We start from the raw sequence: 54487 nt of genomic DNA, 5'->3' as shown, positions 1-54487 counted from the left end.
CAACAACACCGAGGCGCTGCGCACCGATCCCGACCGCAGCGCTTCGATCCTGGCGCGCATTCCGGCCGGCCGCTGGGGCGCGCCGGAAGACATCGGCGACGCAGCCGTCTTCCTGCTGGCGCCAGCGTCCAACTACATGCATGGCGCGTTGGTGCCGGTGGACGGCGGCTGGCTGGCACGATGAACAGCGACGATGAGAGTCTGACGATGACCGGAACCAAAATCTTCTCGCATGCCGGCGAGGCTGCGTGGACGCCGACGCCCGACGGCAACCGCCGGCGCGTGCTCCTGCACACCGACGAACTGATGATGGTCGAGTTCGGTTTCGACAAGGGCGGCGTCGGCGCGCTGCACTCGCACCCGCATGTCCAGGCGAGCTACGTCGCCGAAGGCCGCTTCGAAGTCACCATCGACGGCAGGACCGAGATCCTGGAAACCGGCAGCAGCTTCATCGTTCCTTCCAACCTTGTCCATGGCGTCAAGGCGCTGCAGGCGGGACGACTGGTCGACAGCTTCACGCCGCACCGCGCCGATTTCCTCGACTGAGCTGCGGGCCCGAAGATCAGGCAGCCGGTTCTCAGAAAAAAACCCGCGCCTCCGGAGAGACGCGGGCGTGTTGCCTGGGCGCTTGTGGCGCCGCGGTACTCAAAACATCACCGCAGAACCTGAACCTGCCGAATGATGGTGAAGATAGGATTAACCGCTCCGAGGCGGTGCAATATTCACAGCCAAAGCGAATAGGGGCTGGAACGACGGTCCGATATCGGCCAATGAGAGAGAAGTTCGCCTCAGGCGGTGCCGCGGACAGGACCAGAGGGGTCGATAAATGTTCGAATCTGCTGTCCAGGCAATCACCTGGCGATTCGCCGGGGAATTTCGGCAGGTCGTATCCCCGAAAGTTCTGTAATGCAGGTAGCAGCGAGCATCCCGGCAGAGGATTCCAAGCGGCGCGTCCTCAGGGATGTATTCGGTTTCGATGATTTTCGTCCCGGCCAGGCGCCTGTTATGGAGGCGCTGCTGGCCAGGCGCCATGTGCTGGCCGTCATGCCGACCGGCGCCGGCAAATCGCTCTGCTACCAGGTCCCGGCGCTGGTGCTGGGCGGGCTCACCATTGTCGTTTCGCCGCTGGTGGCCCTGATGCAGGATCAGGTCGCCGCATTGCGCCTTGCCGGCGTGGCGGCCGATACGATCAATTCCTCGCTCGACCGCGATGCCAATGTCGCTGGATGGCGCCGTGTCGCGGCAGGCCAGACGCGCCTGCTCTATCTTGCACCGGAGCGGCTAATGACCGTGCGAATGCTCGAGGCGTTGACCAAGCTCGATGTCCGGCTGATCGCCATCGACGAGGCGCATTGCATCTCGCAATGGGGACCGGCGTTCCGGCGCGAATACGAAGAATTGTCGAGACTACGTGATATCTTCCCGAAAGTGCCGATTATTGCGCTGACGGCTACGGCGGACGAGACCACGCGCACCGACATTGCCGCGCAGCTGTTCGACGGGCGCGTCGATACCGTGGTGCTCGGCTTCGACCGGCCGAACATCAAGCTAGGCATTGAGCCCAAGCAGGACAGCAAGCGCCAATTGCTAAACTTCGTGCAGCGCCATGTGGGCCGCAGCGGGATCGTCTATTGCCTGTCGCGCAAAAAGACCGAAGAGATGGCGGCGTTCCTCGAGCGCAGCGGCGTACGCGCGCTCGCCTATCATGCCGGCATGAGCAAGGACGCGCGTGAAGCGAATCAAAACGCTTTCATGACCTTGTCCGGCGTGGTGATGGTGGCGACCATCGCCTTCGGCATGGGGATCGACAAGCCGGACGTCGCCTATGTCTTCCACACCGACCTGCCGGGCAGCTTGGAGGCTTATTACCAGGAAATCGGGCGCGCGGGCCGCGACGGGCGGGCGGCCGAGGCACATATGCTGTTCGGTCTCGGCGATATCCGCATGCGCCGGCTTTTCATCGAAGACGAGGACGCACCGGCTGAGCACAAAAGGCGCGCGCATGGCCGGCTCGAAACGCTGATCGGTTATTGCGAGACGACGCAGTGCCGCCGTCAGATCCTGCTTGGCTATTTCGGCGAAAGTGCTTCGCCTTGCGGCAATTGCGACAACTGCCTCGACCAGGCGCCGCATGCGGATGGTGAGGCGGAGGCACGGCTCATCCTGGCGGCGATCGCACAGACCGGCGAGCGCTTCGGCGCCGCCCATGTCGTCGATGTCCTGCTCGGCCATGAGACCGAGAAGGTCCTGGACAGGAACCACCACAGGCTTGCCAGCTTCGGCACCGGTGTGGCGCATAAGAAGAATCTCTTGCTGTCGCTGCTTCGCCAACTCGTCGCGGGAGGGTTCCTGACATTGGACTCAGCCGGCCATGGCGGCCTCGCCATTGCCGAGAAGGGCCGTGCGCTGGCTCGGGGCGAGGCTTCATTCCGGTATCGCTTGGACGCGCGCCAGTCATCGCGAGGCAAGATACGTCCTGAGGATACCGCAGCAGGCACGGAAGGTCTGGATTCGGCGCTGCTGGCGGCGCTCAAGGCTGTACGGCTGCGTCTTGCCCGGGAACGCCAGGTGCCGGCCTTCGTGATCTTTTCGGATCGTACACTGATCGATATGGCCGAACGCTGCCCGCGTGATCTGGACGCCTTCGCCGCGGTCAACGGCGTCGGCGCCGCCAAGCTCAAGGATTTCGGCGAGATATTCCTCGGCGCGATCGCTGCGCATCAATCCGGGGTGGCGGGCTGAAGACCCACTTCAGTGACGCAATCAGCACCGGCTTCGTCTCGCCGCGGCAATCGCAGCCTCCTGCTGCCGCAAGCGCTCGATCTTCGCACTCTGGCGGGCAGCCACGGTCGAGGCGACACGCTGCCCTCCCAACAGCCAGCCCGGAATGTTGGTGTGGACGACTTTGCCACGAGCGATGGCTGTCGCCGACATTTCGTCGGCGACCGCGCCTATCGCCACGTTGAGCTCGACGCAACTCATCTTGTCGTATTTCGCAGCATCAAAGGATGCCGGCAAAGGCGATGCGCAACTTCCGACAAACATGAGGCTGCATATCAGAGGCGTGGCCGTGGAGATCGCCTTCATTCCCTTATCGAGCACGTTGATGCCGGACGGGCGGATTTTCGGAGGGTTCTCGATCTCAGGCCGCGAAGCGCTCCCGAAGTTCCGCGTAACTGAAGCATGTGACCTCTACAATACTCTGTGCTGACCGACCTGTTTGTCGTCAAAGAATTCCGAGAGAGCCGCTGCCGTCTTGTCGGGGTGCTCTTCCGGGAAAAAGTGCCCGCCTTGGACAGCGCGTCCTGCCACTCTGTCGGCCCATTTCCTCCAGATGGCCAGCGGCCCGCCTTCTTGCGCATACCAGTTCTCCAGGGCGCCTTCGCCACTCCATAGCGCCAGTAGCGGACTGTCGATGCGACGACCGTTTGCGCGGTCCAACGCGTCATGTTCACGATCGATCGTCGCAGCGGCGCGATACTCTTCGCAGATGGCATGAATATGCGCGGGATCGCGAAGCGCATCAACATAGGCGTTCCTGACCTCTTTGGAGACCATTTTCGCCGACGATCCCCACTGCGTTATTGCATCGTCGACGACGGCATCGGGAGCCGCGCCGATCAGACGCTCCGGCAGGGGCTCCGGCTGGGCAAGAAGGCTCCAGGGCCAGAAGCCGAGCGCCAGTCTGGCATCCGCCCGATCCCATGTTGCGGCGGTGGGGATGATGTCGAGGACGGCGATTTTGAGCACGTTGTCGGGATGGTCCAGCGCCAGGCGATAGGCAACCCGCCCGCCACGATCATGCCCGGCAACCATGAACCGCTCAAACCCCATTTGCTTCATGGCCTGAACCATGTCGCCGGCCATGGCGCGTTTGGCGTATGGGCTATGATCGGCAGAGGAAACCGGACATCCGGTTTGCCCATAGCCTCGAAGGTCGGCGGCGACCACCGTGAAGCGGAGCGCCAAGGCTGCGGCGATATCCCTCCACATCAGATGCGTTTCTGGAAAACCGTGAAGAAGCAGCAGCGGCGGACCGGTGCCTCCGACCCTTGCGAAAATCGTCGTATCGTCCAGTCGTAGGCTGGTGGCTCTGAAACCTGCAAACACCGTCAGCTTCCTCCGCGCCCTTAGGAAAGCTGCCTAAGGGCGCTAACGGCCGCCTGAGGCGAAAACCCCGGCCGCGATGGCCAGGGTTCAAGCCGGCCAGTTGCTAAAATCGAAACCAGACCCAGACGCGCCTGCGGAAGCACCGCCTGCGCCGATAGCCGTTTCGCCAGTAAACGCGACAGACCCTTCTCCAAGCGCGCCGGCGGCGCCGGCGCGGCATGTGCCACCGGCGATGATAGACTGGTTGCAACTCTGCTTGAGTTTCATCGTCGTCGAAGGTCTCAACATCCGGCGCCTCGAGCTCATCGAGAATGCCGCTTCTGGCAGTTGGAACGCCGGCCACTGCGTTGATTGGCCGAACCGTGCTTGCAAGGGCCGCGGCCCCGGCAATGCCAAACATTCCTGTCAAAAATAGTCGCCGATCCATGGAAACCTCCCAGTCTTCAACCAGCGATAGAACAAGCTAACGATGGGGAGATAGCGCAGTCGGTGCAGACGCCTAGTGCCGCACGGCTATTAGCGGTGGTCCGGTCGGCCGGAGGGTGTTGCCTCGTCCTCGAAGTGGGATGGCTACCTCGATCGACAAAACACCCGGAGCTTTCTGAATGGATGGCGGGCCGAAAACAATGAAGATCGAATGAGGTCTACGCCATAGCCACGCAATTTCACGCTACTCGCGTTGCAAGGAGGCTTGACTGCCATCCTACCAGAAGGTAGGTAAAAGCATGAGCAACTTGTCTACCACCTCTGATGACATCCTGGCTTGTGCACGTTCACTGATCGTCGCTGGCGGCTACAACGGTTTCAGTTATGCCGACATTGCTGATGTGGTCGGGATCCGTAAAGCGAGCATCCATCACCATTTCCCAAGCAAGGTCGATCTGGTTCGGACGCTGGTTGCGCGGTATCGCGAAGAAACTGAAGCGGGGATGGCAAATGTCGAACTTCACGAATCCGATCCGCTCGAACAGTTGCGGATCTATGCCGGGTATTGGGAAGCCTGCATCGCGAACGCCAGCGCCCCGTTTTGTATCTGCGCGCTGTTGGCAAGCGAGCTCCCCGTGCTGCCCGAGGAAGTTAGCCTTGAGGTCCGGGCGCATTTCCGCTCGCTGTCAGGGTGGCTTACATCGGTGATGGAGCGCGGCGTGCGGCACGGCCAATTTCGACTGATGAGCACCCCTCGTGCCGAGGCTGAAGCGTTCATGGCGACCGTTCACGGCGCGATGCTTTCAGCACGGGCCTATGGCGATCCGAAGATATTCGGCGTCGTGACAGGCCCACTCCTGGAGCGGCTCGCTCTGCGTTCCCTCCAAATACGACCCTAAGACCTCAACTAACCATAGCCGTAACGACTCTGCGACATTCGTCGAGAGCCCTACCTACTAGTCGAAAGGATGATCCAATGACGATTCACGATGGCGATCTTTCCCGCGCCAGCCAGGAACAATGGCTCAAGCTCTATTACTTCGCTCGGACGGCATTCTCGGCTGTCTGGGTGGCGGCTGCCTTTACGGTGGGACAGCATTCCGGGGTGGTCGCGGCGGTTTTGCTCGTGGCTTATCCTGCATGGGATGCCCTGGCCAATTTTGTCGACGCATCGCGCAGCGGAGGATTGGGACAGAATCGCACCCAGACCATCAACGTCGTGGTCAGTGTGGCGACAACGCTCGCGGTCATTGTTGCGCTGAAGATGAGCATGAATTGGGTGCTCGGCGTGTTCGGCCTATGGGCGATCCTGTCCGGCCTGCTTCAACTCGGCACCGCCGTCCGCCGTTGGAAGAGCTCTGGTGCGCAGTGGGCGATGATCCTGAGCGGAGGGCAATCAGCACTGGCAGGCACGTTTTTCATCGCGCAGACGCGGATGCCGATGCCGCCATCGATCTCCAACGTGGCCGGCTATGCCGCAGTAGGCGCCCTGTATTTCCTGGTTTCGGCGGTGTGGCTGAGCGTGAGCCAATTGCGGCGGAAGGCTGCATAGCGTGCCATCTTAAGCCATTACCGGCGCGATGAGAGATGCTGTTACCTATGGGTCCGGAATGGACACATTCCGAAGTGGCGGAGAGGGAGGGATTCGAACCCCCGATGGGCTTGCACCCATGCCGCATTTCGAGTGCGGTGCATTCGACCACTCTGCCACCTCTCCGCGGTCATGGTCCGCCGTTGCCGGCGCGGCGCACTAGATAACGGCTGGACAGGCAGGTTACAAGGGCCAATCTGCCCCGGCGCCGCAGCTTCTGTCCATGCTTCTTCGAGGCTCCGGTGGCCGTTGCTCGATATTTGCAAGGTCTGGGCTTAACCCATTCGCAGCTTGCCCGCGACGCTTGCCTTGACTCAAGCCGAACCTTCGGTTAGGGACAGCGCGCAATCGGCGTGGAGGGGTCTTCCGCGCCGCTTGTTTTTTGAACCCGCAGACTGACAAAAAGACGGCCGAACCGCCTGAAGCGGTTCATCAAGGCCGACCGAACAGCGAAAGGCAAAAAATGTTCGCAGTCATCAAAACGGGCGGCAAGCAGTATCGCGTTGCCGCCAACGATCTCCTGAAGATCGAAAAACTCGAAGCCAATGTCGGCGACATCGTCGAGATCGGTAATGTGCTCGCGCATGGCGAAGGCGAAAACGTCACGTTCGGTGCGCCGTTCGTGGATGGTGCGATGGTCACCGCCGAAGTCGTCGAGCAAGGCAAGAACCGCACCGTCATCGCCTTCAAGAAGCGCCGTCGGCAGAATTCGCGCCGCAAGATCGGCCATCGCCAGCTTTTGACCACCGTCAGGATCGCCGAAATCCTGCTGGGTGGCGCCAAGCCGGCGAAGAAGGCCGCCGCCAAGACCGAAGCCAAGGCCGAGGTCGCCGCCAAGACCGAGGCGAAGGCTGAAGCCGCGCCGAAGGCAGCAGCGAAGGCAGAGGCTGCGCCGAAGAAGGAAGCCAAAGCCGAGACGACCGAGGACAAGGCTGCCGAAGCCGCCGCGCCGTTGTTCAAGGCGCCGAAAGGCGAGCCGGACGACCTGACCGTGATCAAGGGCATCGGCCCGGTCGCCGCCGGCCAGCTCAACGAACAGGGCATCACCACCTTTGCCCAGATCGCCAAGCTGTCCGACAAGGACGTCGCCAAGATCGACGAGCACATGCCGTTCAGCGCCGACCAGATCAAGGACTGGCGCGAGCAGGCCAAGGAATTGGCGAAGAAGTAGAACGAACCGGCGCAATCGTCGCCGGATCGGACTTGAAACGGAACGCGAACGCGTTCATAAGATCGTTTAGGCGCCTCGCGGCGCATCGGAGTAGTTAGATGGCACACAAGAAAGCTGGCGGATCGTCGCGCAATGGTCGCGACTCCCATTCCAAGCGGCTCGGCGTGAAGAAGTTCGGCGGCGAAGCCGTGATTCCGGGCAACATCATCATTCGTCAGCGTGGCACGACGTGGCATCCCGGCACCAATGTCGGCATTGGCACGGACCACACGCTGTTTGCGCTCGAAGCTGGCGCAGTCACCTTCAACAAAAAAGCCAATGGCCGAACCTACGTATCGGTGAACCCGATGACGAAGGCAGCGGAGTAGCCGGTTCCGCACGAGAACACCGGCACCCATCTCGGGAACCGGTGTCTGGCCAAGCCAGGAAATGGATCAGGGGAGATGGGTTTCCATCTCCCCTTTTTCTTGTGCCTGGAGGACTTTGATATGGTTGCCGAAGCGGAAGCGACAGACGACGAAAGTTACGCGATAGATTGCCCGGTCCTGATCACCGAGCGGCTAGTCATGCGGCCCCCGCGTGAGAGCGACATCGAGCAATTGGTGGCGCTCGCCGACAACCGCCATGTCGCGGAAATGCTGGCTCGCATGCCGCATCCCTATGGCGAGGCGGAGGCACGCGCTTTCCTGGCCATGACGGCATCGCGCCGGGCCGGAATCGCCTATGCGCTGACGCTGGCCGGCACCGAGACCTTCGTCGGCTGTGCCGGGCTCAACACTACGGATCGTGGGCTGGAGCTCGGCTACTGGATCGGCGAGCCGCACTGGAAACGCGGCTACGCGACGGAAGCAGCGCACGCACTGGTTGACCTTGCCTTCCAGAGAACCACGATCCAGGTGCTGCACGCCTCGACGCGGGTTATCAATCCGGCCTCGCGCCGGGTCATCCACAAATGCGGCTTCCAGTATGCCGGCCAGGGCATGCTGAATTCGATCGTTGCCGGTCAGGTGCCGGTCGAACGCTACCGCCTCGATCGCAAGACCTGGACCAGCCTGCGGAACTGGGTGCATTTTTGATGGATGCGGCTCACGTCATCTCGAGCCAGACCGGCAAGTGATCCGAACCGGCCGCTTGCCGGTCGACCCACAGGCGCCTCAGCGATTTGGCAAGCGAGGCGCTGGTGAAGATGTAGTCGATGCGCTTGTAGCGGCTGGTATCGCCCGGCTGCTTGGGGTCGACCCAGGTGACGAGATCGGCGCCGGCAGCGCCGAGGCGTGTGGCAGCATCGATGGCGAGGTCGGCGGTCACCGGCATGCCGAATTCATGGTCAGGCTGGCCGGCGAGTTCGACATGTTCCGGCGATCCAGCCAGCATGTTGAAGTCGCCCATGACGACGAAGGCGTCGGGACAAGGCAGGTCCGGCAAGCCGATCTCGGCGACGCCGGAGAGCCCGCCGCCCTCGAGCGGGTATTTCAACAGACGCTGGCGCAGAAAGCGGATCTGGCTCAGCCGTTCAACCGGGCTGCGGTGGTCGAGATGGGTGGAATAGAAGCGGATCGGACCAAGCGGCGTTTCGATCAGCGCCTCCAGCGCGCCGCGCTGGAAGTTCATCGCCTCGACACTGCGGCTGCGCGGCAAAAGGAGATTGCGCGACAGATGGATCGGCGTCCTCGACAGCACCATGTTGCCGAGCTGGAAGGTGGTCGTGATGGCGCGGCCGTTCTCCAGGCGCGAGCCGGCGTCGGCTTCGAAATTGCTGCCGTAGACGGCAAAATAGTCGGGCAGCGCCTCGCCGAGCTCGGCCACCATGTCGCGGCCGCCATTCTTCGGGTTAGCGCGGGTGACCTCCTGCAGCGCGATCACGTCGGCGCCGCGCACGGCATCGGCGATACGGCCGACATCATAGCGGGCGTCGAGGCCTATGCCGTAGTGGATATTGTAAGTTACCAGCTTCATTCCGACATCTCGCGCTTGGAAAGCCGAGGATCGATTTTCGGCAAGGGTCAACCAAATGCTACGCGTCCAGAGATACGCGCGACGTTACAGTAGCAAAAACGGCCCTCGCCCTTCGACCCGCCTTGGTTTAGAGCAATCCCGCAAAGCCAATAACAGAAACCATACAATCCGATGAAATTTCTCGATCAAGCCAAGGTCTACATCCGCTCCGGCGACGGCGGCGCCGGTTCGGTGTCGTTCCGGCGCGAAAAGTTCATCGAGTTCGGCGGCCCGGACGGCGGCGACGGCGGTCGCGGCGGCGATGTCTGGGTCGAGGCGGTCGATGGGCTGAACACGCTGATCGACTATCGCTACCAGCAGCATTTCAAGGCCAAGACCGGGACGCACGGCATGGGCCGCAACATGACCGGCGCCAAGGGTGCCGACGTAACGCTGAAAGTGCCGGCCGGAACACAGGTCTTTGCCGAGGACAATGAGACGCTGATCTGCGATCTGACGGTCGTCGGCCAGCGCTTTCTGTTGGCTAAGGGCGGCAATGGCGGTTTCGGCAACCAGCACTTCAAGACCTCGACCAACCAGGCGCCGCGCCGCGCCAATCCCGGACTGCCGGGCGAAGAGCTCAACATCTGGCTCAGGCTGAAGCTGATCGCCGATGCCGGCCTTGTCGGGCTGCCCAACGCCGGCAAGTCGACATTCCTAGCGGCGGTCACCGCGGCCAAGCCGAAGATCGCCGACTATCCCTTCACCACGCTGCATCCGGGCCTTGGCGTGGCCCGCATCGACGGTCGTGAATTCGTCATCGCCGACATTCCCGGCCTGATCGAAGGCGCGCATGAAGGTGTCGGCATCGGCGACCGCTTCCTTGGCCATGTCGAGCGCACGCGCGTCCTTCTGCACCTTGTCTCGGCGCAGGAAGAAAATCCGGCCAATGCCTACAAGACCGTGCGTGCCGAGCTCGAAGCCTACGGCAATGGGCTGACCGACAAGGTCGAAATCGTCGCGCTTTCCCAGGTCGACATACTCGATGCCGACGCACGCAAGAAAAAGACCGCCTCGCTGAAACGTGCCGCCGGCCGCGCGCCGATGCTGCTTTCGGCGGTCACCGGCGAAGGCGTCGAGGCGGTGTTGCGCGCGCTGATCGCTGTGGTGGCCGATGCACGCGAGGCTGTCGCTGCGCCGGTCGAGACGCGCTGGAACACATAGCCATGGCCGCGCAATCGCTGAAAAATTATCGGCGCATTGCCGTCAAGATCGGCTCGGCGCTGCTTGTCGACCGCACGACGGGCCTGAAGCGCGACTGGCTGGCCTCGCTTGCCGACGACATCGCCGTGCTGGCCAGTGGCGGCGCCGAAATTCTCGTCGTGTCTTCCGGGGCGATTGCACTTGGCCGCACCATTCTCGGCCTCGGCAAGCGGGCGCTGAAGCTCGAGGAGAGTCAGGCTGCTGCTGCCGTCGGGCAGATCGCCTTAGCTGGCGCCTGGTCGGATGCGCTCGGCAAGAATGGCTTGAAATCGGGCCAGATCCTGCTGACGCTCGGCGACACCGAAGAGCGCCGCCGCTATCTCAACGCGCGGGCGACGATTTCGACACTGCTCAAGATGAAGGCGGTGCCGGTCATCAACGAGAACGATACGGTGGCCACCTCCGAAATCCGCTATGGCGACAACGACCGGCTGGCGGCGCGCGTCGCCACCATGATGGGCGCCGACCTTTTGGTGCTGCTCTCCGACGTTGACGGGCTCTACACGGCACCGCCGGCGCGTGACCCGCAAGCTCGATTCATTCCGGTCGTCGACCGCATCACCCCCGACATCGAAGCGATGGCGGGTGCCGCTGCTTCGGAATTGTCGCGCGGCGGCATGCGCACCAAGCTCGACGCCGGCAAGATCGCGACCGCCGCCGGCACCGCCATGATCATCACATCGGGCACGCGGCTGTCGCCGCTGCTGGCAATCGAGCGCGGCGAGCGTGCCACCTTCTTCCGGCCGAGCGCCAATCCGGTCAAGGGCTACAAGACCTGGATCGCCGGGCAGCTCGAACCGGCCGGCCGGCTGACCGTCGATGCCGGCGCCATCGGCGCGCTGCTCTCCGGCAAGTCGCTGCTGCCGGCCGGGGTCAAACTGGTCAGCGGCAATTTTGCGCGTGGCGACACGGTGGCGATCCTGTCGCCCGAGGGCCGCGAGATCGCGCGCGGGCTGGTTGCCTATGATGCCGCCGATGCCGTAAGGATCGCTGGCCTGAAGACGGCCGAGATCGAAACCGTGCTCGGCTACGAGGCGCGTTCGGCGATGATCCACCGCGACGATCTTGTGGTGAGCCATGCCGGTGGCGAGCAAGTAGTCGGTGACCAGGTTACATAGCGGAGGATGAGCCATGCTGACGCTGCATGAAAAATCCCGGGATGATACCGTGGCGCTGATGGCCGATATCGGCCGCCGCGCGCGTGCCGCGGCCCGCCCGCTGGCCATAGCTGCGGCCGAGCGCAAGCACGCGGCGCTGATCGGCATGGCTCAGGCGATCCTTCGGCATGAGCAGGACATCCTCGACGCCAATGCCATCGACATCAGAAATGGCAGGGAGGCTGGCCTGTCGGCAGCGTCGATGGATCGGCTGAAGCTCGATTCCGCCCGCATCCGCGCCATGGCAGACGGTATCAGCGAGATCGCCGGGTTACGCGATCCGGTCGGCGATGTCATTGCCGAATGGGACCGGCCGAACGGTTTGCATATCGAACGGGTGCGCACACCGCTCGGCGTCGTCGGCGTCATCTATGAGAGCCGGCCGAACGTGACCGCCGATGCCGGCGCGCTCTGCCTCAAGGCGGGCAATCCGGTGATCCTGCGCGGCGGCTCGGATTCGGCGAATTCTTCCGCCGCTATCCATGCCTGCCTGGTCGAGGGGCTGAAGGCAGCCGGGCTGCCGGAGGATGCCATCCAGCTGGTGCCGACTACCGATCGCGCCGCCGTCGGCGAAATGCTGAAAGGACTTTCCGGCAATCTCGAGGTCATCATTCCGCGCGGCGGCCGCAGCCTGGTCGAGCGTGTGCAGAACGAGGCACGGGTGCCGGTCTTCGCGCATCTCGAGGGCATCTGCCATCTCTATATCGACCGATCGGCTGATCTCGACATGGCGGTCGAGATCGCGGTCAATGCCAAGATGCGGCGCACCGGGGTATGCGGTGCTGCCGAGACGCTGCTGGTCGACCGTGCCGCCGCCGGCACGCACCTGGTGCCGATCCTCGAGGCCTTGCGGGCGGCAGGCTGCGAGATCCATGCCGATGCCGAGGTGCTGAGGCTTTATGCCGATGCCCAGCCCGCGACCGATGCAGACTGGGTGACCGAGTATCTGGACGCGATCATTGCGGTGAAGCTGGTCGACGGCATCGCCGGCGCCATCGAGCATATCGAGACGTTTTCCTCGCATCACACCGAGGCGATCATCGCCGAGGACGCCACAGCGGTCGACCGGTTCTTCAACGAGGTCGATTCGGCGATCCTTCTGCACAACGCCTCGACCCAGTTTGCCGATGGCGGCGAGTTCGGCATGGGCGCCGAGATCGGCATCGCCACCGGCAAGATGCATGCACGCGGGCCGGTCGGCGTCGAGCAACTGACCTCGTTCAAATATCGCGTACGCGGGTCGGGACAGGTGAGGCCTTGAGCGCCGGTCTTACCCTCCCCCTTGTGGGGAGGGTGGCGAGCATCGCGAGCCGGGTGGGGGTGCGACGCTGAACTCTGCAACACCCCCACCCCGCTCCGCTTCGCGGATCGACCCTCCCCACAAGGGGGAGGGTAAGGAATCCGTATCCTCCCACTATCTGCACATGCCGCATGCCGGGAAAGGCGTGGCGGTCGGGCTGTTCGGCGGTTCATTCAACCCGCCGCATGCCGGCCATGCGCTGGTCGCCGAGATCGCGCTCAGACGGCTTGCGCTCGATCAGCTGTGGTGGATGGTGACGCCGGGCAACCCGCTCAAGAATGCCGGTGACCTGGCGCCGCTGGCCGAGCGGCTGCAGCTATCCGAAAAGATCGCCAAGAACCCGAAGATCAAGGTCACCGCCTTCGAGGCGGCCCACCGCGTCCGCTTCACCGCCGACACGCTGGCGCTGGTCAAGGCGCGGAACCCGGGCGTCGATTTTGTCTGGATCATGGGCGCCGACTCGCTTCGCGACTTCCACCGCTGGCAGCGCTGGCGCCGCATCGTCATGACGTTTCCGATCGCGGTGGTCGACCGGCCGGGTGCGACGCTGTCGTTCCTGTCGTCGGTGGTCGCCAAGACGTTCGACTATGCCCGCGTCGACGAAGGCGACGCACCGCGGCTCGCCCGCATGACGGCGCCGGCCTGGACCTTCATCCACGGCCCGCGTTCGTCGCTGTCGTCGAGCGCGATCCGCAAGGTGGCAAAGGGCTGAACCGGCGCGGAAGGCAAGTCCGGTGATGTCGCTTTTGCCGCTGCCTTGACCTGCTTGATGGGCGATCCTCGGTCATGACGATTCTCGAGCGCGACCAGGACAAGAACGGTCTAGGGCAGCCGGCGCCGTCGATCGCCATTGCCAGCATCCTTTTGTCGATGGCGCTGATCGCCGTCGGCAATGGGCTGATGTTCGCCTATATCCCAGTCCGGCTCGGCGCCGAGGGCTTCGATCCGACATGGGCGGGGCTGATCGTCACCGGCCTTTCGGCCGGCGGCCTTGCCGGCTGCATCCTGACCGGGCCGCTGGTGCGGCGTGTCGGCCATGCCCGCGTGTTCATGGTGCTATCGGCACTGATCGTGCTGTCCAACGCCGCGGTCGGCGCCGGGCCGCACCCCTTGCCATGGATCGCTGCACGGGCACTCTACGGCTTTGCCATATGCGGCCTGTTCATCGTCGCGCAGAGCTGGCTGAACGATGTCGTCGCCAACGCCATCCGCGGCCGGGTCATGGCCATCTTCTACGTTGCCTATGTCGCCGGGCTCGGCGTCGGTTATTCGACGCTGGCTTTGATCGATATCCGCACGGCCGACGCGCCGCTGATCGGCATTGCCTTCACCGCGCTGTCGATCCTTCCCGTCGGGCTGACGCGGCTTGCGCAGCCGCCGGCGCCGCAAGCGGCGTCCGTGGCGCTCGGCCGCGCCTGGCGGATATCGCCGGTCGGCGTTGCCGGCATGCTTGCCGTCGGCGGCCTGTCGATGACGATCTCGGGCTTTGCGCCGATCCATGCCACGGCCAAGGGCTACAGCCAGGCCGACGTCGCCTTGCTGCTTTCGGCAATGCCAGTCGGCACGCTGATCCTGCAGATTCCGCTCGGCTGGATTTCCGACCGCACCGACCGGCGCTTTGTGCTGATCGCGGCGTCGGCGCTTGCCGCCGCGGCGGGCCTGTTTGCCCTCGGTTTCGACGGCGGCGCGCTGGCGGCGCTGCTCGTCATCTATGTGGTCTGGGATGGCGCCTCGGAATCGATCTATTCGCTTGCCAGCGCCCATGCCGGCGACCGCGCCGGCAAGGACGACATGGTGGCGCTGTCGAGCTCGCTTTTGTTTGCCTGGTCGCTGTCCGGCTTCGTCGTACCCGGCATTGTGACCGGACTTTCCGCCGTCTACGGCACGCAGGCCTTCATCTATGTGGCAATCGTCATTGCCACCGCCTACTGCCTGTTCGTTCTCTGGCGCGTCGTCATGGTTCGGCCGGTGCCCGCCACCGAGACCGGGAGTTTCGCGCCAATGACGGCGCAGGCGCCGTTGCCTGTCGATCTCGCCTTCGCGCCCGAAGATCAGCGCGGGCGCGGAGAGCTTTGAGGGGCATCCTGCCAGCTGGCTGCAACGCTCTATTGCTGCGTGGCTGAGGCCTCCGGCTGCGGCGCTTGTGGCGCCGGCGCCGGAATTGAAAGACCTTCGGCATCGAACGCCTGCTTGACCCCTTTGGTGAGGTCGATCTGGGCCGCGAAGAAATCGGCAGCCGCCGTCCAGTAGCGCAAGCTGATGGCGACGGTGCTGTCGCCGACGGTCGCGACAAAGGCGATCGGCGCAGGCTGCCGCCTGACGCGCCGGTCGGCGGCGGCAACGCCAAGCATGGTCTTCTGCGCAAAATCGATGTCGTTCCAGGAGCCGATGCTGAGCGTGATGTCGCCGCGACGCACACCGTTGCGGGTGAAGTTGCGGACCGGCTGGTTCCACAGGGTCGAGTTGGGTGCAAGCACGTAGACGCCTTCGACCGTCCTCAGCGTTGTGGCAAACAGCCCGATCTCCTCGACGGTGCCGGATATCGCGCCGACTTCGACATATTCGCCGATGCGGAACGGCCGCAGCGCCAGCAGCATGATGCCGGCGGCAATGTTCTGCAGCGTGCCTTGCAGCGCCAGGCCGATGGCCAGGCCGGCGGCACCGATAGCGGCAATGATCGAAGCCGTCTGCACGCCGAACTGGCCGAGAACCATGATCACGACCAGTCCCAGGATGGCGTAGCGGACGACCTGCGAGAAGAAATGGCGGAGCGTTTCGTCGAAGCCGCTGATATGGCCGAGGCCGGCATAGATCGAACGCTCGGCGAGGCCGGCGACGATGTAGCCGATGACCAGCAGGATGACGGCGCCGACCGCCGAAAGCGAGTAGGAGACGATCAGCGTGCTGAGTTGCGCAAGGCCGGATTGCACGGTGAAGAGGGCGTTCTGGGGATCGATCTGCATGTCGGGATTCCGGTTCGTGGATGAGCCGATAACCGCTGCGGGACGAGGCGGTTCCGAATTTCTGGTCCGGAAAAGCCGCAAATTCGGCCGTTACCGGGCGTCTGCTTGTGAGCGGTGTCTTGAAACTGCAACCTAACTCTGCCTATCTAAGCAGTGTCACCTGATTTCAGAGGTGATTTGGTTGTTCTTGCTGCGAAAGGAAATACACTGAGAACAGCACTGCGGAAGAAGGCCGACATCGTGCCTTCGCCGGCCGGGATCAGCGTAAACGACGCCGTGTCCCGCGCCATCAAGACAGTCCTTGCCAGTCTGGAAGACTCCAAGGCCGAAAATATCGTCTCAATCGACATTCAGGGAAAATCGAGCCTCGGCGACTACATGGTCGTCGCATCGGGCCGATCGCACCGTCATGTCTCGGCTGTTGCCGATCATCTCCTCAAGGCGCTGAAGGATGCCGGGCTCGGCACGGCGCGCGTCGAGGGGCTGGCTGGCGCCGACTGGGTCCTGATCGATTCGGGCGACATCATCGTCCATGTCTTCCGTCCCGAGGTCCGCGACTTCTACAATCTCGAAAAGATGTGGCAGGCGCCCGATCTCGAGGAGGAGACCCTCCACTGAGCCGTATTCGTCTTGATGCATGTCGTCGTCCGACATGCATCAGCGGCTCTTCGAGGCAGGGATGAAGATTACGGTTCATGCCGTGGGCCGAATGAAAGCCGGCCCCGAGAAGCAGTTGGCCGACCGCTATTTCGAGCGTTTTGCCAGGAGCGGTCCTGCCGTAGGCCTCGAATTCGCCGGGATCGTCGAGATTGCGGAAGGTCGCGCGCAGACGGCCAATGAGCGCCGGCGCGAGGAAGGCCAGAAGCTGCAGACGCACTTGCAACCGGGCACGGCGCTGATGCTGCTCGATGAGCGCGGCAAGAACCTTTCCTCCGAGGATTTCGCCGGCCGCATAGGCTCGCTGCGCGATGGCGGGCGCAAGGCGCTGGTGATCGCCATTGGCGGCGCCGACGGCCATGACCAGTCGCTGCGCGACCTGGCTGATCTGACGGTGTCGCTCGGCGCGCTGACCTGGCCGCATCAGCTGGTCCGCGTGATGCTGGGCGAGCAGCTTTACCGGGCGGCCACGATCCTTTCCGGTCACCCCTACCATCGTTCATGAACTCGGCTCCGTCGGCGAATTGATGCCAGCTGCCCGGATTTTTGCCCCAATGCTCATCGACAGTTTGGGCTCATGGGGTTTGTCGATGACGGCCGGGGCTCGAACATGGTTGATGGTTCGTTAACGAAGCCGCGCATAGAGTTAGGCTTCAATGTCTGAAGACTGGAAATCACGAACGGGCTCCTGGCGCGTGCGCTACGGCATCGCCGTGGCGACGATCGCGCTTTCGCTCGGCGTCGCGCGGGCCGAGAACACGCTCGACCTGGCGCCCGACCCGGACCAGAGCCGCGCCGAATACGAAAAAGTATCGAAAGAGATCACGCTGTCGTCCGAGCGGCTGGCCAAGCTCGCCGCCGACATAGCGGCTGTCAAGAAGGACCACGCCTCGATCACCGCGGCGCTGATCCAGTCGGCGATGACCGAGCAGAAGCTCGGCCAGGACATCGAGGACATTGGCGGCAAGCTGGAAGGGCTGAAGGCGCAGGAGCAGAAGATCCGCGCCTCACTGGCCGCCAGACGCGACGTTCTGGCCGAAGTGCTCGGCGCGCTGCAGCGCATGGGGCTCAATCCGCCGCCGGCGATCTTGGTCAAGCCGGAGGACGCATTGTCGTCGGTGCGCAGCGCCATCCTGCTCGGTGCCGTGGTGCCGGAACTGCGCCAGCAGACCGACATGTTGCTGGCCGACCTCAAGGAGCAGTCGCGGGTGACGGCCTCGATCGAGGCCGAGCGGGCGCGGCTGACGGCAGCTGTCGGCGAGCAGGCGGCGGAAAAAAAGCGGCTCGGCATGCTGCTCGAAGCCAAGCAGAAGCTCGCCGCCGATACGCAAACCGCGCTGGCCGCCGAAAAGCAGCGGTCCGCGACGCTGGCGGCCAAGGCCGGCAGCCTGAAAGAACTGATCGCCTCGCTCGAGGCCGACAGGGCCCGCAAGGCGGCGGATGCGGCCAAGGCAGCCGAGCAAAAGACGGCCGACGCCGACAAGGGCCCGGCATCGGCTGCGGCGCCGACGGAATTGGCCTCGCTGCCGGTGCCGGAGAGCAACAGGCTCACCGCTGCCGCGCCGTTTTCCGCGCTTCAAGGGCAGATCGCGCTGCCGGTCACCGGCAGGATCAAGCGGCGCTTCGGGGCCAACGACGGTAACGGCGCGGTGATGCTCGGTGACATGGTTGCGACACAATCGGGAGCCATCGTCACAGCGCCGGCGGATGGAAATGTGCTTTATGCGGGGCCTTTCCGCTCTTACGGTCAACTCTTGATCCTGAATGCGGGTGACGGCTATCATGTCGTCCTGGCGGGGATGAGCAGAATCAGCGTCGCGTCTGGCCAGTCGGTGCTCGCAGGTGAGCCGGTCGGCGCGATGGGAGAGGCCCGGGTGGCGAGCACCTCGGCATCGAAGAATGGAAATGCCACGCCGGAGCTCTATGTCGAGTTCCGCAAGGATGGAAAACCCGTCGATCCGGCCCCATGGTGGGCGGACCGTTTTTCTGGAAGGACGTGAATGATGCGGAAACTGTCGCTTCTGTTTGCCGGTGCGCTGATGGGTGCATCGGCGATGAGCCTGGTCTATGGCGCGCCCGGCTCGACAGCGAAGGCTGCGGGCTCCGAGACCTATAAGCAACTGGCGATCTTCGGCGATATCTTCGAACGGGTACGGGCGAATTATGTGACGCCGCCCGACGACAAGTCGCTGGTTGAAAATGCCATCAATGGCATGCTGTCGTCGCTCGACCCACACTCCTCCTACATGAATGCCGAAGAAGCGCAGGACATGCGCGTGCAGACCAAGGGCGAATTCGGCGGCCTCGGCATCGAGGTCACCATGGAGAACGACCTGGTCAAGGTGATCACGCCGATCGACGATACGCCGGCCGCCAAGGCAGGCGTGCTCGCCGGCGACTATATCGCCAAGATCGACGGCGAGGAGGTCCGCGGCCTGACGCTCAACGACGCCGTCGAGAAGATGCGCGGGCTGGTCAATACGCCGATCAAGCTCACCATCCTGCGCCAGGGCGCCGACAAGCCGATCGAACTGACCGTCGTGCGCGATATCATCAAGGTCAAGGCGGTCAAGTTCCGGGTCGAAAACGACATCGGCTACATGAAGATCACCTCCTTTACCGAAAAAACCTATGACGACCTCGAGAATGCCATCGACACCATCAAGAAGCAGGTGCCGAACGACAAGCTCAAGGGCTACGTGCTCGACCTGCGCCTCAATCCGGGCGGTTTGCTCGACCAGGCGGTGAGCGTGTCGGATGCCTTCCTCGACCGCGGCGAGATCGTCTCGACGCGCGGCCGCGACCCGAAGGACGTCACCCGCTTCGACGCGCGGGCCGGCGACGACATCGGCGGCAAGCCGCTGATCGTGCTCGTCAATGGCGGCTCGGCCAGTGCCTCGGAAATCGTCGCCGGCGCGCTGCAGGATCTGCGCCGCGCCACGGTGGTCGGCACGCAATCCTTCGGCAAGGGTTCGGTGCAGACCATCATCCCGCTTGGCGAGAACGGGGCGCTGCGGCTGACGACGGCGCTCTATTACACGCCGTCCGGCAAGTCGATCCAGGGCAAGGGCATCACGCCCGACATCAAGGTCGACCAGCCGCTGCCGGCGGAACTGCAGGGCAGGGACCTGACGCGCGGCGAATCGGACCTCAAGGGCCATATCAAGGGCGCCGACGAAAGCACCACCGGTTCGGGCTCGGCCGCCTATGTGCCGCCGGAACCCAAGGATGATTTGCAGCTCATCTATGCCGAGCAGCTGCTGCGCGGCCAGAAGACGGATCCGGCGTTCCCGCCGAATCCGCAAAAGGCCGTGTTGAACCAGTAAGGGCAGGCAAGCCGGGCCAAACAGGTCTGGCTGCCTGAGCGAAGCGATGCGATGCTGCCGGGGCCGCGAGGCTCCGGCAGTTTGATTCGGGGGCCGCGGCCGGCATGCTGCGCGTCCAGTGAAGCAAGGGGACGCGCCGACATTTTGGATTTTGCGCCTCCGGAGAAGGTTTCACTTCGGGGATGCGCGCCGGGGGTGCGGGCTTGGCTGATATCGGCAAGGACATAGAACGACCTCTCGGACAGGCGATCCGGCTGCCGCGCTCAGGCAGCGGGATCAGCGCCGGTGCGGTCGCGGCCGCGCTTGTCGTGCTGTCCGTGGTCGGCGTCTCCAGCGCCATCGCCTTGCGAGACAAGCCGTTCCGGAAGCTGCAAGAAGTAGCCGTTTCGACGCCGACGACGCCGGCGGCGGATACCGCCGCCGCGCCCGCCAAGGCGACGCCCGAAATGGCTGCGCCAAGCAACGCAAGCGGGACCAACATAAGCGGGCCGAAGACGGGCGGTCCGCAGATCATCCATGTCCAGACCGAGGGGGGCGACGCTCCACCCGAGGCGGCCATCGTCATCCGCGACCCTTCGACGATCGGTCAGAACCTCAGGATCGCGCACATTCCCGACAAGGCACTGATCGAGGCCAGCGAGACCGGTCCGCTGCCGATCCGCGCCGCCGACGGCCGGCGCCCGTTCGATGTCTATGCGCGGCCGTGGTCCGGCGCACGCGGTGCACGCGTCGCGCTCGTCATCGGCGGTCTTGCCGTGTCGCAGACCGGCACGCAGGCAGCCATCGCCAAGCTGCCGGCGGAAGTGACGCTGGCCTTCGCGCCGCAAGGCAACAGCATCGGCCGCTGGATGCAGGTGGCGCGGCAGAGCGGCCATGAGGTCATCATGCAGGTACCGCTTGAGCCGTTCGACTATCCGAACGTCAATCCCGGCCGCAACACGCTGACCGTGGCTGCAACGCCGGACGAGAATTTGAAGAATTTGCGTTGGGCGCTGTCGCGAACGACCAACTACACCGGCGTCATGAACTATATGGGCGCCCGCTTTTCGGCCGACGCGACGGCGATGGGGCCGTTGATGGCCGAGCTTGGCAAGCGTGGTCTGGCCTATGTCGACGACGGTTCGTCGGCGCGCAGCCTGGCACCCGAACTGGCGCTGAAGGACGGCGTGCCGTTCGTCGGCGGCGATACGGCGATCGATGCGGTGCAGGACCGCGGCGCCATATTGAAGAAACTGGATGGGCTGGAAGCGACGGCACGGGCGAAAGGGTTTGCCGTCGGCATCGGCTCGGCTTTCGACCTGACGGTGGATACCGTGTCTTCCTGGGTGACCGAGGCCAAGAAGCGTGGCATCGAGATCGTGCCGGTTTCGGCGGTGGCCATAGATCCGGAAAAAGGCTGAGATGACAAAGAACAAGCTCGTTGAGCCCGAGACGCTGCCCTACCGGCCCTGCGTAGGGGTGATGGTCCTCAATGAGGCCGGCCTGGTCTGGGTCGGCCGTCGCATTGCCGAGCCGGACAGCGAATTCGCTGGAACGACGCAGCTCTGGCAGATGCCGCAGGGCGGCATCGATGATGGCGAGGAGCCGCTGCCCGCGGCGGCGCGTGAACTTTACGAAGAGACCGGCATGCGCTCGGTGTCGCTGCTGGCCGAGGCGCCGCACTGGATCAAATACGACCTGCCGGCGCATCTGGTCGGCGTCGCCTTCAAGGGACGATATCGCGGCCAGACGCAGAAATGGTTTGCCTTCCGTTTCCACGGCGACGAAAGCGAGATCGCGATCAATCCGCCGCCGGGTGGCCACAAGGCCGAGTTCGACCGGTGGGCGTGGCGGCCGATGCTGGAACTGCCCGGCCTGATCGTGCCGTTCAAGCGCAAGGTCTACGAAGACGTGGTGGCGGCGTTCCGGCACCTGGTGGCGTAGCCGCCGGCCTTCCGTTAAAACAGGTCGGCATGAGCGACATCTCCAGCAAATCTCTTCCGCCGACCGTCACCCTGGGCGAACCGATCAGCGAAGCCGCGGCAGGGGCGATCCTGACCATCGATCTCGGCGCCGTCCGTGAGAACTACCGGCGGCTGAAGGCGCGGCTGGGCGGCGTCGGCTGTGCTGGAGTGGTCAAGGCCGACGGTTACGGGATTGGCGCGGCGCCGGTGGCGGCGGCGCTGATGGGTGAGGGCTGTAATACTTTCTTTGTTGCGCATTTGGCCGGCGGCATCTTGCTGCGTAAGGCGCTCGGCTCAGACCCGGCCATTTATGTGCTGAACGGCATTCCGCCGGGTGCGGAAAGGGAAGCGGTTGCGGCAGGGCTTTGCACCGTACTCAACAGCGTCAGCCAACTCGCGGCATGGCGCGAGATGGCCGGGCGGGTGGGCCGTAAGTTGCCGGCCGCCCTCCAGGTCGACAGCGGCATGTCGCGGCTCGGCATGACGCCATCCGAGGTGCAGGCAGTCGCGCAGGATCCGCAGGCTTTCGACGGTGTCCAACTGACGTTCGTGATGAGCCATCTCGCCTGCGCCGATGAACCCGAGCAGCCGGCCAACGAGCGGCAGCGGCTGGAATTCGAACGGCTGCGCCGGATGCTGCCGGAAGCGCCGGCTTCCTTTGCCAATTCATCAGGCATTTTTCTCGGGCAGCGCTATCACTACGACCTCGTTCGTCCGGGTGCCGCTCTCTATGGCGTCAATCCGACGCCGGCGAAGGACAATCCGATGCTGCCGGTGGTGCGATTGCAAGCCAAGGTCATCCAGACGCGGATATTGGAGGCCGGCGCCGGTGTCGGCTACGGTCACACTTTCCACACCAAGGCTCCGCTTGCCGCGGCGACGATTTCGCTCGGCTATGGCGATGGCTGGCATCGACGCGCCGCTTCCTCCGCCTGGCTCGAAAATGTGCGGCTGCCCTTCGTCGGCCGGGTTTCGATGGATTCGATCATCCTCGACATTTCCGCATTGCCGCCCGGCAGGCTGAAGGCAGGCGACCTCGTCGAACTCATCGGACCGTCGTCGCAGACGGTGGACCAGGTAGCCGGCCAAGCCGGCACCATCGGTTATGAGGTCTTGACCAGTCTCGGCCACCGTTTCCACCGGCGCTATGTGAGTGGCTAGGACGCAAGGTTGTTGTCCTCACGCATGTCTTTTCCCTAAGCATCGGCACTTGGCTGACGCCACAGAATCCGGCAGACATGAGGCGGCGATGATCCCGGTCTCGAATCCCGACGAGATGCCGCCGCGGAGAACCAAACGATGAAGATCTTCGTGCTGGGCGGCGGCGTGATCGGGGTCACCACCGCCTATTTTCTTGCCGAGGCCGGTCATCAGGTGACGGTGATCGATCGCCAGAAAGGCCCGGCGCTGGAAACCAGCTTTGCCAACGCCGGCGAGATCTCGCCCGGCTATGCCTCGCCCTGGGCCGGGCCCGGCGTTCCGCTGAAGGCCATCAAATGGCTTTTGATGAAGCACGGTCCACTGGTGGTGCGACCGGCCCTCGATCCGCATATGTGGATATGGCTGGTCAAGATGCTGCGCAATTGCACGGCTGAACGCTACGCGCTGAACAAGGCGCGCATGGTGCCGCTGGCCGAGTACAGCCGCGACACGCTGAAGGCGCTGCGCGAGGAGACCGGCATCGCCTATGACGAGCGCGCCAAGGGCACGCTGCAGCTCTTCCGAACGCAAAAGCAGCTCGACGGCGTCGGCGGCGATGTCGAGGTGCTGAAGGCCTATGGCGTCCCCTACGAGGTCCTCGACCCCGACGGCTGTATTGCGGCCGAGCCTGGGCTGGCCGGCGTGCGCGAAAAATTCGTCGGTGGCCTGCGGTTGCCCGGCGACGAAACCGGCGACTGCAAGATGTTCACCGACAGGCTTGCCGAGCTTTGCGCGGCACGCGGCGTCACCTTCGAATACGACACGGAGATACGGCGCGTCGTCAAGAAGCGCGATCGCATCACCAACGTCAGCACCAGCAAGGGCTGGATGGTCGCTGATGCCTATGTGATGGCGATGGGCAGCTATTCGGCACGGTTCATGCGCATGCTGAAGCGGCCCATCCCGGTCTACCCGGTCAAGGGCTATTCGATCACCCTGCCGATCAAGGACGCCGCCGCCGCACCGGTCTCGACCGTGATGGACGAGAGCTACAAAGTAGCGATCACCCGGCTCGGCGACCGTATCCGGGTCGGCGGCACGGCGGAGATTTCCGGCTTCGACCTGCGGCTGCACGAATCGCGGCGGCGCACGCTCGAACATTCGGTCGGCGACCTGTTTCCGGGCAGCGGCGACATGCGATCGGCGACCTTCTGGTGCGGGCTGCGGCCGATGACACCGGACGGGCCGCCGCTGATCGGCCGCACCGATTTCTCCAATCTCTATCTCAACACCGGCCATGGCACACTCGGCTGGACCATGGCCTGCGGCTCGGCCAAAGTTCTGGCCGACATCATCTCCAGCCGGGTGCCCGAGATCGACGTCGGCGATCTCGGGCCCGGACGATACGCCAAGTAAGACGCCCACCAGCTAAGACAGCCAGCGGCCGGCAGGCTCACGCGAACAAACCCCTGTCCCGTTCGACGGCCTTGGTAATGAAGCTCGCGACGACCTGGACGCGGCGCAGCGGCCTGACCGATTCATGATAGACCAGCCAGTAGGCGCGGCGTATGGGTGCGACGATATCGAGAGGCACCAGCTCCGGCATCGAGCGGGCAACGAAGGTGTGCAGGATGCCGATGCCGGCGCCGGAACGCACTGCTTCGGCCTGGCCGAGCGCGGAGGAAATAGCGAAGCTGGTGCGCCAGTCAGGGCTGAATTCGGCCGCGTAGTCGAGCGAGCGACTGACGATCAGGTCCGGCACGTAGCCGATCAGCGTATGCTGGCCTAGCTCGGCGGCGGTTCCGGGCAGTCCATGGGTGTCGGCGTAGGCCCGCGACGCGAACAGGCCGAGCGTGTAGTCGACCAGCTTTCCCGCCACCAGGCGGCCTTCCGTCGGCCGTTCGACGGTGATGGCAATGTCGGCCTCGCGCCGGGACAAAGAGAAGGAGCGTGGCACCGGCACCAGCTGGATGGTGAGCTCACGGTGCAGAGCGGTCAGCGCGCCGAGGCGCCTGGCCAGGAAGGCGACGCCAAAGCCGTCCGGCGCGCCGATGCGCACGGTGCCCGAGACGTCGTCGCCTTCGCCTGAAACGGTCGAGCGCGCGGCGATCATGTCGCCCTCCATGCGTTCGGCAATCTCGAGGAAACGCTCGCCCGCCGGCGTCAGCTCGCTGCCGGTGGTAAGCCGGCGAAACAGTTTTGTCCTGAGCGCATCCTCGAGGGCGGCAATGCGGCGCGAGACGGTCGCGTGATTAAGCTCCAGCCGCCTGGCGGCGCCGAGGATCTGGCCGGCCCGCGCTACGGCAAGGAAGATACGGGCATCATCCCAGTTCATGAGGGTGGTCCTGGCGATAACGATCAAAACCGCGTTCCTTCGTGCCCCCCTCTGTCCTGCCGGACATCTCCCCCTCAAGGGGGGAGATTGGCAGTTTCGCCGCAGGCGTCTTTCTTGCCGCGGTGAAGATTTCCGAAGGCGGGCGTGACAGCCAATCTCCCCCCTTGAGGGGGAGATGTCCGGCAGGACAGAGGGGGGCGGTGAAGGAACTCAATCTCAATCCTTGCTGCTGGGGACCTGCATTCTTCCTATTTGCGAGAATTGATGCTCTGCCGTCAATCGCTGTCTATTCTCCGCACAACGGTTGCGTTTTCGCTCGCGTTGCCATCGCTCCCGCAAAGGCGGACAATGCCTCATCACGAACCAGGGAGAGAGACCATGATCGAATACGGTCATTTCATCGGCGGCAAGCGCGTCGCCGGAACCAGCGGCCGCAAGCAGGACGTCATGCAGCCGATGGACGGCACGGTGCGCGGCACGGTGGCGCTGGCTTCGCAGGCGGAATTGCGCGCGGCGGTCGAAAACGCCAAGGCCGCACAGCCCGGCTGGGCGGCGACCAATCCGCAGCGACGCGTACGCGTCCTGATGCGGTTCCTCGAGCTGGTCGCCAAGGAGTATGACGCGCTGGCCGAGATATTGGCGCGCGAACACGGCAAGACCATCGCCGACGCCAAGGGCGACATCCAGCGCGGCCTCGAAGTGGTCGAGGTCTGCATCGGTGCGCCGCATATGATGAAGGGCGAGTTCACCGATGGCGCCGGCCCCGGCATCGACGTCTATTCGATGCGCCAGCCGCTCGGCGTCGTCGCCGGCATCACGCCGTTCAATTTTCCGGCGATGATCCCGTTGTGGAAGATCGCGCCGGCCATCGCCTGCGGCAATGCCTACATCCTCAAGCCGTCGGAGCGCGATCCGGGCGTGCCGATGCGGATTGCCGAACTGTTCATCGAGGCCGGTCTGCCGGCGGGCATCCTTAATGTCGTCAACGGCGACAAGGAAGTGGTCGACGCCATCCTCGACGATCCCGACATCAAGGCCATCGGTTTCGTAGGCTCGACACCGATCGCCCAGTACATCTATTCGCGCGGCTGCGCGGCCGGCAAGCGCGTGCAGTGCTTCGGCGGCGCCAAGAACCACATGATCATCATGCCCGATGCCGACATGGACCAGACCGTCGACGCGCTGATCGGCGCCGGCTACGGCTCGGCCGGCGAGCGCTGCATGGCGATCTCGGTCGCCGTCCCGGTCGGCAACGACACCGCCAACCGGCTGATGGAAAGACTGGTGCCGCGCGTCGAGAGCCTGAAGGTCGGTCCGTCGACGGATTCTTCCGCCGATTTCGGCCCGCTGGTGACGGCGCAGGCGCTGGAGCGGGTCAAGTCCTATGTCGACACCGGCGTCAAGGAAGGCGCCAAGCTGGTCGTCGACGGCCGCGGCTTTTCCATGCAGGGCTACGAGAACGGCTACTATATGGGCGGCTGCCTGTTCGACAATGTGACCGCCGACATGCGCATCTACAAGGAAGAGATCTTCGGGCCGGTGCTCTCGGTCGTTCGCGCACCGACCTACGAGAACGCAATCAAGCTCGCCAACGAGCACGAGATGGGCAATGGCGTCGCCATCTTCACCCGCGACGGCGACGCGGCGCGCGACTTCGCCTCGCGGGTTCAGGTCGGCATGGTCGGCATCAACGTGCCGATCCCGGTGCCGATCGCCTACTACACCTTTGGCGGCTGGAAGGCGTCCTCCTTCGGCGACCTCAACCAGCACGGGCCGGACGCGTTCCGCTTCTACACCAAGACCAAGACGGTAACGTCGCGCTGGCCGTCCGGCGTGAAGGATGGTGCCGAGTTCGTCATCCCGACGATGAATTAGCCGGACGGTTTTCTGTCTGCGCGTCCTCGCCTTCGGCTTGGGGCGCGCGGGCCGGCGTGAAGGATGGCGCCGAGTTCGTCATCCCGACGATGAATTAGCCGGACGGTTTTCTGTCTGCGCGTCCTCGCCTTCGGCTTGGGCGCGCGGGCCGGCGTGAAGGATGGCGCCGAATTCGGCATTCCGACGATGAACTGATCCAAATCGCAGAAAGCAAGAAAAGGCCCGGGCACCAAGCTCGGGCCTTTTTGTCGCGGTCTTCATCGGCATGAACACTAATGTGATGGAACCAAGAAGGCAGCAATCTTCTTAGGTTGCAGTCCTGCCGCGAAGGAGACGCTGGCAGATCAACCAACGGCGCTGGTGACGGCTCCGGGGGATATGTCCGGCGCAAAGGAGGTGTCAGATGACACGTCTCATGGCGACTATAGCTTGCGCTGCGATGGCCCTTTCCGCCGTCCCGGCAATGGCTGCCGAGCAATGCGCGGCTCGCGCCGATATGGTCAAGGCGCTCGGCGAGAAGTTTCATGAAAACCCAAGCGCGGTCGGCGTCGTCAATCCGAACGTGGTGCTTGAAGTCTTCGTTTCCGACAAGGGCACCTGGACCATCCTCGCCAGCGACACAAAAGGTCAAAGCTGCGTGATTTCAGTCGGCGAAGGCTGGGAAAGCGCGATGACGATAGCGGCGCTGCCAGGCACCTGAACGATTTATCACGGGTCTGCGCGCCTCGGCATGGCCGCGCAGCCTGTGGCCCATTCTTTTCGGCGACAGCCGTAAAACGGATCTGCAGGCGCCCGCTTGGGCGCCTGCTTGCGCTTTTCCATTGCCGATACCATATATCGAGAACATAATGGGAACATCTGGAATCGTTCCCACCAATGGCAGACCGGAACACAGAAAGGAACGACGCGATGATGATGACGTCGGAACCGGCCTGAATCGCTCCGGCAAAATGAGGCCGTCAAACCCCTCCTTTGCCGGAACGTGATGGCAAAGGAGGTGCCCTATGGCACGCAAATCGCTGTTGAGATGGGTGAAAACCCTGGTTCTTGCTGGCGCATTGGCGGTGGGTACGAACACCGCAGGCGCGCAATATCAATACTGCGTTGAACATGGCGAGCTCGTCGCCCATTTGAGCGAGAAGTTCCAGGAAAGGCAGTTTGCTTTGGGGCTGATCGGTCATGAGGCGGTCATGGAAGTCTTTGTCGCCGAGACCGGAACCTGGACCATCGTCGTCACCGATATCGCCGGCAGAAGCTGCATCGTCGCGGCCGGCGACAATTGGGAAAACGTGATGCCCCTGCCCGGCCAGGGCGCATGACGAAATGGCAGGCTCAGCGCGTAGCAGCCGCCTCGGCATGGCCGCGCAAAAGCGCCATCAGCCGCTTGGCGTCCTTGGCCGCGGCCTCTTCGTCGCTGGCGAGGATCGAACGGATCAGCGCGACATGATGCTCGGCGGATTCGGCCAATCCGGTATCGGCCTTGTAGCGGAACCAGAAGCGACGGCTATGGGTTTGCAAGGGTGCCGCCAGGCGCGCGGCGAACGGGTTGTCGGCAGCCAGCGCCAGCGCCTCGTCGAGCGCCTTGTCGGCCTGGATGAAGTAAAACACATTTTCCGAAATCACCGCTTTCTGCATGGCCAACGCTGCGTCATGAAACAGGTCGGCGGCCTCGCGGGTGACGAAGCGGGCGGCCGAGCGGGCAAGCACCACCTCGACGCCACGGCGGGCGTCGAGGACACGCAGCCAGTCGCCAGGGTGAAGCGGGGCAATGGCAATGCCGGCACGCGGCCGGACCTCGAGCAGCCCCTCCCAGGCCAGCCGCTGGATCGCTTCGCGCACCGGGGTGCGGCCGAGGCCGAGCCTGTCGATCAGCGCCCCCTCGGTGATGAAGCTCGCCGGCGCCAGTTCGAGAGTTACGATCATGTGCTCGAGCCTGCGGTAGGCCTTCGCGGTCGCCGGCTCGGAGCCAGGTCTGTCATATACCAATGCGACATCTCCTGATATATTGTTGATATATCACATCAGATTCAACGTTGACAGCCGGCTTCTTAAGAAATATACGGCTGATATATCAGATGGAGCGATCGACATGTGGGCCGGAGTCTTCCCCGCCGTTACGACCAAATTCACCGAGGACGACGGCCTCGACCATGCCGAGATGGAGCGCTGCTTTGCGCTGCAGATGGAGGCCGGCTGTGACGGCATCATCGTCTGCGGGTCGCTCGGCGAAGGCCCGATGCTGTCGCACGACGAGAAGATCGCGGTGCTGAAGACCGCGCAGAAGATCGCCGGCAACAAACCGGTGCTGTTGACGGTCAACGAGGCCGGTACACGCGAGGCGGCGGCGATCGCGCGCCGCGCCGCCAAGGAAGGCGCCAATGGTTTGATGGTGGTGCCGAGCCCGATCTACCATACCAATGCCGAGGAGACGGTCGCGGCACTCAGCGCCGTCGCCGCGGCCGGCGACCTGCCGGTGATGATCTACTCCAACCGGCTTGCCTACCGCGTCGACGTCACCGTCGACCAGATGGAGGAGTTGGCGAAGGACCAACGCTTCGTCGCCATAAAAGAGTCCTCCGACGACATCCGCCGCTCGACCGAGATCATCAACCGCCTCGGCGACCGCTACGACCTGTTCACCGGCGTAGACAATCTCGCCTTCGAGGCGCTGTCGGTCGGCGCCATCGGCTGGGTGGCGGGCCTGGTCACCGCGTTCCCGCGCGAGACCGTCGCCATCTACCAGCTGATGAGACAGGGCCGCCGCGAGGAGGCGTTGAAGATTTACCGCTGGTTCCGGCCGCTGCTCGACCTCGACGTCTCGACCTATCTGGTGCAGAACATCAAGCTCGCCGAAGTGTTGGCGATCAACACCAACGACCGCGTGCGCATGCCGCGCCAGCCATTGTCGGGCGAGCGGCGCAAGGCAGTCGAAAAGATCGTCAGGGATGCGCTGGTGGTGCGGCCAGAGCTGCCGACATTCTGATCCGGTCGCTTTGAAGGCATTTGCAGATGTGCAGCGCGGCGCATGGCAATGAATGATAATGCTACGCTCGATGTCGCCATCATTGGTGGCGGCATAATCGGCATCTGCGCCGCCGCCTTTCTGGCCGAGGCGGGGCGAAACGTCACGATCTTCGATCGGACGGGGATCTGTGAGGAAACCAGCTCCGGCAATGCCGCTGCCTTTGCCTTCTCCGATGTGCTGCCGCTCGCCCACAAGGGCATGATCAAGCAGTTGCCGAAATGGCTCGCCGACCCGCTCGGCCCGCTCAGCATCCCACCCGCGTATCTGCCGAAGCTGCTGCCCTGGCTGGTCCGCTTCTGGCGCGCCGGCCGAAGCGACCGCTATGAAGCCGGCCTTGCCGCGCAGGCCGGGATGATGAAGCTCGCCGAGGCGGAATGGATGGGCTTGCTCGACCGTTCCGGCACACGGCCGATGCTGCATGAGGACGGCTCGCTCGAACTCTACGACAGCGAGGCCGAGTTCAAGGCCTCGCTGACCGGCTGGGCGGCAAGGCAGCGCTTCGGCATCGGCTTCAGCCATGTCGAGGGGAGCGCTCTCACAGCCCTGCAGCCCGGTCTGTCGCCGCGCTTCGTCAAGGGAACGTTCGTGCCGGGGTGGAAAACCGTTGCCGATCCCAAGCTGCTTGGAAAGGCCTTGTGGGCCTATGCCGAGAGGTTGGGCGCCGGGTTCGAAAGGGCCCGGATCGAGCGTGTCAAGGCGGGACAGGACGGCGCGATCTTGACAACGGCCGACGGCACGCGGCGACGGGCGAAGCACGTCGTCATCGCTGCCGGGGCCTGGTCGCATCTGCTGGCGAGACATCTCGGCGACGGAATCCCGCTGGAGACCGAGCGTGGCTACAACACGACGTTGCCGAAGACTGCCTTCGACGTAAAGCGGCAATTGATCTTCTCCGGGCATGGCTTCGTCATCACGCCGCTCGAGACGGGCCTGCGCGTCGGCGGCGCGGTCGAACTCGGCGGCCTTGAGAGGCCGCCCAATTATGCGCGCTCGAAAGCGCTGCTCGAAAAGGCGCAGAAATTCCTGCCGGGACTGGATCCGGCCAATGGACGCGAATGGATGGGGTTCCGGCCGTCGCTGCCGGATTCGCTGCCGGTGATCGGGCGGTCGCAACAAACGCCGTCGGTGGTGTATGGTTTCGGCCACGGTCACTTCGGCCTGACCCAGGCTGCGGCGACCGGGCGCTTGATCCGCGAGCTCGTTCTCGGGCAGAATCCATCGCTCGATCTCGGCCCGTTCAGCCCGCAACGGTTTTGAGTTCGAAGACATTCAGTTGGGAGCCGGCATGGCCAAGAATTCCTTCTTCTGCATAGACGGCCACACCTGCGGCAATCCGGTGCGGCTGGTCGCCGGCGGTGGGCCTTTGCTCAAGGGCTCAACGATGATGGAGCGGCGAGCGTATTTCCTGGCCGAATATGACTGGATCCGCACCGGGCTGATGTTCGAGCCGCGCGGCCATGACGTGATGTCCGGCTCGATCCTCTATCCGCCGATGCGTGAAGATTGCGACATCGCCATCCTGTTCATCGAAACCTCGGGATGCCTGCCGATGTGCGGCCACGGCACCATCGGCACGGTAACTTTTGCCGTCGAGCATGGGCTGATCAAGCCGAAGACACCGGGCGTGCTCAGGCTGGATACGCCGGCGGGCGTGGTCGTAGCGGAGTACAGCCAAGTCGGCGACTATGTCGAGGAGGTGCGCATCACCAATGTGCCTTCCTTCCTCTATGCCGAGGCACTGACGGTCGAATGCCCCGGGCTCGGCGAGATCAGCGTCGATGTCGCCTATGGCGGCAATTTCTACGCCATCGTCGAACCGCAAAAGACCTATCGCGACATGGCCGACCATTCGGCCGGCGAACTGATCGCCTGGAGCCCGGTGGTGCGGCAGCGGCTCAACGAAAAATATACTTTCGTGCATCCGGAGAATCCCGGCATCAACACGCTGTCGCACATATTGTGGACCGGCGCGCCGACCAACCCGCAAGCCGATGCCCGCAACGCCGTCTTCTACGGCGACAAGGCAATCGACCGTTCGCCCTGCGGCACCGGCACCTCGGCGCGGATGGCGCAGCTTCACGCCAAGGGCAAGCTTGGGGTCGGCGACGACTTCGTCCATGAATCGATCATCGGTTCGTTGTTCAAGGGCAGGGTCGAGAAAGAGGTCACCGTCGCCGGCAAGCCGGCAATCATTCCGTCGATCGGCGGGTGGGCGCGGATGACCGGATTGAACACGATCTTCATCGACGACCGCGACCCGTTCGCGCACGGCTTCGTCGTCAAATAGGAAAACGCTGACGCAGGGGAAAGAAAGAGAGCGCAAACGGATTGCCTTCGACGGCGCAACGATCCCGCTCATCAACTTATTTTGACGGCGATTTCTTCGAAATGGAGCGCATGCTGCGATTGAATCGTCAAAGACATTGCGTTAGGCCAATGGTAGGGTCCGCGATGGTCCAGGGGCCGGATAGGAAAAAACGGGCAATCCGATGGCGTGCGACGAAAACACCCATGGCGATTGAAAAATCACGTTGCAATCCGGGCTCGAAACTTTACGACTAGGGGCAATACGAAAAGGAATGCGTCTGCATGGGCGACATTCCAGGGGAGCCACGACAGCATGCAGTATTTTGTCCAGCAGCTTATCAATGGGCTGACGCTGGGATCGATCTATGGGTTGATTGCGATCGGCTACACGATGGTCTACGGCATCATCGGCATGATCAATTTCGCCCATGGCGACATCTTCATGGTCGGCGCTTTCACCGCCCTCATCGTTTTCCTTATCCTCGGTGCGTTGTTCTATTCGGTGCCGATCGTCGTTGCGCTGCTGATCATGATGATCGTGGCGATGCTTTTGACCGGCCTCTACAACTGGACGATCGAGAAAGTGGCTTACCGGCCGCTGCGCGGTTCGTTCCGGCTGGCGCCGCTGATCACCGCCATCGGCATGTCGATCGCCCTGTCCAATTTCGTCCAGGTCACGCAAGGGCCGCGCAACAAGCCCGTCCCGCCGATGGTCTCCAAGGTTTATTCGATCGCGGGCATCAGCGTGTCGCTGAAGCAGATCATCATCGTCCTGGTCACCATAGTCCTGCTGGCGCTGTTTTGGTATCTGGTCAACAAGACCTCGCTCGGCCGGGCGCAGCGCGCCTGCGAGCAGGACCGCAAGATGGCGGCACTGCTCGGCGTCGACGTCGACCGCACCATCTCGATCACCTTCATCATGGGCGCCGCGCTTGCCGCCGTCGCCGGCACGCTGTTCCTGATGTATTACGGCGTGGTGGTGTTTTCCGACGGTTTTACGCCCGGTGTGAAGGCGTTCACCGCCGCGGTGCTCGGCGGCATCGGCTCGCTGCCCGGCGCCGTGCTCGGCGGGCTGATGATCGGCTTCATCGAGAGCATGTGGTCGGCTTATTTCTCGATCGACTACAAGGATGTCGCTGCGTTCTCGATCCTGGCGATCGTGCTGATCTTCCTGCCTTCCGGCATTCTCGGCCGGCCAGAAGTCGAAAAGGTCTGAGATCATGGCGGTTACCGTGTCTCCGGAAAGCACCGTCGTCGCCACCCCGGTCCAGCGCGCTTTTCGCGAAGCGCTCTATGCCGGCGCCGTCGCGCTTGGCCTGTTCGTGCTGTTCATCGGCCTGAAGACCGACCAGAACATCTCCAACGAGTTGATCCTGGTGCAGCGCTGGGGCCTGCTCGCCGCCGTGGTGATCGCCACCATGATCGGCCGGTTCCTCTACGTCGCCTATGGCCAGCCTTTCATGGCCAACCAGAAGATCGCCGATGTCGCCACCGGCCTGCTGCCAGACAGTGTGGCGACGCGGTTCTTCCGGTTACCATATTTCTTCGCGGCGATCGGTATTGCGGTCGTTCTGATTCTTCTGGCCAGCTCCCTTGACGGGCTGGTGGGGCCGGATCTTGCAGGTTATGCACGTTTCGTGCGAGCGCTAGCGATCATCTATGCGCTGGCTTGGGTGATCTACTATTTCCGTGCCTTCATCCATGCCCATTTTTCGGCGCTCGGCATAACCGCGCTGGCGCTCTATCCGATCATCGTCGTGCTGGTGCTTGCTCTCTATACGGGCTCGATGGTGGGCGGCTTCCAGGGCTCGCTGAAATGGGTCGACAATTTCGGCATCCAGATCCTGATCTACGTGATGCTGGCCTGGGGACTGAACATCGTCATCGGCCTCGCCGGCCTGCTCGATCTCGGCTATGTCGCTTTCTACGCCGTCGGTGCTTACGCCTACGCGTTGCTCGGCACGCATTTCGGCCTGTCGTTCTGGATCCTGCTGCCCGCCGCCGGCCTGATGGCTGCGTTCTGGGGCGTCATGCTCGGCTTCCCGGTGCTGCGCCTGCGCGGCGACTATCTGGCCATCGTGACGCTCGCCTTCGGCGAGATCATCAGGCTGGTGATCATCAACTGGCGCGAAGTGACCAACGGTTCGGCCGGCATATCCGGCATCCCGAAGGTTTCATTCTTCGGCCTGATATCGTTCAATGTCTCGGACCCCAACTACATCGCCAAGGTGTTCGGCATTGCCCAATCGGGCGCCTATTACAAGATCTTCCTCTATTACCTGATCCTCGGGCTCTGCCTGCTGACCGCCTTCGTCACAATAAGGCTGAGGCGCATGCCGGTCGGCCGCGCCTGGGAAGCGCTGCGCGAGGACGAGATCGCGTGCCGCTCGCTCGGCATCAACACCACCACCACCAAGCTCACCGCCTTTGCCACGGGCGCCATGTTCGGCGGCTTCGCCGGCTCGTTCTTCGCCGCACGGCAAGGCTTCGTCAGCCCGGAATCCTTCGTCTTCCTGGAATCGGCGATTATCCTCGCCATCGTCGTGCTCGGCGGCATGGGCTCGCTGGTCGGTATCGCCGTCGCCGCGCTGGTGATGATCGGCGGCACCGAAGCGCTGCGTGAACTCGATTTTCTGAAGCGGATATTCGGCCCCGATTTCACCCCGGAACTCTATCGCATGCTGTTGTTCGGCATGGCGATGGTCATCGTCATGCTGTGGAAGCCGCGCGGCTTCGTCGGCAGCCGTGAACCGACAGCCTTCCTCAAGGTTCGCAGGGCCGTGTCGGGGTCCTTCACCAAGGAGGGGCACGGCTGATGAACGCGAGCCCCTCCGTGACCGACGCCATCCTCCAGGTCGAGCATCTGTCGATGAAGTTCGGCGGTCTCGTCGCCATCGGCGACCTGTCCTTCCAGGCCAAGCGCGGCGAGATCACCGCGCTGATCGGTCCGAACGGCGCCGGCAAGACCACTGTGTTCAATTGCATCACCGGTTTCTACAAACCGTCCGAAGGCATGATCACGCTCAACCGGCGCGACGGCTCCAGCTTCCTGCTCGAACGTCTGCCGAACCATGAGATCCCGGCGCGCGCCAAGGTGGCGCGCACGTTCCAGAACATCCGCTTGTTCTCGGGCATGACGCTGCTGGAGAACCTTCTCGTCGCCCAGCACAACAAGCTGATGAAGGCGTCCGGCTATACCATTCTCGGCCTGTTCGGCTTCAGCGGCTATAGGCAGGCCTCGGCGGAGTCGGTCGAACTGGCCAGGCACTGGCTGGAGAAGGCCGATCTTGTCGAACGCGCCGACGATCCGGCCGGCGATCTGCCCTATGGCGCACAGCGGCGCCTCGAAATTGCGCGCGCCATGTGTACCGGCCCCGAGCTTCTGTGTCTCGACGAGCCGGCCGCCGGCCTCAATCCGAAGGAATCGGCGGCGCTCAATGCGCTGCTGATGGACATCAAGAAAAACACGTCGATCCTTTTGATCGAGCACGACATGTCCGTGGTGATGCAGATTTCCGACCACGTTGTGGTGCTCGAATATGGGCGCAAGATCTCCGACGGCAGTCCGCAATCGGTGCGGACCGATCCGCGCGTCATCGCCGCGTATCTCGGTGTTGACGACGAGGAGGTCGAGACAGTGCTGAGCGAAGTCGGCGACGAAGACGTCATCGAGCAATTGGATACGGGTCCGGATGCCGCCCACGGCCCAGGCACATCGTCTTCGTATCTCGCCGGACCGGTTACCGACACGGTCGGCCACAGCGAGGGCGAGCGCGTCACCGTGTCAAAGGGCGCTTCGAAGGCCGGCCAGATCGATGCAAGGTCGAGCGCTGCTGCAAAGTCCGGATCGCCGGCCAAAGCCAAATCGGCCGCGAAATCTTCCACGGCAAAGCCGGGCAAGGCTCCGGCGAAGTCGAAAACTCCCGGCACCTCCAATCGGCGTGGAGGGCGTAAATGATGGCCGGCACAACGCTGCTCGATATCAAGGGCGTCCAGACCTACTACGGCAACATCAGGGCGCTGAACGGCGTCGACGTCACCGTCAACCAGGGCGAGATCGTGGCGCTGATCGGCGCCAACGGCGCCGGCAAGTCGACGCTGATGATGACCATCTTCGGTGCTCCCCGCGCCCGCGCGGGTACCATCACATTCGCCGGTACCGACATCACCCAACTGCCGACGCATGAGATCGCGCGCATGCGCATCGCCCAGTCGCCGGAGGGTCGGCGCATCTTCCCGCGCATGACGGTGATGGAAAACCTGCAAATGGGCGCCAGCCTCGACAACCTCGAGCATTATGACGAGGACGTCGAGAAGGTGTTCACGCTGTTTCCACGCCTCAAGGAACGCATTGCCCAGCGTGGCGGCACGCTGTCCGGCGGCGAGCAGCAAATGCTGTCGATCGGCCGCGCGCTGATGGCCCGGCCGAAGCTGCTCTTGCTGGATGAGCCGTCGCTTGGCCTGGCGCCGCTGATCGTCAAGCAGATCTTCGACGCCATTCGCGAGCTGAACCGCACGCAGGGCCTGACCGTGTTCCTGGTCGAGCAGAACGCCTTCGGGGCGCTAAAGCTCGCCACGCGCGGCTATGTCATGGTCAACGGCAATGTGACGATGAGCGGCACCGGCAAGCAACTGCTTGCCAATCCGGAAGTGCGCGCCGCCTATCTCGAAGGCGGTCACCACTGAGTTCAGGAGACATCAATCATGCAGGGCATTCTCTATGAGGAACCCTCGATCTGGCAATTCTTCTTCGTCACCTGCCTGCTTGGCGGGTGGGCAGTGTGGATGACGGGCAAGGCCAGTGCCCAGACATGGCGCGGCTTTGGGCATTTGTTCGCCTATATCCTAGGCCTGGGCATCGCCGTCAGGTTCATTCACCACGCGCTGTTCGGCGGCACGATGTTCTCGCTGCATTATTATGTCGTCGACACCATAGTGCTGATGATATTGGGTTTCGTCGGTTATCAATACACGCGCACCAATCAGATGGTAACGCAGTATAATTGGCTCTATGAAAGAGCATCGCTTTTGAGCTGGAAACCAAAAGGTGACGTTCATCATTAACGTCGTCTCGGGGATGAATCGGCGTGACAAGTGCCTGAAAATCGGCAAAGTACCTTTTCTGCGAGTAAGAGTGGGCATCGCATGAAAGAAACATCCACGCCCACTCGGTAAATGGGAGCGTTTTACATGAAAAAGTCACTCTTGTCCGCCGTCGCCGTGATCGCGCTTGTCGCGTTCAGCGGCAGCGCGTGGGCTGACATCCTGATCGGCGTTGCCGGTCCGATCACTGGTCCGAACGCAGCATTCGGCGCGCAGTTGCAGAAGGGCGCCGAACAGGCTGCCGCCGATATCAACGCGGCTGGCGGCATTAACGGCGAGCAGATCAAGATCGAGGTCGGCGACGACGTGTCGGATCCGAAGCAGGGCATCTCGGTCGCCAACAAGTTTGTCGCCGATGGCGTCAAATATGTCGTCGGCCACTTCAATTCGGGCGTCACCATTCCGGCGTCAGAGGTCTATGCCGAGAACGGCATTCTCGTCATCACGCCTTCCGCTACCAACCCGAAGCTGACCGAGCGGGGCCTGTGGAACACGTTCCGTACCTGCGGACGCGACGATCAGCAGGGCAAGGTTGCCGGCGACTACCTCGCCGCGCACTTTAAGGACGGCAAGATCGCCGTCGTCCACGACAAGACGCCTTACGGCCAGGGTCTCGCCGACGAAACCAAGAAGGCACTCAATGCTGATGGCGTGACCGAAGCCATGTATGAGGGCATCAATGTCGGCGACAAGGACTTCTCGGCGTTGATCGCCAAGATGAAGGATGCCGGCGTCAACGTCGTCTACTATGGCGGCCTGCACACCGAGGCCGGCCTGATTATGCGCCAGCTCGCCGATCAGGGTCTCAAGGCCCAGTTCATGTCCGGCGACGGCATCGTGTCGAACGAATTGGCCTCCATCGCCGGCGATGCCGTCGACGGCACGCTGATGACATTCGCCCCCGATCCGCGCAAGAACCCGAACGCCAAGGAACTCGTGGAGAAGTTCCGCGCCGCCGGTTTCGAGCCTGAAGCCTATACGCTCTACTCCTACGCCGCGCTGCAGATCGTCGCCGCCGCCGCCAACAAGGTCGGCTCTTCCGACGACGCGCAGAAGGTTGCGGAAGAGATCAAGAAGAGTGGCCCGTGGAAGACCGCCATCGGCGACATCGGCTATGACGCAAAGGGCGACATCACCCGTCCCGACTACGTCATCTACACTTGGAAGAAGGGTGACGACGGCAAGTACACCTACTTCGAACAATAAGCCGGCAAACGCCTGCAGCCCAAAAAATGCCCGGCGCCTGGCGCCGGGCATTTTTCATTTGTCTTTTGCTTCATCGCATAGGCGCAAGGATTTAAATCGGTTTAGCCGACGTCTCCATTTTTGTTTGCACTGCAGCATTTTCGCGCTAATCATGTCCGGCAGTTCCCTTTCCCGCGTCCGGAGCCCTGTCCTTGGCAATCTCGAAGATCCTTGTCGCCAACCGCTCCGAAATAGCCATCCGCGTCTTCCGCGCGGCCAACGAGCTCGGCCTCAAAACCGTGGCGATCTGGGCAGAGGAGGACAAATACTCCCTGCATCGCTTCAAGGCCGACGAAAGCTACCAGGTCGGGCGCGGGCCGCATTTGGCCAGGGACATGGGGCCGATAGAAAGCTATCTGTCGATCGAGGAGGTTATCCGCGTCGCCAGGCTATCGGGCGCCGATGCCATCCATCCAGGCTACGGCCTGCTGTCGGAAAGCCCGGAATTCGCCGAGGCCTGCGCCACGGCCGGCATCATCTTCATCGGGCCAAAGCCGGATACGATGCGCAGGCTAGGCAACAAGGTCGCCGCTCGCAACCTCGCGATCGAAGTCGGCGTGCCGGTAATTCCCGCCACCGATCCCTTGCCGGACGACATGGCGGCGATAAAGGAACTCGCCAAGACGATCGGCTACCCGGTGATGCTCAAGGCATCCTGGGGCGGCGGCGGCCGCGGCATGCGCGCCATCCGCTCCGAGGCCGATCTCGCGCGCGAGGTCATGGAAGGCAAGCGTGAGGCGAAGGCGGCTTTCGGCAAGGACGAGGTCTATCTCGAAAAGCTGATCGAGCGCGCACGCCATGTCGAGGTGCAGGTACTGGGCGACACTCATGGCAACGCCGTGCACCTGTTCGAGCGCGATTGTTCGATACAGCGCCGCAACCAGAAAGTGGTCGAGCGGGCGCCGGCGCCCTACCTCGAAATGTCACAGCGCGAGGAGCTTTGCGGCTACGCGCTGAGGATCGCGCGCGAAACCAGCTATATCGGCGCCGGCACGGTCGAGTTCCTGCAGGATGCTGATACCGGAAAATTCTACTTCATCGAGGTCAATCCGCGTATCCAGGTCGAGCACACGGTCACCGAACAGGTGACCGGCATCGACATCGTCAAGGCGCAGATCCATATCCTCGACGGCTTTGCCATCGGCACGGCGGAATCGGGCGTTCCGGCGCAGAAGGACATCAGGCTCAACGGCCACGCGCTGCAGTGCCGCATCACCACGGAAGATCCCGAGCATAATTTCATCCCCGACTATGGCCGCATCACCGCCTATCGCGGTGCCACCGGCTTCGGTATCCGCCTTGATGGCGGCACCGCCTATTCGGGCGCGGTCATCACCCGCTTCTACGATCCGCTGCTGGAAAAGGTAACGGCGTGGGCGCCGACGCCGGCCGAGACCATCGCCCGCATGAACCGGGCGCTGCGCGAATTCCGCATCCGCGGCGTGGCGACCAACCTCACGTTCCTCGAGGCGATCATCAATCACCCGAGCTTCGCCGACAATTCCTACACCACCAAGTTCATCGACACGACGCCGGAACTGTTCGCCAGTGTGAAGCGGCAGGATCGCGCGACCAAGCTGCTCAACTACCTTGCCGACGTTTCGGTCAATGGTCATCCCGAGACGCGCGGCCGGCCGCAGCCAAAGGCCGATGCGGCGCCACCGGTAGTGCCATATCTCAACGGCAATGTGCCTCAAGGCAGCAAGCAGAAGCTCGACGTGCTCGGGCCGGAGAAATTCGCCGCGTGGATGCGCGAGCAAAAAGAGGTGCTGGTCACCGACACGACAATGCGCGACGGGCATCAATCCTTGCTCGCGACGCGTGTGCGCACCTATGACATTGCCGGAATTGCCGGCACCTATGCGCGTGCTCTGCCGCAGCTTTTGTCGCTCGAATGCTGGGGCGGCGCCACATTCGACGTCGCCATGCGCTTTCTCACCGAAGACCCATGGGAGCGGCTGTCCCTGGTGCGCGAGGCAACACCCAACCTTCTGCTGCAGATGCTCCTGCGCGGTGCCAACGGCGTTGGCTACACCAACTATCCCGACAATGTCGTCCAGCATTTCGTCCGCCAGGCCGCTGCCGGCGGCATCGACCTGTTCCGGGTCTTCGACTGCCTGAACTGGGTCGAGAACATGCGCGTGGCCATGGATGCGATCGGCGCCGAGGGCAGACTGATCGAAGCGGCGATCTGTTATACCGGCGACATACTCGATCCGGCGCGGGCGAAATACGATCTGAAATACTATGTCGGCCTGGCGAGGGAATTGCAGGCGGCAGGCGCCCATATCATCGCCGTCAAGGACATGGCTGGGCTTCTAAAGCCGAGCGCCGCCCGCGCGCTGTTCAAGGCACTGCGCGAGGCGACGGACCTGCCGATCCACTTCCACACCCACGACACATCCGGCCTGTCGGCGGCAACCGTGCTGGCGGCGGTGGAGAGCGGCGTCGACGCCATCGACGCGGCGATGGATTCGCTATCGGGCAACACCTCGCAGCCGTGCCTCGGTTCGATCGTGGAAGCGCTGAAGGGCACCGAGCGCGATCCGGGCCTCGACCCGCAGTGGATCAGGAACATCTCGTTCTACTGGGAGGCGGTGCGCAACCAGTATTCAGCCTTCGAAAGCGACCTGAAGGGACCGGCATCGGAGGTCTATCTGCACGAAATGCCGGGCGGTCAGTTCACCAACCTCAAGGAACAGGCGCGCTCGCTCGGGCTGGAGACACGCTGGCACGAGGTGGCGCAGACCTATCACGACGTCAATCTGATGTTCGGCGACATCGTCAAGGTGACGCCGTCGTCCAAGGTCGTCGGCGACATGGCGCTGATGATGGTGAGCCAGGACCTGACCGTCGCCGACGTCGAGAATCCGGCGAGGGACATCGCCTTCCCGGATTCGGTGGTGTCGATGTTGCGCGGCGATCTCGGCCAGTCGCCGGGCGGCTGGCCAAAGCCATTGCAGAAGAAGGTGATGAAGGGCGAAAAGCCGATCACGGTGCGGCCGGGTTCGCTGCTCAAACCGGCGGACCTCAAGGCCAGTCGCGCGGAGGTCGAGGAAAAGCTCGAGCGCAAGCTCAGCGAGTTCGAGTTCGCGTCGTGGCTGATGTATCCGAAGGTGTTTTCCGATTTTGCCGCCGCGCAGGAGACCTACGGGCCGGTCAGCGTGCTGCCGACGCCGACCTATTTCTACGGCATGAAGCCGGAAGACGAGATTTTCGTCGACATCGAAAAAGGCAAGACGCTGGTGGTGCGCTGCCTTGCCATCGGCGATGTCGACGAAAAGGGCATGGTCACCGTGTTCTTCGAGCTCAACGGGCAGCCGCGCCGGGTGAAGGTGCCGGACCGGGCGCATGGCGCGTCCGCTGCCAAGGCACGGCGCAAGGCGGAGCCGGGCAATGAGGCGCATGTCGGCGCGCCGATGCCTGGCGTCGTCTCGGCGCTTGCGGTCGCTGCCGGCCAGGCGGTGAAGGCCGGCGACGTGCTGCTGTCGATCGAAGCGATGAAGATGGAAACGGCGTTGCATGCCGAACGCGACGGCACCATAGCCGAGGTGCTGGTCAAGGCCGGCGACCAGATCGATGCCAAGGATCTGCTGATCGCGTTCGGGTGAAACAGGCCGGCATCGATAGGGCCTTGTCGGCGCCTGGCAGCAGCCCTTCATGCCGCATCGATAGTACCTTGACCCGCCGCGCCCGGTCGGGCATCGAACCGCTGCAATTCGCCGCTCGGGTCACCCCGAGTCGCGGCGAGAAACGACGCGGAGAGAAGAATATGGCCGACGACATCACCGAGACCAGCCAGACTGTTGCCGCCGGCCAGCTGCGCGCCTTCATCGAACGAATCGAGCGGCTCGAGGAAGAGAAGAAGACGATTGCCGACGACATCAAGGAAGTGTTCGCCGAGGCCAAGGGCACTGGCTTCGACACCAAGGCGATGCGGTCGATCATCCGGCTGCGCAAGAAGGACCAGGCCGAGCGGCAGGAAGAGGAGTCCATCCTCGATCTGTACAAGGCTGCGCTCGGCATGGTGTAAAGGCCGGCCTCGGCGCCGGAGACGATCGCGGGAGAAGCGGTTCTGACCATGGAATCCAGCCATGAGTGAATTCGACTTCGGCGCCCACCGCGCCTCTGAATTCCGCCAACGCAGCTTCTGGACGCTGTTCGCGGAACGGCATCCGGATGAAAGGGCTCTGTTGGCGAGGCGCGGACCGTGGTTCTGGCAGCGTGGGCTGCCCGATTTCGCATTGGTCCTTTCCATGTATGTCGCGCCTGCGCACAATCATGTCGGCGTCTTCTTCGGCCGCAACGAGAAGTTCGGTGCCACGCAAGCCTGGTCGCGGTTGAAGCCGTTCCAGCCGGCCATCGAAGACAGGCTGAAGCTCAGGCCAGAACAAAGTTGCGACGGCCTCGGCATCAATTCGATGTGGCGGGTGAATTGTTTTGCCGAGGACAATTGGCCGGCGATGACCGACTGGCTGGTGACGGAAGCCTCACGTTTCGAGCGCGCGATTGCCGAAGTTCTGGGTCAGGAATAAAGCAGGGTTTCCAGACGCAATCCTTGTGGAAGGGTTGCTCTGGTGCGCAGCCAGGGAGCCGATCGATCGATGACGATCATGTCGCGCGTTGCCGCCTTCTTCCGCTCACGCTGGTTCGGCGGCGTGCCGCTCGATCGGCTGTTCTGGCGCGACCTGGTCGTTGTCGGCACAGCGATCAACGTCGCGTCGTCGGTGGCGGCGCTCATTCTGCTAGGATTGAAGCTGCCGCTTGCGCTCGTCCTGGCGGTGCATTTCGCGCCGGTGCCCTACAATATCTTCCTGACCTTTGCCGTTTGGCGAACTGCCGGAAAATCGAGTGGCGTCATGGCCTCGCTGATGACTCTTGGCGCCACGTTGTGGCTGATCCTGGTGGTTGTGGCCTGACGATCAGGCGGCCGGCTCGAATTTGAGCGCCACGCCGTTGATGCAATAGCGCAGACCCGTCGGCGGCGGGCCGTCCTCGAAGACGTGGCCGAGATGGCTGCCGCAGCGGGCGCAATGGCATTCGGTGCGGACCATGCCGTAGCTGCGGTCGACGGTGGTCTCGACCGAACCCGGCACTGGGTCGTTGAAGCTCGGCCAGCCGGTGCCGCTCTCGAATTTCAGCTTGGATTCAAACAAGGGCTGGTCGCAGCCGACGCAGGAGAAGGTGCCGGCGCGCTTCTCGTGCAGCAGGGCGCAGCTTCCCGGCCGCTCGGTGCCGTGGTTGCGCATCACCGCATATTGCTCGGGCGTCAGCCGGGCGCGCCATTCGGCATCGGTGCGGGTAACGGGGTAGGTGTGGCTGTCCATTTTTTCCTCTTAGCTTATGTCGCTATTTGGGTTGCCTTCGCAACTTCGCCTGAAATAGGCATTTGTTACGGCGTTTGCTCGTATTTCCTATCCTGCCGCGAAGAATCCCTCAGGCGATGGCGGCGAGATAGCGCGCAACCGATGCTGAAAATGCCGCCTTTGCGTCTCCGATGACGTTCTGGTTCCACCATGCGCCGTAGATATGGTCGAACGCGAAAGGCTCCAGCGCGGCCTTGATGCCGAGCACTTTCGTCGCGTTGAGCGGGATATAGTTCGGATAGCTGTACATGAAGCTGACATGACGGCGGGTCGGCGCCACCTGCAGGATGTCGCCGGCCAGGATGGCATTGCCGCGGTCGCGCTTCCAGTGCAGTACCTGGCCACCGGCAAAGTGGCCGCCGCAGCGGATGAGCGTCAGCGACGGGTTTATGGCGCGCATCTCGCCTTCCCAACTGATGATTGCCGGATGCGGCCGCATGATCCACTGACGATCATCGGCGTGCAGATAAATCGGCACGCCGCCAAACGCCTCGCTCCACTCGACCATTGCCGAATAATAATGGCAGTGCGAAATGGCGATGGCGGCCAGGCCGCCCCGGCGGTTGATCTCGGCCACCGCCTCGTCGCTGACCATCGAGATGCAGTCCCACAGCACATTGCTGTGCGGCGTTTGCGCCAGCAATGCGCGCTGGCCGATAGCGAAGCGTGGCTCGATGCCGAAGGCGAGCACGCCGGCATCATCCTTGATCACGACCCGATGGCCGGCGGCGAGCTCTTCCGGCGTGGTCCAGGCCTGGCCCTCCCAGCGCACATATTGCCGCTCGTCCTCGCAGATCGGGCAATGTCGCGGCGGCGTCGCTGTCGCCGCGAACTGGACACCGCATTGCAGGCAAAGGAAACAGGTCGACCGTCCTGTTTTGCGTGGATCCATTCAGTGCGTCCTTGAAAGTTGCTTCGTCGCGGCTTCGAGGCCGGCGAGCGTCAGCGGAAACATGCGGCCGCCAAAAATATCGCGGATCATGGCAATCGAATGGGTAAAACCCCAGTTCTTCGCGTCTTCCGGATTGAGCCAAATGGCGTTCGGCCATTGCTGCAGCAGCCTGCCGAGCCAGACGGCGCCGGCCTCCTTGTTCCAATGCTCGACCGAGCCGCCGGGTTGAGCGATCTCATAGGGGCTCATCGAGGCGTCGCCGACGACGATCACCTTGTAGTCGGGGCCATATTTATGGAGGAGATCGAAGGTCGGAATCACCTCGGCATGGCGGCGGCGATTGTCCTTCCACACGCCCTCGTAGAGGCAGTTGTGGAAATAGAAATATTCGAGCTGGCGGAACTCGGCGCGGGCGGCCGAAAACAGCTCCTCGACACTCCTGACATGGTCGTCCATCGAGCCGCCGACATCGAAGAACATCAGCAGCTTCACGGCATTGCGACGTTCGGGTTGTGTCTTAACGTCAAGATAACCGTGCTCGGCGGTGGCGTGGATGGTGCCGGGCAGGTCGAATTCCTGTTCGGCGCCTTCGCGCACCCAGCGGCGCAAGCGCTTCAGCGCGACCTTGATGTTGCGGGTGCCGAGTTCGACGGCGTCATCGAAATTCCTGAACTCGCGTTTGTCCCAGACTTTTACCGCGCGGCGGTTGCGGCTTTCGTGCTGGCCGATGCGCACGCCTTCGGGATTGTAGCCATAGGCGCCGAAGGGCGAGGTGCCGCCGGTGCCGATCCATTTCGAACCGCCCTGATGCCGGCCCTTTTGCTCCTCCAACCGCTTCTTCAGCGTCTCCATCAGCTTTCCGAAGCCGCCCAGCGCCTCGATCAGCTTCTTCTCCTCGTCGGTCAGATGCTTTTCGGCGAGCCTCCGCAGCCATTCCTCCGGGATATTTGCGACATCGACCGCGTTTTCGCCAGCCTGCGCCTCGACACCTTTGAAGATGTGCGAAAAGACCTGGTCGAAGCGGTCGATGTGGCGCTCGTCCTTCACCAGAGCGGCGCGGGCGAGATAGTAAAAGCCCTCGACATCATAGTCGACCAGCCCGGCCTCCAGCCCCTCCAGCAGCGACAGATATTCGCGGAGCGAGACCGGAACCCGCGCTGCCTTCAGTTCGAGGAAGAAGGGGATGAACATGGTCCGACTTTATCTGTGTCCCTCGATCTTCTCCCGTGCGGCGCTGGCGATAAAGGCGGAACGCGTCAGACCACGCCGACCCGCTTCTTCGTCGATTGCCGCCAAAAGACCTGCGTCGAGCGACAGATTGGCCCGGACAGGCCGTCCGGAATCGATCAGCACAGGGATCATCACGGCGGATTCACCGGCAGCGCTATCGACTTCGCCCAGTCGGAGCAGATCTGCCACAGTGCGCGCGGCGGGCAAGGGCAAGTTCTTCGCCATTCGTGTCTCTGCCCATTCGCGAACGGCAGAAGTCGCATCGGCTATCGCCTCTTCGGGACTTGCGCCACCGCCGTGACATCCGGGAAGATCAGGCACCCGCACTCCCCAGACTTCATCTGCGCCGTCAAGAATTCCGACATAGTGCGTCATGATTCGTCCTTAAATCCATCCAGCAAGCCGGGCGATCGACCGCGCAACACCCAGAGATTGTTCGCGATGCCGCGGCACGATAATCATGATCTCCGGCCTTTCCGGATGCTCGTACTTCTCGTGTTTGCCGCCGCCTACGTTCACCCAGCCGTCACGTAAAAGCCTCGTGACAATCTTGCGCGTGTTGGTCTCGATCAGCGGCACTGTCGCCCCTGATCATGCGCAATATATTGCGCACAGGTGATTATTTCAATCGTTGGCCTCATCATAGCAGATCGTATTCGATGAAGCCGGTCCTGCGCGCCACGTGGTCGTAGAGCTTGCGCGCGGTGGTGTTGGTTTCGTGGGTCATCCAGTAGACGTTCTTGACGCCGATCTTGCCGGCTTCCTGCTTGACCGCTTCGATCAGGGCGGCGCCGACGCCCTTGCCGCGTACATCGGGGTCGGCGAACAGGTCCTGCAGGTAACAGTTGTTTATCTGCGACCAGCAGGAGCGATGGTAGAGATAGTGCGTCAGGCCGACGGCCTTGCCGTCGAGGGTGGCGATGAAGCCTTTCGGCTCGAACTCGCCCGCCGTGAACAGCCGCTTCCAGGTGACGGCGTAAACCTCTTCCGGCAGCTTGGTTTCGTAGAAGGTGAGATAGGCGGTCCAAAGACGCCGCCAATCGGCGTGGTCAGATTGCGCCAATGGGCGGATAGTGATCTCGGTCATTTCGTTTCCCTCTGAAGTCGGCAACCTGAAGCTGCCTCCGTGCCCGGCTAGAGGCAACGGTCCAGCACAGGGAAAGCGCTGTCCGGTGACTTCGTGGGCTTCCGGCCGACCGGCCCCTCATCCCTGCCGTCTCGCCATGAAGGCCAGGCGCTCGAACAGGTGCACGTCCTGTTCGTTCTTCAGCAAGGCGCCGTGCAGCTTGGGCAGCACGTTCTTCGGGTCGGCGCGCAGGTCCTCGGGCGCGATCTCGTCGGCGACCAGCAGGCGGATCCAGTCGAGTGCCTCGGAGGTCGACGGCTTCTTCTTGAGGCCCGGCACGTCACGGATTTCATAGAATTGCGTGAGTGCGGCGCGCACCAGGTTCTGCTTGATGCCGGGATAGTGCACGTCGACGATTTTGTGCAGCGTCTCGACGTCGGGAAAGCGGATGTAGTGGAAGAAGCAGCGGCGCAGGAAGGCGTCCGGCAGCTCTTTTTCGTTGTTGGAGGTGATGATGACGATCGGCCGGACGGTGGCACGGATGGTCTCGCCGGTCTCGTAGACGAAGAACTCCATCCGATCCAGTTCCTGCAACAGATCGTTGGGGAACTCGATATCGGCCTTGTCGATCTCGTCGATCAGAAGCACGACTTTCTTGCCGGCAGCAAAGGCGTCCCACAGCTTGCCGCGCTTGAGGTAATTGCGGATGTCGTTGAAGCGCTCGTCGCCGAGCTGGCTGTCGCGCAGCCGCGAGACGGCATCATATTCATAAAGGCCCTGCTGCGCCCGCGTGGTCGATTTGACATGCCATTCGATCAGATCGAGGCCGAGCGCCGCCGCCACCTGGCGGGCAAGTTCGGTCTTGCCGGTACCGGGCTCGCCCTTGACCAGCAACGGCCGCTCGAGCGCGATCGCCGCGTTGACCGCCACCATCAGATCCTTGTCGGCGACATAGGCTGCCGTGCCTTCAAAACGCATTTTTGCTCCCGGGTTCATCGCGCGACCCTAAGGAGGCGGCCTTCGCGGTGCAAGGCGCTGCTGGCAAAGCGGGGATCTTGCCGGCGCGACCCTCGTCGAGCGGTTCTGCGTCGATTTAAGACTCGAAACATGTCGTCTCTCTGGCGCTTGGTCTGCCGTCTGCCTATATTGGCGGAGACGGTCTGCGCTTCCCGGCAGGAGAACATTTTCCCCGGGGCCTTAATGATCCCTAGGGAGCTGTCCCTGGGAAGACCCGTGGGTTTTCTCATACGGCGCCCACCTACTTTGTAGGTTCCCGGGATCGCTCTCTCCACCGGTTGTGTGGATCGTCACCTGTCGAAAAGGCAATGTCTGGCGGATCTTGTCGTCGCGCCGCTTTGTGCGGTGCTCTCACGAACGAAAGCTCGCCCCGCTCCTCCAAAACGTCGCTCGTAAAACTCCATCCAAATCTGACCTTTTCTAACGTCGGCGCATGACATCCCCAAAAGACCTGAAAAAAACTCTCCGCAACCAAGCCCTCGGGCGCCGCGACGCGCTCGATCCTTTCTGGCGGGTGGAGGCAGCACTCGAAATGGCCGAGACGGCGCGCGACCGGATCACGGTCGAGCCGGCCCAGATCGTCTCAGGCTTCTGGCCGATGCGCTCGGAAGTCGACGTCCGGCCGCTGATGTTTGCCTTGCGCGAAAAGGGGGCAAGGCTCTGCCTGCCGGCCATCCTCAACAAGACCACCATCGTTTTTCGCGAACTGGTGCGCGGCGCGCCGATGATCGACATGGGCTTCGGCACCGTCGGGCCACACGAGGAAGCCGAGGTGCTCGATCCCCAAATGATGCTGGTGCCGCTTGCCGCCTTCGATGCGCGCGGCCACCGCATCGGTTACGGCGCCGGCTATTATGACCGGGCGATCGCGCGGCTGGCCGACAAGGGACAGCAGCCGCGGCTGATCGGCATTGCCTTCGACTGCCAGGAGGTGGCCCTGGTGCCGGACGAGCCGCATGACGTGATCATTCCGGAAATACTCACCGAGAGCGGGTTGCGCCGCTTCGCGCCGAAATTGTAGATAAGTTCCTGGACGCATGGTCTTTTGCGAAAGTCATGCAGCTTTTTGCTTCGCTGACCTTCGGTTCGGGATCACGCTTATATGAGACTTCTCTTCCTCGGCGACATGGTCGGCAAGACAGGACGTACGGCGGTGTGGGAACAACTGCCTGGCCTGATCTCGGATTTCAAGCTCGACTTCGTCATCGTCAATGGCGAGAACGCCGCCGGCGGCTTCGGCATCACCGAGGAGATTTTTCGCGAGACGATCTCGGCCGGCGCCGATGTCGTCACCACCGGCAACCATGTCTGGGACCAGCGCGATGCGCTGATTTTCGCGCCGCGCGAAGAGCGCTTCCTGCGTCCGTCCAATTTCCCCAAGGGTACGCCGGGGCGCGGCTCAGGCGTCTACATCGCCAGGAACGGCGCGCGCGTGCTGGTCGCCAACATCATGGGCCGGGTGTTCATGCATCCCGAGCTCGACGATCCGTTCCAGGCCGGCGAGCGCGAACTTGCCGCTTGCCCGCTTGGCGAGCAGGCCGATGCGATCGTCATCGATTTCCATGCCGAGGCGACCTCGGAAAAAATGTGCTTCGCTCATTTCGTCGACGGCCGTGCCAGCCTTGTGGTCGGCACCCATACGCATCAGCCGACCGGCGATCACCAGATCCTCAATGGCGGCACCGGTTATATTTCCGATGCCGGCATGTGCGGCGATTACGATTCCTCGCTCGGCATGGACAAGGAGGAGCCGCTCAACCGGTTCTTGTCCAAGGTGCCGAAAGGCCGCTTCGAGGCATCGACCGGACCGGCGACATTGTGCGGCGTCGGCGTCGACATTTCCGACCGTAGCGGCCTGACCGAACGGATCGCGCCGTTTCGCCGCGGCCCGCGGCTGGAGGAAACGGCTCCATCCTTCTGGTCGTGACATTGATATAGACGCTTGCAATACCCAATTGCCGGCGAAACTGCTCTAGATCGTAGAGGGGACGACCTCCATGCAGCTAGTCGAATTCCTGGCGCCGCATTTCGCCTTTGTCTCCGACCCGACGGCATGGGTCGCGCTGCTGACGCTGATCGTGCTGGAGGTCGTGCTCGGCATCGATAATCTGATCTTCATCTCGATCCTGACCAACAAATTGCCGGTAGCGCAGCGGGCCCGCGCCCGGCGGCTCGGCATCTCGGCCGCGCTGGTGATGCGGCTGATCCTGCTGGCCACCATCTCGATCATCGTCCAACTGACGACGCCGATATTCACCGCCTTCGGCCACGGGTTTTCATGGCGCGACCTGATCCTGATCGCCGGCGGCCTGTTTCTCGTCTGGAAGGCGACCAAGGAGATCCACCACACGGTCGATCTCGATGATCACCAGGACACCATGATGGGCGAGACATTGCAGCTGTCGCTGGCCGGCGCGATTTTCCAGATATTGCTGCTCGACCTCGTCTTCTCGATCGACTCGATCATCACCGCCGTCGGCATGACCGACGAAATCGCGATCATGTACATCGCGGTGATCGTGGCGGTGAGCGTGATGATGCTGGCGGCCGGGCCGCTGGCCGATTTCATCGCCAGGAACCCCAGCATCGTCATGCTGGCCCTCGGCTTCCTGCTGATGATCGGCACGACGCTGATCGCCGACGGCATGGGTTACCACGTGCCGAAAGGCTACATCTACGCCGCCATGGGTTTTTCGGCACTGGTCGAAGGGCTCAACATGCTGGCGCGGCGGCGGAAGAAGGCAAAGGGCGGGGGCGGGCATTGACTTGACTCTTACAGAATTGTGCGTACAATTTTGTAAATAACGGTGCCGCCATATTGCGATTTGAATGGGATCCCGAGAAGGCCAAGCGCAACCGTGCCAAGCATGGTGTTGAGTTCGATCTCGCCAAAGATGTCTTCAAGGATCCGCTTCATCTGATTGTGCCTGACCGGTTTGAAGATGGCGAGCAAAGGTGGCATGCGATCGGGATGATCCAAGGGCTGGTGGTACTGCTCGTTGTTCACACTTATCCCGATCTCGAAGATGAGGAACGAATTCGGATTGTCGGTGCCCGGAAAGCAACGCCGCATGAAAGGAGGCGCTATGAGCAGGAAGGAACTTAGCCAAGATCAGCGCAACCAGCTCGCCAATTTGGCAGATTTGCCTGACAGCGAAATTGACACGTCCGACATTCCGGAAACTTCGGCCGAGAATTGGGTTCATGCTCGCCGAGGGCACCTCTACCGGCCACTAAAGCAGCCGGTGACCATTCGGCTTGACGCTGATGTGCTGTCCTGGTTCAAGGAGCATGTCGAAGGCGGTGGCTATCAAACGGAGATCAACCGCGTGCTCCGCCGTCATGTGCTAGAGCAGGAAAAGCGGCGTTCCTGAGCATTCGCGGTCTGTTGCCAGCCGATCTTGGCTCGCCGTTGCTTAATTTGCTGGAACGCCCTTCGGATGACGGTCGCCGATCAGGCCGAGCATCACGCCTTGCTCCAGCCACGCCTTGGCGCCGGCGAGCACCAGCGCAAAACCGCCGGTCGAGCCGATCGCCTGCTTGACCTGCTCATCGGGGCTACCGACAAAGCCGAAATTGCGGACCTCGACAAAGGTCGTGCCGCCCGGCATCTCGGTAAATGTCAACACCACCGTGGTCGGCGGATCGCTCCATTGCATGACGATCTTCTTGTTATCGACGATCTCACTGACATTGACCGTCGTCGAGACGCCATACATGCGCCATTCCCAACTGATTTCCTTGCCGCTGTCCAACCTGTCGCTGCCATGGGTGAACCAGAATTTCGTCGTGATCGCCGGATCGACGAAGGCTTCGAATACGTCGGCGACCGGCCGCCTTATCAGCATGCCGGCTTCGGCGGTCGGTGTTTCACGGATTTTCATAGCGTCCTCCTTTCCACGGCGCCGCCCTGTTCACCAGGCATCGGGTTCGCGTACGAGGTGAATGATGTTGGCCGGATTGGTGATCCAGCCGCCGCGAAAGCCTTCACCCAGTGCCTCGATGGCATCGCAGCGCACGACGCCGGCCTCGGCGAGATGCTCCGCAGCGGCCGGAAAATCATCGGTGAACAGTTCCAGCCAGATCTCGGCCTGGCTCATCATCGGCGCCTCGTCGATCCACAGTCGATTGGGACCGAGTTCGAACCCGACGGCCGGCGATTTGGCCGTGAATGGCTTCAGGCCGATGACGTCGCGATAGAAGGCGATCGTTGCCTGGTATTGATGCGGCGGGACCTTCATGGCGATGTTGATGCCGCCGGTGATCTTCGCGGTCATTTGCTGACTCCATTGCCGTGTTCAGGTTCGATTGGCCGGTTCGGTCCAGAACTCGCTATGCCAAATTGATTTGCCAGGAGACTCCGAACCTGTCGTTGAGCCATGCAAACCGGCGGCTGAAACCATAATTGTCCAGCGCCATCAGAAATTTGCCGTCCTTGGCCAGAGCCTCGACAATGTCGTTCAGCTCTGCCTCCGTGGAGCAATTCACATACAGCGAGACCGACGGCGTGAACGTGAAGGCATGGTGCACGGGGCTGTTGTAGACCATCACTTCCAGACCGCTTATGGACACGCGCGCCAGCTTGACCGTTCCTTCCGGGCCGTCTTCGCCGGAGCCGTAACGTGTGATGTCAAGGACGCTGCTGTCGGGGATCGTCTCGCAATAGAAGGTCATTGCCTCTTCGGCCTTGCCCTCGAACATCAGAAATGGCGTCACTTGCTTCATCGCAGGCCTCCGTCATCTTGGTGGCTTTTCAGATGTTGTTCTCGTTGGCCGGCTCGCCCTTCATCTCGCTGCGGTAATAGCCGTCGCGCAGATTGATGCCGTATTCGACATAGGCCTTCATGCAGGCCAGCATCTGCGACCAGCCCTCGCAATTGAGGTAGGACTTCTTCAGGCCGACCGCGTCCTCGTGCCAGCCGGTTTCGGCGATGGTGACAAAGGTGCCGCCATCGTCGAGCGGTTCGAAATTCATTTCGATGCGGGTCTTGTAGGTCGGCTTGCCGTCGGCGTCGGTGGCATCCCAGCGCAGTACGATGCGGCTGTCTTTCTTCACCTCGTCGACCTCGACCGGAACCTTGCCCCACCAGATGACGGTGGCGCCCGCCTCCAGCAGTGCGCTGGCGCCGCCGATCGTGGTGAAGTAGCCGCTGAGTTTCTTCGGATTGACGACCGCATCGAAGACTTCGGCGACGGGTTTGCCGATGCGGCCAGAAACCCTGAATCCAAGAGACATATCCACAGCTCCTTCCTTGAATGGCTCAAGGATATGTTATAGAAATATAACATGTCAAGCCAATCGCGAGACGACAATGTTTTCAAGGCGCTGGCGCATCCGCGCCGGCGTGCGTTGCTGGACCGGCTGAAGGATGCGCCGCAGACCACCGGCATGTTGTGCGATGCCTTCCCCGACATGGACCGCTGCACGGTCATGCTGCACCTGAAGGTGCTGGAGGAGGCCGACCTGGTCGTGGCGCGGCGCGAGGGGCGCGAACGCTGGAACCATCTCAACGCGCTGCCGATCAAGCACATCCACGACCGCTGGATCAGTCAATATGCCACGCACGCGATCAGCATCCTCGACCGGCTGAAATCCGATCTTGAGGGATGAAAGGTTTGCCGAAGCCTGCCGATTTTCGGATCTTGAAACCCTTGCGTGCCGGCAGCAATGGCGCGGCTGGACGAATTGAGCCGATTTATCTATAAGCCGGCCATTCCGACAGCGAGCGCCGTCCGTCCGTCAGGGACGCAGCAGGACGTTCTGAAATTTTGAATTCGAGCATTTTGCAAGATGCCGGGTGGTTCACCAGGCGGCAGATGCTCTAGCCGAGAAGATGACAGGGGTGCCATGGCTGGCCATTCACAGTTCAAGAACATCATGCACCGCAAGGGCCGCCAGGATGCGGTGCGGTCGAAAATGTTTTCCAAGTTGGCGCGCGAAATCACCGTTGCCGCCAAGAGCGGCACGCCCGATCCATCGATGAACCCGCGCCTGCGCCTTGCGGTGCAGAACGCCAAGGCGGTGTCGATGCCGAAGGACAATA

General features: G+C 62.8%; 60 protein-coding genes, 1 tRNA gene, 1 other RNA gene and 1 pseudogene (2 of these 63 running past the window's edge). 45 read left to right on the top strand and 18 right to left on the bottom strand.

Features of this window, described 5'->3' with window-relative positions:
- From kduD to recQ, 3 genes are all read left to right on the top strand, one after another.
- Positions 1-184 carry the 3' end of a 2-dehydro-3-deoxy-D-gluconate 5-dehydrogenase KduD gene (gene kduD, locus NKJ55_RS16955; protein WP_352450890.1) on the top strand. Its footprint begins 584 nt before the window's first position, so the window shows 184 of its 768 coding nt (coding positions 585-768); its start codon lies off the left edge, out of view; its stop codon occupies positions 182-184.
- 23 nt (positions 185-207) lie between these two features.
- Complete coding sequence (locus NKJ55_RS16950) at positions 208-546, top strand: cupin domain-containing protein (RefSeq protein WP_352450889.1); 339 nt, start codon at positions 208-210, stop codon at positions 544-546.
- A gap of 360 nt (positions 547-906) precedes the next feature.
- Positions 907-2742 carry a DNA helicase RecQ gene (recQ, locus tag NKJ55_RS16945; RefSeq protein ID WP_352450888.1) on the top strand — a complete coding sequence of 612 codons (1836 nt, stop codon included), beginning with the start codon at positions 907-909 and terminating at the stop codon, positions 2740-2742.
- Positions 2743-2763: 21 nt separating this feature from the next.
- Here the strand turns inward: recQ and NKJ55_RS16940 are convergent, their stop codons facing one another.
- Positions 2764-2982: a hypothetical protein gene (locus NKJ55_RS16940; protein WP_352450887.1), complete on the bottom strand. Its 219-nt coding sequence runs from the start codon at positions 2980-2982 to the stop codon at positions 2764-2766.
- Positions 2983-3192: 210 nt separating this feature from the next.
- Positions 3193-4110, bottom strand: coding sequence for an alpha/beta fold hydrolase (locus tag NKJ55_RS16935; protein WP_352450886.1), 918 nt, complete (start codon positions 4108-4110; stop codon positions 3193-3195).
- A 725-nt stretch (positions 4111-4835) separates the two neighbouring features.
- On the opposite strand from NKJ55_RS16935, the gene NKJ55_RS16930 reads away from it, so the two are divergent.
- On the top strand, positions 4836-5435 hold the full coding sequence (locus NKJ55_RS16930) for a TetR/AcrR family transcriptional regulator (RefSeq protein WP_352450885.1): 600 nt from the start codon (positions 4836-4838) through the stop codon (positions 5433-5435).
- Between the two features lie 77 nt (positions 5436-5512).
- Positions 5513-6088, top strand: coding sequence for a DUF308 domain-containing protein (locus NKJ55_RS16925; RefSeq protein WP_352450884.1), 576 nt, complete (start codon positions 5513-5515; stop codon positions 6086-6088).
- A gap of 75 nt (positions 6089-6163) precedes the next feature.
- Here NKJ55_RS16925 and NKJ55_RS16920 read toward each other — a convergent pair.
- A tRNA-Ser gene (locus NKJ55_RS16920) sits at positions 6164-6253 on the bottom strand.
- A gap of 337 nt (positions 6254-6590) precedes the next feature.
- Between NKJ55_RS16920 and NKJ55_RS16915 the strand changes: the two genes are divergently transcribed.
- The 3 genes from NKJ55_RS16915 (at position 6591) to NKJ55_RS16905 (ending at position 8374) form a co-directional block, all read left to right on the top strand.
- Positions 6591-7298: a 50S ribosomal protein L21 gene (locus tag NKJ55_RS16915; protein ID WP_352450883.1), complete on the top strand. Its 708-nt coding sequence runs from the start codon at positions 6591-6593 to the stop codon at positions 7296-7298.
- A gap of 98 nt (positions 7299-7396) precedes the next feature.
- Entirely contained in the window at positions 7397-7666 is a 270-nt protein-coding gene (rpmA, locus tag NKJ55_RS16910; RefSeq protein ID WP_023678077.1) for a 50S ribosomal protein L27, read from the top strand.
- Positions 7667-7786: 120 nt separating this feature from the next.
- On the top strand, positions 7787-8374 hold the full coding sequence (locus NKJ55_RS16905) for a GNAT family N-acetyltransferase (protein WP_352450882.1): 588 nt from the start codon (positions 7787-7789) through the stop codon (positions 8372-8374).
- 10 nt (positions 8375-8384) lie between these two features.
- On the opposite strand, the gene NKJ55_RS16900 is transcribed toward NKJ55_RS16905, so the two are convergent.
- Positions 8385-9254: an endonuclease/exonuclease/phosphatase family protein gene (locus NKJ55_RS16900; protein ID WP_352450881.1), complete on the bottom strand. Its 870-nt coding sequence runs from the start codon at positions 9252-9254 to the stop codon at positions 8385-8387.
- A 171-nt stretch (positions 9255-9425) separates the two neighbouring features.
- Between NKJ55_RS16900 and obgE the strand changes: the two genes are divergently transcribed.
- From obgE to NKJ55_RS16875, 5 genes are all read left to right on the top strand, one after another.
- Entirely contained in the window at positions 9426-10457 is a 1032-nt protein-coding gene (obgE, locus tag NKJ55_RS16895) for a GTPase ObgE (protein WP_352450880.1), read from the top strand.
- A 2-nt stretch (positions 10458-10459) separates the two neighbouring features.
- Positions 10460-11614 carry a glutamate 5-kinase gene (gene proB / locus NKJ55_RS16890; RefSeq protein ID WP_352450879.1) on the top strand — a complete coding sequence of 385 codons (1155 nt, stop codon included), beginning with the start codon at positions 10460-10462 and terminating at the stop codon, positions 11612-11614.
- Between the two features lie 13 nt (positions 11615-11627).
- Positions 11628-12914 carry a glutamate-5-semialdehyde dehydrogenase gene (locus NKJ55_RS16885; RefSeq protein WP_352450878.1) on the top strand — a complete coding sequence of 429 codons (1287 nt, stop codon included), beginning with the start codon at positions 11628-11630 and terminating at the stop codon, positions 12912-12914.
- Positions 12915-13077: 163 nt separating this feature from the next.
- Entirely contained in the window at positions 13078-13665 is a 588-nt protein-coding gene (locus tag NKJ55_RS16880) for a nicotinate-nucleotide adenylyltransferase (protein ID WP_031212055.1), read from the top strand.
- 74 nt (positions 13666-13739) lie between these two features.
- Entirely contained in the window at positions 13740-15029 is a 1290-nt protein-coding gene (locus NKJ55_RS16875; RefSeq protein WP_352450877.1) for an MFS transporter, read from the top strand.
- A 29-nt stretch (positions 15030-15058) separates the two neighbouring features.
- Here the strand turns inward: NKJ55_RS16875 and NKJ55_RS16870 are convergent, their stop codons facing one another.
- Entirely contained in the window at positions 15059-15916 is an 858-nt protein-coding gene (locus NKJ55_RS16870; RefSeq protein ID WP_352450876.1) for a mechanosensitive ion channel family protein, read from the bottom strand.
- A 240-nt stretch (positions 15917-16156) separates the two neighbouring features.
- Here NKJ55_RS16870 and rsfS point away from each other — a divergent pair, with 240 nt between their 5' ends.
- The 8 genes from rsfS (at position 16157) to NKJ55_RS16830 (ending at position 24398) form a co-directional block, all read left to right on the top strand.
- A complete protein-coding gene (gene rsfS / locus NKJ55_RS16865; protein ID WP_023678068.1) occupies positions 16157-16534 on the top strand; it encodes a ribosome silencing factor in 378 nt (125 codons plus the stop codon).
- Between the two features lie 61 nt (positions 16535-16595).
- A complete protein-coding gene (gene rlmH, locus NKJ55_RS16860; RefSeq protein ID WP_023678067.1) occupies positions 16596-17078 on the top strand; it encodes a 23S rRNA (pseudouridine(1915)-N(3))-methyltransferase RlmH in 483 nt (160 codons plus the stop codon).
- A 151-nt stretch (positions 17079-17229) separates the two neighbouring features.
- Complete coding sequence (locus tag NKJ55_RS16855) at positions 17230-18573, top strand: murein hydrolase activator EnvC family protein (RefSeq protein WP_352450875.1); 1344 nt, start codon at positions 17230-17232, stop codon at positions 18571-18573.
- Complete coding sequence (locus NKJ55_RS16850) at positions 18574-19899, top strand: S41 family peptidase (RefSeq protein WP_023678065.1); 1326 nt, start codon at positions 18574-18576, stop codon at positions 19897-19899.
- 203 nt (positions 19900-20102) lie between these two features.
- Complete coding sequence (locus NKJ55_RS16845) at positions 20103-21299, top strand: divergent polysaccharide deacetylase family protein (RefSeq protein WP_352450874.1); 1197 nt, start codon at positions 20103-20105, stop codon at positions 21297-21299.
- 1 nt (position 21300) lies between these two features.
- The gene (locus tag NKJ55_RS16840; protein WP_352450873.1) at positions 21301-21822 is read left to right on the top strand and encodes an RNA pyrophosphohydrolase; all 522 of its coding nucleotides are present in this window, start codon (positions 21301-21303) and stop codon (positions 21820-21822) included.
- A 29-nt stretch (positions 21823-21851) separates the two neighbouring features.
- The gene (gene alr, locus NKJ55_RS16835; RefSeq protein WP_352450872.1) at positions 21852-23003 is read left to right on the top strand and encodes an alanine racemase; all 1152 of its coding nucleotides are present in this window, start codon (positions 21852-21854) and stop codon (positions 23001-23003) included.
- A 138-nt stretch (positions 23004-23141) separates the two neighbouring features.
- Entirely contained in the window at positions 23142-24398 is a 1257-nt protein-coding gene (locus tag NKJ55_RS16830) for a D-amino acid dehydrogenase (RefSeq protein ID WP_502901456.1), read from the top strand.
- Positions 24399-24435: 37 nt separating this feature from the next.
- Here the strand turns inward: NKJ55_RS16830 and NKJ55_RS16825 are convergent, their stop codons facing one another.
- Positions 24436-25317 (bottom strand): LysR family transcriptional regulator, encoded by an 882-nt coding sequence (locus tag NKJ55_RS16825; RefSeq protein ID WP_023678060.1) that lies wholly within the window; start codon positions 25315-25317, stop codon positions 24436-24438.
- Between the two features lie 378 nt (positions 25318-25695).
- Here NKJ55_RS16825 and NKJ55_RS16820 point away from each other — a divergent pair, with 378 nt between their 5' ends.
- The 3 genes from NKJ55_RS16820 (at position 25696) to NKJ55_RS16810 (ending at position 28511) form a co-directional block, all read left to right on the top strand.
- Positions 25696-27192 carry a CoA-acylating methylmalonate-semialdehyde dehydrogenase gene (locus tag NKJ55_RS16820; RefSeq protein WP_023678059.1) on the top strand — a complete coding sequence of 499 codons (1497 nt, stop codon included), beginning with the start codon at positions 25696-25698 and terminating at the stop codon, positions 27190-27192.
- Between the two features lie 403 nt (positions 27193-27595).
- A complete protein-coding gene (locus NKJ55_RS16815; protein ID WP_352450871.1) occupies positions 27596-27892 on the top strand; it encodes a hypothetical protein in 297 nt (98 codons plus the stop codon).
- Between the two features lie 304 nt (positions 27893-28196).
- Entirely contained in the window at positions 28197-28511 is a 315-nt protein-coding gene (locus NKJ55_RS16810) for a hypothetical protein (protein WP_352450870.1), read from the top strand.
- Between the two features lie 13 nt (positions 28512-28524).
- Here the strand turns inward: NKJ55_RS16810 and NKJ55_RS16805 are convergent, their stop codons facing one another.
- Positions 28525-29115 (bottom strand): GntR family transcriptional regulator, encoded by a 591-nt coding sequence (locus NKJ55_RS16805; protein ID WP_502900811.1) that lies wholly within the window; start codon positions 29113-29115, stop codon positions 28525-28527.
- A gap of 166 nt (positions 29116-29281) precedes the next feature.
- Between NKJ55_RS16805 and NKJ55_RS16800 the strand changes: the two genes are divergently transcribed.
- The 13 genes and pseudogenes from NKJ55_RS16800 to NKJ55_RS16735 all read left to right on the top strand — a co-directional run bounded on the left by NKJ55_RS16800 (position 29282) and on the right by NKJ55_RS16735 (position 43791).
- Positions 29282-30175 (top strand): dihydrodipicolinate synthase family protein, encoded by an 894-nt coding sequence (locus NKJ55_RS16800; RefSeq protein ID WP_352450868.1) that lies wholly within the window; start codon positions 29282-29284, stop codon positions 30173-30175.
- 48 nt (positions 30176-30223) lie between these two features.
- Positions 30224-31474, top strand: coding sequence for an NAD(P)/FAD-dependent oxidoreductase (locus NKJ55_RS16795; protein WP_352450867.1), 1251 nt, complete (start codon positions 30224-30226; stop codon positions 31472-31474).
- A 28-nt stretch (positions 31475-31502) separates the two neighbouring features.
- Positions 31503-32504 (top strand): 4-hydroxyproline epimerase, encoded by a 1002-nt coding sequence (locus NKJ55_RS16790; RefSeq protein WP_352450866.1) that lies wholly within the window; start codon positions 31503-31505, stop codon positions 32502-32504.
- A 333-nt stretch (positions 32505-32837) separates the two neighbouring features.
- The gene (locus NKJ55_RS16785) at positions 32838-33740 is read left to right on the top strand and encodes a branched-chain amino acid ABC transporter permease (protein WP_352450865.1); all 903 of its coding nucleotides are present in this window, start codon (positions 32838-32840) and stop codon (positions 33738-33740) included.
- An 82-nt stretch (positions 33741-33822) separates the two neighbouring features.
- A pseudogene (livM, locus tag NKJ55_RS16775) lies at positions 33823-35340 on the top strand (high-affinity branched-chain amino acid ABC transporter permease LivM); the annotation flags it as partial.
- Positions 35340-36482 carry an ABC transporter ATP-binding protein gene (locus NKJ55_RS16770; protein ID WP_352450864.1) on the top strand — a complete coding sequence of 381 codons (1143 nt, stop codon included), beginning with the start codon at positions 35340-35342 and terminating at the stop codon, positions 36480-36482. The pseudogene livM and the gene NKJ55_RS16770, both read left to right, overlap by 1 nt.
- The gene (locus NKJ55_RS16765) at positions 36482-37210 is read left to right on the top strand and encodes an ABC transporter ATP-binding protein (RefSeq protein ID WP_352450909.1); all 729 of its coding nucleotides are present in this window, start codon (positions 36482-36484) and stop codon (positions 37208-37210) included. Before NKJ55_RS16770 ends, NKJ55_RS16765 begins: the two co-directional genes overlap by 1 nt.
- A gap of 18 nt (positions 37211-37228) precedes the next feature.
- On the top strand, positions 37229-37588 hold the full coding sequence (locus tag NKJ55_RS16760) for a DUF6867 family protein (RefSeq protein ID WP_352450863.1): 360 nt from the start codon (positions 37229-37231) through the stop codon (positions 37586-37588).
- A 126-nt stretch (positions 37589-37714) separates the two neighbouring features.
- Positions 37715-38833, top strand: a complete 1119-nt coding sequence (locus NKJ55_RS16755; RefSeq protein ID WP_352450862.1) for a branched-chain amino acid ABC transporter substrate-binding protein — start codon at positions 37715-37717, stop codon at positions 38831-38833.
- Positions 38834-39024: 191 nt separating this feature from the next.
- A complete protein-coding gene (pyc, locus tag NKJ55_RS16750) occupies positions 39025-42483 on the top strand; it encodes a pyruvate carboxylase (protein WP_352450861.1) in 3459 nt (1152 codons plus the stop codon).
- 161 nt (positions 42484-42644) lie between these two features.
- A complete protein-coding gene (locus NKJ55_RS16745) occupies positions 42645-42905 on the top strand; it encodes a DUF2312 domain-containing protein (protein WP_023719653.1) in 261 nt (86 codons plus the stop codon).
- Between the two features lie 61 nt (positions 42906-42966).
- The gene (locus NKJ55_RS16740) at positions 42967-43407 is read left to right on the top strand and encodes a hypothetical protein (protein WP_352450860.1); all 441 of its coding nucleotides are present in this window, start codon (positions 42967-42969) and stop codon (positions 43405-43407) included.
- A 69-nt stretch (positions 43408-43476) separates the two neighbouring features.
- Positions 43477-43791: a hypothetical protein gene (locus NKJ55_RS16735; RefSeq protein ID WP_023678043.1), complete on the top strand. Its 315-nt coding sequence runs from the start codon at positions 43477-43479 to the stop codon at positions 43789-43791.
- 3 nt (positions 43792-43794) lie between these two features.
- Here the strand turns inward: NKJ55_RS16735 and msrB are convergent, their stop codons facing one another.
- The 7 genes from msrB to NKJ55_RS16700 form a co-directional block, all read right to left on the bottom strand.
- On the bottom strand, positions 43795-44199 hold the full coding sequence (gene msrB, locus NKJ55_RS16730) for a peptide-methionine (R)-S-oxide reductase MsrB (protein ID WP_027152870.1): 405 nt from the start codon (positions 44197-44199) through the stop codon (positions 43795-43797).
- Between the two features lie 109 nt (positions 44200-44308).
- Positions 44309-45130 carry an MBL fold metallo-hydrolase gene (locus NKJ55_RS16725; protein ID WP_352450859.1) on the bottom strand — a complete coding sequence of 274 codons (822 nt, stop codon included), beginning with the start codon at positions 45128-45130 and terminating at the stop codon, positions 44309-44311.
- Positions 45131-46321, bottom strand: a complete 1191-nt coding sequence (locus NKJ55_RS16720) for a vWA domain-containing protein (RefSeq protein WP_352450858.1) — start codon at positions 46319-46321, stop codon at positions 45131-45133.
- Between the two features lie 9 nt (positions 46322-46330).
- Entirely contained in the window at positions 46331-46735 is a 405-nt protein-coding gene (locus NKJ55_RS16715) for a type II toxin-antitoxin system HicB family antitoxin (RefSeq protein WP_254816428.1), read from the bottom strand.
- 9 nt (positions 46736-46744) lie between these two features.
- Positions 46745-46939, bottom strand: coding sequence for a type II toxin-antitoxin system HicA family toxin (locus NKJ55_RS16710; protein ID WP_126104508.1), 195 nt, complete (start codon positions 46937-46939; stop codon positions 46745-46747).
- Positions 46940-47000: 61 nt separating this feature from the next.
- On the bottom strand, positions 47001-47447 hold the full coding sequence (locus NKJ55_RS16705; RefSeq protein ID WP_352450857.1) for a GNAT family N-acetyltransferase: 447 nt from the start codon (positions 47445-47447) through the stop codon (positions 47001-47003).
- Positions 47448-47564: 117 nt separating this feature from the next.
- A complete protein-coding gene (locus NKJ55_RS16700; protein ID WP_352450856.1) occupies positions 47565-48404 on the bottom strand; it encodes an AAA family ATPase in 840 nt (279 codons plus the stop codon).
- A 176-nt stretch (positions 48405-48580) separates the two neighbouring features.
- On the opposite strand from NKJ55_RS16700, the gene ssrS reads away from it, so the two are divergent.
- The 6 genes from ssrS (at position 48581) to NKJ55_RS16670 (ending at position 51817) form a co-directional block, all read left to right on the top strand.
- Positions 48581-48736: non-coding RNA, 6S RNA (ssrS, locus tag NKJ55_RS16695), on the top strand.
- Positions 48737-48876: 140 nt separating this feature from the next.
- Positions 48877-49464 (top strand): 5-formyltetrahydrofolate cyclo-ligase, encoded by a 588-nt coding sequence (locus NKJ55_RS16690; protein WP_352450855.1) that lies wholly within the window; start codon positions 48877-48879, stop codon positions 49462-49464.
- An 81-nt stretch (positions 49465-49545) separates the two neighbouring features.
- Positions 49546-50370: a TIGR00282 family metallophosphoesterase gene (locus tag NKJ55_RS16685; protein WP_023678036.1), complete on the top strand. Its 825-nt coding sequence runs from the start codon at positions 49546-49548 to the stop codon at positions 50368-50370.
- Positions 50371-50440: 70 nt separating this feature from the next.
- A complete protein-coding gene (locus tag NKJ55_RS16680; protein WP_352450854.1) occupies positions 50441-51208 on the top strand; it encodes a TerC family protein in 768 nt (255 codons plus the stop codon).
- A 53-nt stretch (positions 51209-51261) separates the two neighbouring features.
- On the top strand, positions 51262-51549 hold the full coding sequence (locus NKJ55_RS16675) for a BrnT family toxin (RefSeq protein ID WP_352450853.1): 288 nt from the start codon (positions 51262-51264) through the stop codon (positions 51547-51549).
- Entirely contained in the window at positions 51530-51817 is a 288-nt protein-coding gene (locus tag NKJ55_RS16670; protein WP_352450852.1) for a BrnA antitoxin family protein, read from the top strand. The genes NKJ55_RS16675 and NKJ55_RS16670 overlap by 20 nt, the downstream gene beginning before the upstream one ends.
- Before the next feature lie 42 nt (positions 51818-51859).
- On the opposite strand, the gene NKJ55_RS16665 is transcribed toward NKJ55_RS16670, so the two are convergent.
- The 4 genes from NKJ55_RS16665 to NKJ55_RS16650 are packed head-to-tail and all read right to left on the bottom strand — an operon-like array spanning position 51860 to position 53679.
- On the bottom strand, positions 51860-52327 hold the full coding sequence (locus tag NKJ55_RS16665) for an SRPBCC family protein (RefSeq protein WP_352450851.1): 468 nt from the start codon (positions 52325-52327) through the stop codon (positions 51860-51862).
- Between the two features lie 30 nt (positions 52328-52357).
- The gene (locus NKJ55_RS16660) at positions 52358-52720 is read right to left on the bottom strand and encodes a VOC family protein (protein WP_023678033.1); all 363 of its coding nucleotides are present in this window, start codon (positions 52718-52720) and stop codon (positions 52358-52360) included.
- Positions 52721-52775: 55 nt separating this feature from the next.
- A complete protein-coding gene (locus NKJ55_RS16655) occupies positions 52776-53168 on the bottom strand; it encodes a VOC family protein (RefSeq protein WP_352450850.1) in 393 nt (130 codons plus the stop codon).
- A gap of 28 nt (positions 53169-53196) precedes the next feature.
- Positions 53197-53679, bottom strand: coding sequence for an SRPBCC domain-containing protein (locus NKJ55_RS16650; RefSeq protein WP_352450849.1), 483 nt, complete (start codon positions 53677-53679; stop codon positions 53197-53199).
- Between the two features lie 51 nt (positions 53680-53730).
- Here NKJ55_RS16650 and NKJ55_RS16645 point away from each other — a divergent pair, with 51 nt between their 5' ends.
- Positions 53731-54054, top strand: a complete 324-nt coding sequence (locus NKJ55_RS16645) for an ArsR/SmtB family transcription factor (protein WP_023678030.1) — start codon at positions 53731-53733, stop codon at positions 54052-54054.
- A 237-nt stretch (positions 54055-54291) separates the two neighbouring features.
- Positions 54292-54487, top strand: the beginning of a protein-coding gene (locus tag NKJ55_RS16640; protein WP_023678028.1) for a YebC/PmpR family DNA-binding transcriptional regulator. It continues 554 nt past the right edge of the window; 196 of the gene's 750 nt are visible here — the first part of the coding sequence; it begins with the start codon at positions 54292-54294; the stop codon falls past the right edge of the window.

Origin of the sequence: Mesorhizobium sp. M0106, from assembly GCF_040322715.1 — a bacterium.
Classification (GTDB): Bacteria; Pseudomonadota; Alphaproteobacteria; order Rhizobiales; family Rhizobiaceae; genus Mesorhizobium.
This window is presented reverse-complemented; position numbering and strand designations above follow the sequence as displayed.

What these genes read in the sequence shown, in the direction of transcription:
- NKJ55_RS16950 (WP_352450889.1), top strand. Translation starts at nt 208, where the DNA reads ATGACCGGAACCAAAATCTTCTCGCATGCCGGCGAGGCTGCGTGGACG.
- recQ (WP_352450888.1), top strand. Translation starts at nt 907, where the DNA reads ATGCAGGTAGCAGCGAGCATCCCGGCAGAGGATTCCAAGCGGCGCGTC.
- NKJ55_RS16940 (WP_352450887.1), bottom strand. Translation starts at nt 2,982, where the DNA reads ATGAGTTGCGTCGAGCTCAACGTGGCGATAGGCGCGGTCGCCGACGAA.
- NKJ55_RS16930 (WP_352450885.1), top strand. Translation starts at nt 4,836, where the DNA reads ATGAGCAACTTGTCTACCACCTCTGATGACATCCTGGCTTGTGCACGT.
- NKJ55_RS16925 (WP_352450884.1), top strand. Translation starts at nt 5,513, where the DNA reads ATGACGATTCACGATGGCGATCTTTCCCGCGCCAGCCAGGAACAATGG.
- NKJ55_RS16915 (WP_352450883.1), top strand. Translation starts at nt 6,591, where the DNA reads ATGTTCGCAGTCATCAAAACGGGCGGCAAGCAGTATCGCGTTGCCGCC.
- rpmA (WP_023678077.1), top strand. Translation starts at nt 7,397, where the DNA reads ATGGCACACAAGAAAGCTGGCGGATCGTCGCGCAATGGTCGCGACTCC.
- NKJ55_RS16905 (WP_352450882.1), top strand. Translation starts at nt 7,787, where the DNA reads ATGGTTGCCGAAGCGGAAGCGACAGACGACGAAAGTTACGCGATAGAT.
- NKJ55_RS16900 (WP_352450881.1), bottom strand. Translation starts at nt 9,254, where the DNA reads ATGAAGCTGGTAACTTACAATATCCACTACGGCATAGGCCTCGACGCC.
- obgE (WP_352450880.1), top strand. Translation starts at nt 9,426, where the DNA reads ATGAAATTTCTCGATCAAGCCAAGGTCTACATCCGCTCCGGCGACGGC.
- proB (WP_352450879.1), top strand. Translation starts at nt 10,460, where the DNA reads ATGGCCGCGCAATCGCTGAAAAATTATCGGCGCATTGCCGTCAAGATC.
- NKJ55_RS16885 (WP_352450878.1), top strand. Translation starts at nt 11,628, where the DNA reads ATGCTGACGCTGCATGAAAAATCCCGGGATGATACCGTGGCGCTGATG.
- NKJ55_RS16880 (WP_031212055.1), top strand. Translation starts at nt 13,078, where the DNA reads ATGCCGCATGCCGGGAAAGGCGTGGCGGTCGGGCTGTTCGGCGGTTCA.
- NKJ55_RS16875 (WP_352450877.1), top strand. Translation starts at nt 13,740, where the DNA reads ATGACGATTCTCGAGCGCGACCAGGACAAGAACGGTCTAGGGCAGCCG.
- NKJ55_RS16870 (WP_352450876.1), bottom strand. Translation starts at nt 15,916, where the DNA reads ATGCAGATCGATCCCCAGAACGCCCTCTTCACCGTGCAATCCGGCCTT.
- rlmH (WP_023678067.1), top strand. Translation starts at nt 16,596, where the DNA reads ATGAAGATTACGGTTCATGCCGTGGGCCGAATGAAAGCCGGCCCCGAG.
- NKJ55_RS16855 (WP_352450875.1), top strand. Translation starts at nt 17,230, where the DNA reads ATGTCTGAAGACTGGAAATCACGAACGGGCTCCTGGCGCGTGCGCTAC.
- NKJ55_RS16850 (WP_023678065.1), top strand. Translation starts at nt 18,574, where the DNA reads ATGATGCGGAAACTGTCGCTTCTGTTTGCCGGTGCGCTGATGGGTGCA.
- NKJ55_RS16840 (WP_352450873.1), top strand. Translation starts at nt 21,301, where the DNA reads ATGACAAAGAACAAGCTCGTTGAGCCCGAGACGCTGCCCTACCGGCCC.
- alr (WP_352450872.1), top strand. Translation starts at nt 21,852, where the DNA reads ATGAGCGACATCTCCAGCAAATCTCTTCCGCCGACCGTCACCCTGGGC.
- NKJ55_RS16830 (WP_502901456.1), top strand. Translation starts at nt 23,142, where the DNA reads ATGAAGATCTTCGTGCTGGGCGGCGGCGTGATCGGGGTCACCACCGCC.
- NKJ55_RS16825 (WP_023678060.1), bottom strand. Translation starts at nt 25,317, where the DNA reads ATGAACTGGGATGATGCCCGTATCTTCCTTGCCGTAGCGCGGGCCGGC.
- NKJ55_RS16820 (WP_023678059.1), top strand. Translation starts at nt 25,696, where the DNA reads ATGATCGAATACGGTCATTTCATCGGCGGCAAGCGCGTCGCCGGAACC.
- NKJ55_RS16815 (WP_352450871.1), top strand. Translation starts at nt 27,596, where the DNA reads ATGACACGTCTCATGGCGACTATAGCTTGCGCTGCGATGGCCCTTTCC.
- NKJ55_RS16810 (WP_352450870.1), top strand. Translation starts at nt 28,197, where the DNA reads ATGGCACGCAAATCGCTGTTGAGATGGGTGAAAACCCTGGTTCTTGCT.
- NKJ55_RS16805 (WP_502900811.1), bottom strand. Translation starts at nt 29,115, where the DNA reads ATGATCGTAACTCTCGAACTGGCGCCGGCGAGCTTCATCACCGAGGGG.
- NKJ55_RS16800 (WP_352450868.1), top strand. Translation starts at nt 29,282, where the DNA reads ATGTGGGCCGGAGTCTTCCCCGCCGTTACGACCAAATTCACCGAGGAC.
- NKJ55_RS16795 (WP_352450867.1), top strand. Translation starts at nt 30,224, where the DNA reads ATGAATGATAATGCTACGCTCGATGTCGCCATCATTGGTGGCGGCATA.
- NKJ55_RS16790 (WP_352450866.1), top strand. Translation starts at nt 31,503, where the DNA reads ATGGCCAAGAATTCCTTCTTCTGCATAGACGGCCACACCTGCGGCAAT.
- NKJ55_RS16785 (WP_352450865.1), top strand. Translation starts at nt 32,838, where the DNA reads ATGCAGTATTTTGTCCAGCAGCTTATCAATGGGCTGACGCTGGGATCG.
- NKJ55_RS16770 (WP_352450864.1), top strand. Translation starts at nt 35,340, where the DNA reads ATGAACGCGAGCCCCTCCGTGACCGACGCCATCCTCCAGGTCGAGCAT.
- NKJ55_RS16765 (WP_352450909.1), top strand. Translation starts at nt 36,482, where the DNA reads ATGGCCGGCACAACGCTGCTCGATATCAAGGGCGTCCAGACCTACTAC.
- NKJ55_RS16760 (WP_352450863.1), top strand. Translation starts at nt 37,229, where the DNA reads ATGCAGGGCATTCTCTATGAGGAACCCTCGATCTGGCAATTCTTCTTC.
- NKJ55_RS16755 (WP_352450862.1), top strand. Translation starts at nt 37,715, where the DNA reads ATGAAAAAGTCACTCTTGTCCGCCGTCGCCGTGATCGCGCTTGTCGCG.
- NKJ55_RS16745 (WP_023719653.1), top strand. Translation starts at nt 42,645, where the DNA reads ATGGCCGACGACATCACCGAGACCAGCCAGACTGTTGCCGCCGGCCAG.
- NKJ55_RS16740 (WP_352450860.1), top strand. Translation starts at nt 42,967, where the DNA reads ATGAGTGAATTCGACTTCGGCGCCCACCGCGCCTCTGAATTCCGCCAA.
- NKJ55_RS16735 (WP_023678043.1), top strand. Translation starts at nt 43,477, where the DNA reads ATGACGATCATGTCGCGCGTTGCCGCCTTCTTCCGCTCACGCTGGTTC.
- msrB (WP_027152870.1), bottom strand. Translation starts at nt 44,199, where the DNA reads ATGGACAGCCACACCTACCCCGTTACCCGCACCGATGCCGAATGGCGC.
- NKJ55_RS16725 (WP_352450859.1), bottom strand. Translation starts at nt 45,130, where the DNA reads ATGGATCCACGCAAAACAGGACGGTCGACCTGTTTCCTTTGCCTGCAA.
- NKJ55_RS16720 (WP_352450858.1), bottom strand. Translation starts at nt 46,321, where the DNA reads ATGTTCATCCCCTTCTTCCTCGAACTGAAGGCAGCGCGGGTTCCGGTC.
- NKJ55_RS16715 (WP_254816428.1), bottom strand. Translation starts at nt 46,735, where the DNA reads ATGACGCACTATGTCGGAATTCTTGACGGCGCAGATGAAGTCTGGGGA.
- NKJ55_RS16705 (WP_352450857.1), bottom strand. Translation starts at nt 47,447, where the DNA reads ATGACCGAGATCACTATCCGCCCATTGGCGCAATCTGACCACGCCGAT.
- NKJ55_RS16700 (WP_352450856.1), bottom strand. Translation starts at nt 48,404, where the DNA reads ATGCGTTTTGAAGGCACGGCAGCCTATGTCGCCGACAAGGATCTGATG.
- NKJ55_RS16690 (WP_352450855.1), top strand. Translation starts at nt 48,877, where the DNA reads ATGACATCCCCAAAAGACCTGAAAAAAACTCTCCGCAACCAAGCCCTC.
- NKJ55_RS16685 (WP_023678036.1), top strand. Translation starts at nt 49,546, where the DNA reads ATGAGACTTCTCTTCCTCGGCGACATGGTCGGCAAGACAGGACGTACG.
- NKJ55_RS16680 (WP_352450854.1), top strand. Translation starts at nt 50,441, where the DNA reads ATGCAGCTAGTCGAATTCCTGGCGCCGCATTTCGCCTTTGTCTCCGAC.
- NKJ55_RS16670 (WP_352450852.1), top strand. Translation starts at nt 51,530, where the DNA reads ATGAGCAGGAAGGAACTTAGCCAAGATCAGCGCAACCAGCTCGCCAAT.
- NKJ55_RS16665 (WP_352450851.1), bottom strand. Translation starts at nt 52,327, where the DNA reads ATGAAAATCCGTGAAACACCGACCGCCGAAGCCGGCATGCTGATAAGG.
- NKJ55_RS16660 (WP_023678033.1), bottom strand. Translation starts at nt 52,720, where the DNA reads ATGACCGCGAAGATCACCGGCGGCATCAACATCGCCATGAAGGTCCCG.
- NKJ55_RS16655 (WP_352450850.1), bottom strand. Translation starts at nt 53,168, where the DNA reads ATGAAGCAAGTGACGCCATTTCTGATGTTCGAGGGCAAGGCCGAAGAG.
- NKJ55_RS16650 (WP_352450849.1), bottom strand. Translation starts at nt 53,679, where the DNA reads ATGTCTCTTGGATTCAGGGTTTCTGGCCGCATCGGCAAACCCGTCGCC.
- NKJ55_RS16645 (WP_023678030.1), top strand. Translation starts at nt 53,731, where the DNA reads ATGTCAAGCCAATCGCGAGACGACAATGTTTTCAAGGCGCTGGCGCAT.